Genomic DNA, 55,795 nt, shown 5'->3' on the forward strand with positions numbered 1-55,795 from the left:
ATGGCAATCGCGTCTATCTCGTCCCATGGCTGATGCAGATCGTCCTTTGTGCCAAAGCCGGAAAGCTGGATGTGATCGATGGCGTCTATAATGACTTTGCCGATGCAGCGGGTTTCGCGGTTGAATGCGGTCAGGGCGCAAGAATGGGTTTCGACGGCAAAACGCTTATTCATCCCGCGCAGATCGATGCGGCAAATCGCGCCTTTTCACCGGATGAGGCGGCTCTTGCCGCCGCACGATCGATCATCGAGGCATTTTCCCTTCCTGAAAATGCTGACAAGGGCGCCATTGCCCTGAACGGAAGAATGATAGAACGCCTGCATCTTGCCAACGCGGAGAAGATGATGGCCAAAGCACACATGACAGGAGACAAAGCATGAAACTTTATCGCTTTTTGACCGGACCCGATGATGCCAGCTTCTGCCACAAGGTGACGGCGGCCATCAACAAGGGCTGGCACATCTATGGTTCGCCCACCTACGCATTCAATACGGTCACCGGGATAATGCAGTGCGGTCAGGCAGTGGTGAAGGATGTCGATGGCGTCGATTATGAGCCTGGCATCAAACTCGGCGATTACTGAGCCGCTCCTGCGGTCTCGGCAAGACGCCGTTTGAGCACCTGATATTGCCGTTCTGGCCTATTTGCCACGGCGTCTTCGCGCAGGACCGGCCCGTCCTCAAAAGGATAGGCCGGTCAAACCGCTCCATGGCAGGGTCCCGGTCCATACCATCGGGCGATCATTCGACACTGGCCTCGATACGTTCCATATCTTCGTCCGACAGGCCGAAATGATGACCGATTTCATGGATGAGAACATGGGTGACGATATCCCCCAAAGCCTCCTCATACTCCGCCCAGTAATCCAGCACGGCGCGCCGATAAATCGTGATGGTGTTGGGTCTTTCGCCGGTTTGAAGCGAGAACCGTTCCCCGATGCCCCGGCCTTCAAACAATCCGAGCAAATCGAACGGCGATTCCAGCCCCATATCCTCGACAATCTGATCATCGGGGAATTCTGACACCTGAATAGTGATATCGCCGCACAGACTGCGAAAATCGTCAGGCAGATGCGCATAAGCTTCTATCGCGAGCGATTCGATCTCGCTCAAGGCTGGCGACAAGCGATTGCCCCAATCGGCGGTTTGATTACTTCTGGCCATTAAAACTCCTGGAGCACATTCCGGCCTCATATAGTGCCTTTGCAACAAGGATGCGAGTGGCATGAGGACTAGCCCCGTATTGGCACCAGAAGCCGCTCCATGCGCCGGAAGCTCTCAGCAAGCACCGTGGCGTCCTTGAGCCCATGGGCGAGCATGATGCCGCCCTGCCATTCGGCCAGCGCATTGCGGGCGGTTCCAAGCGCTGCGGAGGGGCGTATGCCGGTGCGTCCAAGTTCCCTTCCGATAAACCCGATCAGGAGACTGAAAACTTCGGCCGCCCGTTCGGCGGCTTCGGGCGATTCATGGCGAAAATCCCGTATACCCAGGGCAATGGGGCAGCCGTTCTCAACGCGGCTTTTGAGGGAATGCGACAGTTTTTCAATGAGCAGCAGCAGACGCTTGCGCGGGTCCTGATCCGCTTCGACAATGGATGTCAGCATATCCTCGGTTTCAGCAACGAAAATATCGGCAACGCCTCGCGCCAGCTCGGCCTTTGTCTTGAAATAATAATAGATGTTTCCAAGCGGAATTCCCGATTCCGCCGCGATGTGTGCAAGGCTCGTCACGGTAAAGCCGCGCCGCCAGAACAGGCCGGCAGCCGTGGCAACAAGGATATCGCGTTTGTCGTTCCGCCTGGTCATCCCACCGCTTTCGAATTCAGTTGTTCAACTGACTCGCATTCTGGCAGGTTCGACAATGATTGCAGCAAAAATAAACTAGTCTTCGATGGCTCGCGCTTCCGATGGCAGCATGATCGGTATCCCGTCCCGAATGGGATAGGCGAGATGCGCCGACTTCGAGATCAGCTCGGACTTCTCCTGATCATAGATAAGCGGCCCCTTGGTCAAGGGGCAAACCAGAAGCTCGAGCAACTTGCGATCGATTGACGGTTCGCGTTTCGGTTCGATCATGGGTTGCTCTCCCTCACGGCTACTGCAGGTTCGACTCGAAACCATCCTGGTCTTTGGCCAGCATGATTTCGGTGATCGCGATCAAGGTCTCGGCCCGCGTCTTCAAATCGGCGGCTTCCAGCAAAGCCTGCTTTTCCGCAGCGCCGAACGGCGACATCATGGCAAGGGCGTTCACCAGCGTTTCATTGCCCGCCCGGGAGATACCGTCCCAATCCGCTTCCAGATTATTGGCATCAAGGTAGGCTCGGAAAACACGCAGCAGCGCCAGCCGGTCGACATCCGAATCATCCGCCTCATCGAGATCCGCCAGAAGCGGCGCAATCTTGCACTGGCGGAACGGTGTGCGGGTGGAGAGCTCCTTGACAATCCGAAAGCGGCAAATGCCCTGCAAGGTGATGACAAGGCGCCCGTCGCCAGTCTCGGCGAACGAGGTGATACGGCCGAGACAGCCGACTTCACACAGTTCATCAGCATCCACATCGCCTTCGTCAAAGCGCGGCTGGATCATGCCGATGATACGCTTTCCACTCAGAGCCGCGTCCACCATGGCCAGATAACGCAGCTCAAAGATATTCAGCGGCAACTGGCCACCCGGAAGCAACAGGGCTCCCGAAAGGGGGAAAATCGGCACGCTTTCAGGAATATTGTCCAGCGTCCGATAACGAACATTGCCTGCTTGCATTACCAGCTCCAGTGATTGATCCGCGGCGGCGGGGACCGGTCGCTATTGTGCCCTATTTCACTCAGGAAAACAGCAGGGAAGACAGTTTCCGGCGCGCGGTCAGAGAAGCCTGATCTGCCGGACCCCATGCATCGAAAAACTGCAAAAGCTGCTTGCGGGCTCCGTCATCATTCCACGCACGATCGGCCTTCATGATGGCGAGAAGATGATCAGCCGCCTCGTCCCGCTGTCCGGCGGCGTTCAGATACATGGCAAGATCGAACCGCGCCTGATGATCCCCGGGGTTCGCCACAAGCTTTGCCTCCAGCGCAACGGGATCGCCCAGCTTGGCCGCTTGATCCGCCAGGGCGACCTTTGCTTCCGCTGCGCGCACGCTTGCATCGTCCTTCTTGTTCGATGGAACCTGTTCCAGAACAGCCTTGGCCTGTTCAAGATCACCCAGGTCAATCAGGCAATTGGCAAGACCGGCAAGCGCCGCCACTTGATCGGGCACTTCCGCCAGAACGGCCGAATAGATCTGGGCGGCCTGTTCCATGTCGCCCGCTGCAACGGCCTCGGTGGCCGCATCCAGCGCCGATTGAATGGCTGCGTCCCTGCCGCCATCCGGCGATGCTATGCGATCGATGAACTCCTTGACCTTTGATTCCGGCAATGCGCCCATGAAACCATCGACCGGCTTGCCGTCGGAAAACGCAATCACAGCCGGAATTGATTGAATGCCCAGCTGCCCCGCAATGGCGGGGTGTTCGTCAATGTTCATCTTGACCAGCTTTACCCGGCCGCCGGCGGCATTGACCACCTTTTCGATAATGGGCGTCAATTGCTTGCAGGGCCCGCACCACGGAGCCCAGAAATCGACCAGAACCGGCTGGTTCTTCGATTCGGCGATTACATCCGCCGAAAAACCCGACGTGGTGGTGTCCTTGATCAAGGCTCCGGACGCCGCTGGAGCCGCGCCGCCATAGGATACCGTTGTTGTCGCAGCTGCACTGCCGTAGCCGCCGCTGAACGGGTTGTCGGTGTTGCTCATCAAAATTCTCCCGTATCCGCTGGTTACACATTTGCCAGGTCTGATTGGACCGGCTGACAGCCTGCCTTCAGGTTGGGTTGGATTCGTCAATTTTCAAGATCAGGGGCTCGTGACCGGTCGATGCCAGAAACCGCAGGAGGTCATGGCGCCCGATGGATGTCGTGGCATCATTGCTCAGTGGATGCGCATTGATGATCTCATTGTGCATCAGCGCCTCATCAAGAACCACCTTCACCTGATGCTCCTCATCATTGATAACGCCAAGCACGCTGACGGAACCGGGAACAAGTCCAAGATATTCCATCAGTTTTTCCGGCTTGCCGAATGAAACACGGCTTGATGCACCAATTCTGGTATGGATTGTCTTGAGATCGACCTGTGCTTCCTCATCCACAGTGACAAGAAAGAAATTGTCCTTCTTGTCCTTCAGGAACAGGTTCTTGGTGTGAGCGCCCGGCACCTGCCCGCGCAAATCCTGAGCTTCGGCAACCGTGAACACTGGAGCATGCCGAATCGTTGATACTTTGATCCCGAGATCATCGAATTTCTGCATCAGATCTGCATATGTCTTGGGCATTCTGGTTCTCGCGGCGCCGGCAATCGGAAAATTTTCTTTTGCTGTCGTAATCGCTTCACCCCGCGCTCTCAAGTGAAAACCCAACAGCGCTGCGGTTTAATCGGACATTTCAGAGCCAGGCCGATGTAACCATTGAATTTTTTTTCGATTATCGTCACAAAGTCGAAAATTCACTGTTGCAATTGGTCTGTGCTTGGGTCATATAGGCCCCGCTTCGGAAGACAAACTGGCGCATGCGGGAGTAGCTCAGGGGTAGAGCACAACCTTGCCAAGGTTGGGGTCGAGGGTTCGAATCCCTTCTCCCGCTCCAGTTGTCCGAAGATCAAAAGGCTCAGGTTTACCTGGGCCTTTTTGCTATCCGGATCCGGTACTTTGCGATCTCCAGAACTTTTACCCTCTTCAGAACGCTAGCAACACCTGTTTGCGGCAGCCCGTCTGCAGCCCGCAATTGCAATCCGCGTTCAATGCGCTAAACCCTTTCCTTATGGCACAGAAGAAAGCACACGAGGTTGATTCCTTCCTGAAAAGGCTCGACAGGGCTTATCCGATTGTACTGCTGTACGGCCCCGACAAAGGCCTGGTAAGCGAACGGGCCGCTACCTTCATCAAACTGACCGGGCTCGCCCAGGACGATCCCTTTGCCGTCATACGCCTCGATGCCGATGAGGTTCAGGCAGAGCCTGGACGGCTGTCCGATGAGGCCAACACCATTTCCATGTTTGGCGGCGAACGGCTGATCTGGGTGCGTAACGCAGCCGGCCAAAAGGGCTTGGCCGATGCCGTAACACATCTGACCAAATCGCCCCCCGTCGACACCTTCATCCTGATCGAGGCGGGCGACCTGAAGAAAGGCGCAGGCCTGCGCGGCATTGTCGAGCAGAGCGCAAGCGCCATGGCCTTGCCTTGCTACAGCGACGATGCCAAGGGCATCGATGCAACCATCGATGACATGCTTGCCCGCAACGGGCTGCAGATCGCGCTGGACGCCCGCAATCTGCTGAAAGAAAGCCTTGGCGGCGACCGGCTCGCCACGCGTTCCGAGCTCGAGAAAATCTGCCTCTACGCCCACGGCCGCGAACGGGTAACCATCGAGGATGTCCGCGATATCATCGGCGATGTCAGCGCGACCTCTTACGAGACGATTGTCGACGCCATGATGACGGGCAATCTGACCGATTTCACCCATGCGTTCGATCGGGTTATCGGCTCCGGGTCGTCAAGTTTTCTGATTCTGAATTCCGCCATACGCCAGTTCCAGACATTGCAAAACCTGCGTTACGGCATGGAGAGCGAGGGCAAGAATGCTGGCTCGGCCGTGGCATCCGCGCGTCCGCCGGTGTTTTTCGCGCGCCGGCGGCTGGTGGAAACGGCATTGCAGCGCTGGACAACGCAAAGCTGCGCCCGCGCCATAGAGCGGTTGCAGAAAACCGTGCTGGAAAGCCGCCGTAACGCGACACTATCCATTCCAATCATTCGTCAGTCACTGATTGCTCTGGCTGCAGAAGCCGCCCGGGCAGGGCGGAGCGGCCGTTAGGTAACGCCCGCAACGGCTGCCGTTACGAGACCTGAGAATGTGCTAACAGCTTGAATTCAAAGGGGTTACTGCTTCCAACTCAGCTTTGCAGACGGCGGCAGATCTCATCCAGCTGTTCCAGCGTTGCGTAATGAATACGCACGTCGCCTCCCCTGGCCTGATGATTGACCGTTACGCGCATGCCGGTCACATCCGACAGCAGTTTTTCCAGTGCCCGGGTATCCGCGTCCTTGTTTTCATCATTGTCCGCCTTGACTTTCGGAGCGGCCGGTTTGCCGCCACCCTGGGCCAGCGCTTCGGCTTGACGAACAGACAGGCCGTCACGAATGATCCGCTCGGCCAGGACATCAGGATGTTCCGCGGTGATCAGCGTGCGCGCATGTCCCGCCGACAGGGCGCCATTCGTGATGTGGTCGCGAACCGTTTCCGGCAGTTTCAGCAACCGCAGCGTATTGGCCACATGGCTTCGGCTCTTGCCGATAACCTGCGCCAGATCCGCCTGCGTATAATCATGATCGTCGATCAGTTGCTGATAACCCATGCCTTCTTCAATCGGATTGAGATCGGCGCGCTGAACGTTCTCGATGATCGCCAGCTCAAGCGCGACCCGGTCATCGACTTCGCGAATGATCACGGGGACGGTGGTCAGACCAGCGCGCTGCGCTGCACGCCAGCGCCGTTCGCCGGCAATCAGCTCGTAACGATCCGAAGAATCCTTGGCCGGGCGAACCACAACAGGCTGAACAATACCATGTTCACGGATCGACTGGGTCAAATCCTCCAGATCGGCTTCCGTGAACAGGCGCCGCGGATTGCGCGGATTGCGCGTAACAAATTCTATGGGAACCTGACGATCCAAAGTGGCGATGCGCGGAGGAACATTTTCTTCCGGCAGACGGTCCATCTCTCCAATGAGCGCAGCAAGACCTCGACCGAGGCGCTTTTTTGACGGATCTTCATTCATTGTCATAGGCTCTCATAAATGTTTCGTATTCGAATCGATCAAGCGGCACGCAAATGCCGCTCCCTTTGAATAACTTCCGATGCAAGCTGCAGATAGGCCTGACTACCCGCACATTTGAGGTCGTACAGAATGGCCGGCGTGCCATAGGAAGGCGCTTCCGACACGCGCACATTGCGCGGGATCACGGTACGGTAAACCTTATCGCCCATGAATGAGCGAACATCGTCAACAACCTGGGTTGCCAGATTGTTTCGGCCATCGAACATGGTCAGCACAATACCTTGAATGTTCAAGGCCGGATTGAGCGCTGTCCGCACCTGATTGACGGTTTCAAGCAACTGACTCAACCCTTCCAGTGCGAAAAACTCGCACTGCAACGGCACGAGTACGGAATCGGCTGCAGCCATGGCGTTCATGGTCAGGAGATTGAGCGAAGGCGGGCAATCAATCAGAATATAGGTAAAGGGCGATGCCGCATTGTCACCGCGAAAGGCCTTGCGCAACCGCGTCGCCCGGTCAGCGGACCCGGCAATTTCCATCTCAACCCCCAGAAGATCGAGTGTCGACGGAATCAGTGACAGATTGGGAACCGCCGTCGCAATGGCGGCCTCATCTACAGAAGCGGTTTGCATCAGAACATCATAGGACGACAATTCGCGATTTTTGCGATCGATACCCAATCCGGTGCTGGCATTGCCTTGGGGATCGAGATCGACAATCAGCACATTCTCGCCAATGGCTGCAAGCGCCGTGGCCAGATTGATGGCAGTTGTGGTCTTCCCCACACCACCTTTCTGATTGGCTATGGTAATGATACGAGTCTGACTGTTCATCACTGTTTTCCCGAGCAAACCATCACTATCGGCGATAAAATCGAAAATGGCCTATTTCGCCGCTGGGTTGCGCCGCACATTGCTGATCTGCAACACCACCGACTCAACATCGACCACACTGGCATGTTGTACCAGATCAAATGACCAGCCGTCACGGCTTTCCTCAATCTCGCGGCGATAATCCCGGCCTTTTTGGAAAAGTGCCGTTGCGCCGCTCGTCAACCAGGGTTCGGTCAGCGCAAAAAGCTCCTTCAACGGAGCGAGTGCACGGGCGGTAATCACGTCTGGTGTGGCAATTTTCGACCAAACCGCATCAATTCGCACCGGATGCACCACGCCAGGGGTGTGAAACTGTCCCAAGGCCGTCCGCAAAAAGGCAGCCTTCTTGCCATTACTCTCGACGAGATCAATCGCCGCATCCGCCGTTTCCTTCAGGAGAATAGCCAGAACAACCCCCGGGAAACCACCGCCGGAACCGAGATCAAGCCAGCGCTTGGCCTCCGGCATAAGCGGGCGGAGCTGGACGCTGTCGATAATGTGCCGTTCCCACAACTCATCCAGCGTGGCAGGGGAGGCGAGATTGATCGCCTTTGACCACTTTCGAAACAGATCTTCGAAGTCAATAAGGTTCTTGACTGTTTCACGTGAAACATTGGGGATAACCCCGCGCAGTTTTTTCTCCCGCCAATCGCTCACGCCACGTCTCTCGCGACAATGTTCCGACGGATCTGGGTGATAATGAGGGCAAGCGCGGCCGGCGTCATGCCATCGATGCGCTGGGCCTCCGCTATGGATCGCGGCTGGCGCTGTTTGAGCTTCTGCTTCAACTCATTGGACAGGCCGGAAACGCTGGAGAAATCGATACCCTGTGGAATGAGCAACGCTTCTTCGCGTTCCATCGCGGCAACATCGGCCTTCTGCCGCTCGAGATAAACCGCATACTGCGCTTCGATCTCCAAAGCTTCAGCCACGCGGCCGTTAATACCAGCCAGCTCCGGCCAGATCGATCGCAAACGCGCCAGGTCGATCTCAGGAAAGGCAAGCAGTTCGTAGGCTGAACGGCGAACACCGTCCTGATTGAGATGCAGATTCATGGCCGCTGCGGCATTGGGTGTGATGGTCAAGCGCCTTGCCAGATGACGCGCCGCATCCAACTGATCCGTCCGTATCGCGAAGCGATTCCGGCGATCCGAACCCAGTATTCCCAATCGGTCCGCCATCGGCGTCAAGCGTTCGTCGGCATTGTCTGCCCGCAGGGAAAGCCGGAACTCCGCCCGCGACGTGAACATGCGATAGGGTTCGCTCACCCCCCGCGACGTCAGATCATCAGTCATCACCCCAATATAGGCTTCGGTTCGATGAATGATCACAGGTTCACCGCCGCCAGAGAGCCGCGCCGCATTCAGCCCCGCTAGTAGACCTTGCGCCGCCGCCTCCTCATATCCCGTCGTTCCATTGATCTGCCCGGCGAGAAACAGGCCGCTGATACGCCGCGTCTGCAGGCTTCGATCCAGTTCGCGCGGGTCGATAAAGTCATATTCGATGGCATATCCCGGCTGCAGCATGGTCGCGCGCTCGAGACCGGGGATGGTCTTGAGGATGTCCAGCTGCACGTCCTCGGGCAGGGATGTGGATATCCCATTGGGATAGACCGTATGATCATCCAAACCCTCAGGCTCTAGGAATATCTGGTGGCCATCCCTGTCGCCAAACTTGACGATTTTGTCTTCCACAGACGGGCAGTAACGCGGGCCGATACCTTCAATGGAGCCGGAATACATGGCGGAGCGGTGCAGGTTGGCCCGGATAATGGCATGCGATTCCGGAGTTGTGCGCGTAATCCCGCAGTCAATCTGCGGGTTGGTAATGACATCCGTCATCAGTGAGAACGGCAATGGTTCCTCGTCCGCGGATTGAACATCGAGCGCCTTCCAATCGATCGTGCGGCCGTCCAGCCGTGGCGGTGTGCCGGTTTTCAACCGGCCCAAGGCGAATGCATGCCGCGTCAGGGTATCCGACAGACCGAGGGCAGGGGCCTCGCCCATTCGCCCGGCTGGTATCTTCTTTTCACCAATATGAATCAAGCCGCGAAGAAATGTTCCCGTCGTCAGGACAACCGCACCACAGGTGAAAACGCTGCCATCCATCAGTTGGACGCCCGCAATCTGTCCATCGCGAATAACCAGATCGTTGGCACCGCCTTCAACAACCGTCAGATTCCGTTGTTCCGCAATCGCTGCTTGCATTGCCAGCCTGTAGAGCTTCCGGTCTGCCTGCGTGCGCGGACCGCGAACGGCCGGGCCCTTGCGCCGGTTCAAAAGCCGGAACTGAATACCGGCGGCATCGGCAACGCGACCCATCAGGCCATCGAGCGCATCGATTTCCCGGACAAGGTGACCCTTGCCCAGTCCGCCTATGGCGGGGTTGCAGGACATGACACCAATCGTATCCGCCTTGTGCGTCACCAGCGCTGTGCGCGCGCCATAACGTGCAGAGGCCGCAGCTGCTTCACAGCCGGCGTGCCCACCACCGATAATGATGACGTCAAAATTGTCTTCCACGAGCCAAACTTTCAGAGATTCGAATTCTTTGTCTTGATGGGCAAATCGGCGCTGTGAGTCAAGTGTGAGTCAAACAACAATGTTTCACGTGAAACAATTCACGCGCGTCCGTCATCGTTATAGTTTCAATGTTTCACGTGAATCATTTGCCTATACAGAACTGTGAGAATACCACATCAAGAATATCCTCAACATCCACGTCTCCGGTAATTCGACCCAAGGCGTGGGAAGCCCGGCGCAGATATTCCGCCCGAACCTCCAGCGGCGCGGTCTGATCATTCACGGCGTGATTGATTTCCCGGCTTGTTTCGCCGAGCAACTCCATATGGCGCCGGCGTGTGGGGAGGGGGTCCGTAAGATTCCCGGCTGCACGTTCGGCCCTGGATCGTAGGCTTCCCATCAGATCATCCATGCCTTCGCCTGAACGGATTGAAACGGTCAGATCATAGCTCCGGGACGTGGTCATCCCGGCAGCATCCAGCTTCGTCCCAATATGCAGGGTATCGATCGCGCCAAGTTCAATGAACGGCGCCGGAAGCGGGTTCGCCATATCCGTCAGCAGTAGTACCAGATCCGCAGCATGGGCGCGATCGAGTGCGCGCTCAATACCGATCTGCTCCACCCGGCCTTCGGTTTCCCGGAGACCCGCCGTATCCGTAAAAAGAACCGGCAATCCTCCCAGATCGAGTTTGATCTCGATCAGGTCGCGTGTCGTTCCCGGCTCATCGGAAACGATCGCCACATCGGTTCCTGCCAAGGCGTTCAGCAGGCTTGATTTACCAGCGTTCGGTGCGCCGACAATCACGACACGAAAGCCGTCGCGCACAATCGCTCCGCGTTTGCCATCGGCAACGTGCTGCTCGATCCTCTCCGCGAGATCGCGCATTGCTATCCAGACCTGATCCGATACGGAACCCGGCACATCCGATTCATCGGCGAAATCCAGCTCCGCTTCTATCAGCGCCCGCGCACGGATCATCTCGCTACGCCAGGACGAATAGAGCCGCACTTGCGAACCGGAAGCGATCTGCAAAGCGAGGCGGCGCTGACCATCGGTTTCCGCCGCTATCAGATCGGCAAGGCCTTCCGCCACCGTGAGATCGAACTTTCCATTGGCAAAGGCGCGCCGCGTGAATTCGCCGGGTTCAGCCAGGCGGCAATTGTCAAAGGTATAGAGAAGCGAGATCATTGCATCGACTACCGCGCGGCCGCCATGCAGGTGAAACTCACCGCAATCTTCGCCGGTAAAGCTATATGGATTGGGAAAAAACAGCAGGAGCCCGCGATCTACCGGATTGCCGAGCGCATCGCGGAATGTCCGTAGTTCAGCCTGACGAGGAACCGGGAGGTTACCGCAAATTGTTTCGATAACGAATCGAGTCTGGGGCCCGGATATGCGGATGACGCCAACACCGGACGGAAGCCGCCCGCTGGACAGGGCAAAAATAGTCTCGCTGAAATTCTGGTTTTGTTTCATTTGCAATTATCCGCGGCTACACTGGATGACCTTGATAACCCTCATACCGGCATTCGGGAAGAGCAGAGCAATCCAATGTATCAACAAGCCAATCTCCTTGGAAACGAGTCCAGTCCCTATCTCAGGCAGCACGCCGGCAATCCGGTGCACTGGCGGCCATGGGGAAAACTTGCGCTGGCGGAGGCGCGCGATACGGGCAAACCGATTCTGCTTTCTGTTGGCTACGCCGCCTGTCACTGGTGCCACGTCATGGCGCACGAATGCTTCGAAGATACCGACGTTGCCGACCTGATGAATGCCCACTACGTCAATATCAAGGTCGACAGGGAAGAACGGCCTGACATTGACCAGATCTACATGGCAGCGCTGGGGGCGATGGGGGAGCAGGGCGGCTGGCCGCTGACCATGTTTCTTACGCCGGATGCAAAACCGTTCTGGGGCGGGACTTACTTTCCCAAGAACGCGCGCTATGGCCGGCCGGGTTTTATTGACGTGTTGCGGTCAATCGACAGGGCGTGGCGTGAAGACCATGCGCGCGTCATTCAGAACGTCGACGCCCTGACCAGCCACGTCAGCGCCCGTCTTGATGCCCAGGCGGGCCCGGCAGCGCTGGACAAACACATCTTTGATCAGTTTTCCGCCAACATATCCGGCATGATCGACCTGCAGAAAGGCGGTCTGACCGGCGCTCCCAAATTCCCGAATGCGCCTTTCATGGATGCACTCTGGCTTTCCTGGCTGCGCAACGGCGCTATCCAGCACCGCGATGCCTTTCTCAAGAGCCTGCGAACGATGCTGCAGGGCGGCATCTACGATCATCTCGGCGGCGGGCTATCCCGGTATTCCGTTGACGATCGCTGGCTTGTTCCGCACTTCGAAAAGATGCTTTACGACAACGCCCAGTTCATACGGCACGCCACTTACGCCTATGCAGAAACCAAAGATGAATTGTTCCGCATGCGAATCGAAGAGACCGTTGGTTGGCTGAAGCGCGAGATGCTGGCGAACGGCCAGCGCTTTGCGTCAAGCTTGGATGCGGACAGCGAGGGCGAAGAGGGCAGGTTCTACGTTTGGTCCGCAGATGAAATTCCGGCAACGCCTGACTTTGAAATCTTTCGCGCGGTTTACGATGTCACGGCGGAAGGAAACTGGGAAGGCAAAACCATCCTCAATCGCCTGACCTCGTCCGGCTCATCGGATGCGGCCACTGAAGCGCATCTGGCAAAAGCCCGGCAGATACTTTTCGACCGCCGCGGAAGCCGCATTCATCCGCATCGCGATGACAAATCGCTCACGGACTGGAACGGACTGATGATCCGCGCGCTTGCCGAAGCGGCCCGCTCGTTCGAACGCAGGGACTGGCTGGATCTGGCTCTGGGCTCATATCGTTCCATATCCGAATCGATGGTCGAAGGGCGTCTGCCCCATTCCGTTCTGGAACAATCCCGTCTCTTTCCCTGCTTGTCATCGGATTATGCATCGATGATCAATGCGGCGATCTCCCTTTTCGAAGCGACGCAGGACAAAGCGTTTCTCGGCGATGCGGCTCTTTGGCTTCAGGCTCTCGACCGCTGGCATCTTACGGAAGATGGCAATCATGCTCTCAGTGCCATCGACAGCACTGATGTGATCATCCGCGTGCGCGGCGATCAGGACGAGGCCATACCGAGTGCCACCGGGCAAATCATCGAAGCCATTGCGCGTCTGGCGACCGCAACATCGGACTACACATTGCAGCAGCGGGCCGAGGAACTCGCCGAAAACGCACTCGGGCGCGTGCTTGAACAACGCTACGGCCAAGCCGGTGTTCTCAACAACGCAAGTCTGCTTCTGGAACCCATGAAGCTTGTCCTGGTCACCCCAGACAAAAGCCACCCGCTCCTGCGTCTTGCGAACCAGCATCCGGACCCGCGCCGTACCGATATCTGGATGGAGTTTAGCGAAAACACCACAATCGAGCTGGTGCCCGGTGGCGGAGAAATCGCCATAAAAAAACCCGCGGCCTACCTCTGCCGCGGGTTCGTGTGTCTGGCGCCTGTGGAAACGGCCGAGGCGCTGGAAGCGCTGCTCAAACCGCAATCCTAGGACTGTTACGTATTCATCGAATCGAAGAATTCGCCATTGGTCTTGGTCTGCTTCAGCTTGTCGATAAGGAACTCGATCGCATCCGTCGTGCCCATTGGAGCCAGGATACGGCGCAGGACGAAAATCTTCTGCAGATCCTGACGCGGTACGAGCAGGTCTTCCTTGCGCGTGCCGGATTTCAGAATATCCATGGACGGGAAGATGCGCTTGTCGGCAACCTTGCGGTCGAGCACGATTTCCGAATTGCCCGTACCCTTGAATTCTTCAAAGATCACTTCGTCCATGCGGCTGCCCGTATCGATAAGAGCCGTCGCAATGATCGTCAGCGATCCGCCTTCCTCGATGTTGCGGGCCGCACCGAAGAAACGCTTGGGACGCTGAAGCGCGTTGGCGTCGACACCACCGGTCAGAACCTTGCCGGATGATGGAACCACGGTGTTGTAGGCGCGGCCAAGGCGGGTGATGGAATCGAGCAAGATAACCACATCGCGGCCATGTTCGACCAGGCGCTTCGCCTTCTCGATGACCATTTCAGCCACCTGAACGTGGCGGGAAGCCGGCTCGTCGAATGTGGAGGAAACCACTTCACCCTTCACGGAACGCTGCATATCCGTGACTTCTTCCGGACGTTCGTCGATCAGAAGAACGATCAGATAGCATTCTGGATGATTGGCGGTGATGGAGTGGGCAATATTCTGGAGAAGAACAGTTTTACCGGTACGGGGCGGAGCGACGATGAGACCGCGCTGGCCTTTACCGAGGGGTGCTACCAGATCGATGACGCGGGCCGACAAATCCTTGGTGGTCGGATTTTCCAGCTCCATCTTGAAACGCTCGTTTGGATAGAGCGGTGTCAGATTGTCGAAGTGGATCTTGTGACGGATTTTTTCCGGGTCTTCGAAGTTGATGGTGTTGACCTTGAGAAGGGCGAAATAGCGCTCACCTTCCTTGGGCCCGCGGATCGGACCTTCGACGGTATCACCGGTTTTCAGCGAAAACCGCCGGATTTGCGATGGAGAGATATAGATGTCGTCCGGGCCCGGGAGATAGTTTGCATTGGCAGAACGCATGAAGCCGAAGCCATCCTGCAATATCTCGACCACGCCTTCGCCGATAATTTCGACATCCTGGGAGGCCAGTTTCTTCAAGATCGCAAACATCAGTTCCTGTTTGCGCATGACACTGGCGTTTTCGACTTCCAGTGTTTCAGCAAACGCCAGAAGATCAACCGGCGTCTTGTTCTTGAGTTCTTGTAGTTTCATTTCCTGCATGTGTGCGGAACTCTTAATTTTATAGGTTTGAAATGGGGAAGGGAAATGACGATGCCGGAATGCAGTGCCATGTATGAATGGCTGAAGATCGCTATGGCGGTATTTCCAGAGAAGAGCCCCTATCTAGCCAATCACGACTGCAAGGGCAAGGGGTTTCATGAGTGGTATTGATATCAGGCAGAAAATAAAATGATGAGTCAAAATGGCTTTATGATGACCATGATCACAATAATGATCATCAGAACCGTCGGCACTTCATTCATCATCCGCCAGAAGCGGGCAGGTTTTTCATTTCTGTCCTCGGCAAACATGCGCACTGCCTTGGAAAAGTAGCCGTGAATGCCGGAAAGGATCAGGACAGCCAGAAATTTCACGTGAAACCAGCCGTCCATATAGGCCGCTGTTCGCCACGCGAGCCAAAGTCCGGCAGCCCATGTCACCATCATTGCCGGATTGATGATGGCCTTGAGCAGCCGGCGCTCCATCACCTTGAAGGTCTCCGATTGGACGGACCCTTTCTCGGCGGCGCAATGATAGATGAACAGCCGCGGCAGATAGAGCATGCCCGCCATCCAGGAGATGACGGCAACCACATGCAAGGCCTTCACCCAGAGATAGGCGTTGTTGGGATAGAGATAGACCAGGGTCACAACAACCAGTGCAAGAACAATACCGGCAGCCCTTGCCGTCGATGCCGTCTTGTTTGAATTTTGAACCGGCGTCTGGTTGCTGCTCATCATCAATCCCCAGTTTTCAATGCGTCAGTTTCCGGCCGTGGCCTGCCGGACCCGTGCAACCATCTGCTCCACATGGGAGACCGGAGCATCGGGGGTAATGCCATGGCCGAGATTGAAGATCAGCGGGCCATGACCCAGACCATCGAGAATGGCATCCACGCCTTCATCCAGCGCCCGGCCGCCGGCAACAACCCGTAAGGGATCCAGATTGCCTTGGATTGCCCCTCCGCCTTGAAGTGAAGACGCCAGCGACAGCGGCACTGTCCAGTCGAGGCCCAAGGCTGTCACCCCGGTACGCTCGCGATAATTTACATAAAGCGCTCCGGCCCCTTTGGGGAAACCGATGATCGGGACATCCGGATGCGATGCGCGCACCTTTTTGACGATCCTGGCCACGGGCGCGATACAGAACCGCTCGAAGCAGGCTTCGTCCAGAACACCCGACCAGGAATCAAAAATCTGCACCGCATCAGCACCAGCATCGATCTGCCGGATCAGATATTCCGCCGAAACATCGGCAAGTTCGTCCAGCAGTTTCTGGAAGGCGTCCGGATAGCGATAGGCGAAGAGGCGGGCCGGGGCCTGGTCCGGCGTTCCATGACCAGCGATCATATAGGTCGCCACGGTCCATGGAGCGCCACAGAAGCCAAGCAGGGTGGTTTCCTGTGGCAGTTGATGCCGCAGCAGCCGAACCGTCTCGTAGACAGGCTCCAGGCGTTCCACAGCCCCATTGGGCTCCAGCCAGAAAATGCCTTCCGCGTCAATCGGTGTCATCAAAGGGCCTCTGCCCTCTTCAAAGCGCAGATCACGGCCAAGCGCATGCGGCACGACGAGAATGTCCGAAAACAGGATTGCCGCATCAAAACCGAAGCGGTGGATTGGCTGCAGCGTCACTTCGACGGCCAGATCGGGAGAATAACACAGATCCAGAAAACTTCCGGCATTCTTCCTGACTTCCCGGTATTCCGGGAGGTAGCGCCCAGCCTGGCGCATCATCCAGATGGGAGGCGGAAAAACTGTCTCGCCTCTAAGGACTTTCATCACTTTGCGGACCATTCCGTCTCTCTCCAGCTTTGTCTTACAAAAAAGAAAATTGGATATTTTCTGATTTTCTGATTCTAAGAGTCTGTTTGTATCGGGAATTACCAGATTGCCAACTTTTTCCCACAGGCAACTGCTGCGGTATAAAGCAGGGAAAACCATAATGCAAAACTCGCAGAATACGGTAATAAAGTGAAATATTATTCATTATCAGTATATTAAGTCATATCCATCTGTGGATTTCTGTGTGGAAATCCGTGGAACAATGGACGAAGAGTCGCAACAATCCCCAGATCACAGCAATGGCTTGGAGAGTCATCCACAAGTGGGCTCGCTGTGGATGACTTGCCAATGATTCACATGGCTGCCATTGCTTGTTCAAAACCGGGAGAATTCTCCCCAGTCATCAACAGGGTGTGGAGTTTTCTGTGACAAAGCCGGTCAACTACTTCCATCTTCACATGATTTCTGATGCGACCGGAGAGACTCTCCTGGCAGCGGGCCGCGCCGCCGCGGCGCAATATGTGCATGCGCGTGCCATCGAACATGTCTATCCGCTCATTCGCACGGAAAAGCAGATCAAGAAGGTGCTGGAGGGTATTGATGCGGAACCCGGCATTGTCCTTTATACCATCGTGGACAAACGGCTTGCGGCAATGATCGATGAAAGCTGTGCGACGATTGGCGTTCCCTGCGTATCCGTTCTCGAACCGGTCCTCAGTGTATTCCAGTCCTATCTCGGTGCCCCGGCGGGACGGCGAGTTGGGGCCCAGCATGTGCTCAACGCGGAATATTTCCGCCGTATCGATGCGCTGAATTTCACCATGGAGCATGATGACGGCCAGCTGCCGCTCGATATCGAAGAGGCGGATGTCATTCTGATCGGCATTTCGCGGACCTCGAAAACGCCGACAAGCATTTACCTCGCCAATCGCGGTATCAAGACGGCCAATGTGCCCATTGTTCCCGGTGTGCCCATTGCCGATGTGATCATCCATGCGGAAAGGCCGCTGATCGTGGGCCTGATTGCCTCGGCGGAGCGAATCTCGCAGGTGCGCCAGCATCGCATTCTCGGAGCAACGCCGGGTTTCGATACGGATCACTATCTCGACCGGGCAAATATCATTGAGGAGCTTTCCTATGCGCGGCAGATTTGCCACCGCTATAATTGGCCTATGATAGATGTGTCCCGCCGTTCCATTGAAGAAACTGCAGCGGCGGTTCTTGCCCTGCGTTCCCAGGGACGGGAACCGCATCGCTGATCGGAGAAGAAGACAAATGCAGATTATTCTTGCTTCCAAAAGTCCATTCCGCGCCACGCTTCTGAAAAATGCCGGCGTCGCCTTTACCGCCCAGTCGGCCAATATTGATGAGCGGGCGGTGGAAGCGCCTCTCTATAAGAGCGGTGCCACGCCGGAAGATGTCGCGCTTGTCCTGGCGGAAGCAAAGGCACTCGATGTCAGCGAGCGCTATCCGGATGCATTGGTCATCGGTTCGGATCAAACCCTGTCGCTCGGCGACGAGGTTTTGCACAAACCCGCCGATATGGAGGCTGCGCGACGGCAACTGCTCAGGCTTTCCGGCCAAACCCATCACCTGAACAGCGCGATTGTTCTGGTCAAGGGCGGGCAGACAGTGTGGCGGCACGTTTCGGTGGCGCGCATGACATTGCGTGATCTCGATCCGGCCTTCATCGGACGCCACCTGGCGCGGGTTGGTACCATCGCTCTGCAAAGTGTCGGCGCCTACCAATATGAGGGCGAGGGCGTTCAGCTGTTCGAGAAGGTGGATGGAGATTATTTCACCATTGTCGGCCTTCCCTTATTGCCATTGCTGAATGAACTGCGCCGGGAGGGAGCGATTGATGGCTGATCATCCCAGCGCTTTCGTAACGGGTTATCCGATCCGCCATTCGCGCTCGCCGCTGATTCATGGCTACTGGCTCAGGCAATTCGGGTTGGATGGCTCCTACCGGGCGGTCGAAGTTGCACCGGACGCTTTTGAAGGGTTCATCCGTGCTTTGCAGGACACTGGATTTGTCGGCGGCAATGTCACCATCCCCCACAAGGAGATGGCCTTTTCCCTGTGCGGGCAGCGGGATTCGGCTGCCGACGAAATCGGTGCGGTCAACACGCTCTGGTTCGAGAATGGCATTCTGCATGGCGGCAATACGGATGCTTACGGGTTCCTGGCAAATCTGGATGCGCTGAGCCCCGGCTGGAGTGAGCGCAGGAGCGCTTTGGTGCTGGGTGCCGGCGGGGCAAGCCGGGCGGTGGTGTTTGCGCTGAAACAGCGCGGCTTCACCGATATCAGGATCGTCAATCGAACCATTGCGCGGGCGCAGGAACTGGCAGACCGGTTCGGCATCGCTGGTGGAGCGCATGGATGGGACGCCCTGCCGGAACTGCTGAAGGGCGCGTCGCTGATTGTGAACACCACATCGCTTGGCATGTCAGGCAAGGATGAGCTTGTGATCGACCTGACCGGGGCTGATTCGGATGCGCTGGTGACCGATATTGTCTATGTACCGCTGGAAACGCCGCTTTTGCGCGCGGCGCGCTCCCGCGGTCTTCAAACGGCTGATGGGCTGGGCATGCTGCTGCATCAGGCCGTGCCAGGCTTCGAACACTGGTTCGGTAAACGGCCTGATGTAACGGCAGAGTTGCGAAATCTGGTTCTGGCCGATATGGCGGCGGAGAAAGCAAAATGATCGTGCTGGGTCTCACCGGATCGATCGGCATGGGTAAATCAACCGCGGCGCAGATGTTTATGGATGCGGGTATTCCCGTCTATTCCGCCGATGAAACGGTTCACCGGCTATATTCCGGAGCGGCAGCGCCTTTGATCGAAGCAGCTTTTCCTGGAACGACAGATGATGGCGTGGTGGATCGCGCCAGGCTCTCGGCCGCTGTCATTGGCAATCCTGAGGCGCTTCGAAAGCTTGAAGCGATTATCCACCCCCTGGTTCGTTCCGAGGAGAACGCCTTCCGTGATGGCGCCGAATCCCAAGGTGCCAAGCTTGCCGTTATCGATATTCCGCTGTTGTTCGAGACCGGCGGAGACAAGCGGGTGGACAAGATTCTTGTTGTCAGCGCACCGGCGGAAGTTCAGAAAAAGCGGGTACTGGCCAGGGCCGACATGACTCCTGAAAAACTGGAGGCGATCCTCCGGCGCCAGACACCCGACGCGGAGAAACGCGCGCGTGCCGATTTTGTCGTCAACACAGACCAGACCTTTGACGCGACGCGGACCGAGATCAACGCGATAATCCGGATTCTCACGGATTCCTGACTGGCGGAAAGCGGGGAAACCGCCGCTGCGGCCTTGCGCGGGCTGGCCGATTCGTGAAATTTGGGTCAAAGGATGATTCCATGCGCGAGATCATATTCGATACGGAAACAACAGGCCTGGACCGGCTGGACGATCGCATCATCGAAATCGGTGGTGTGGAACTGGTCAATCGTTTCCCGACCGGCAACACATTTCATGTTTTCATCAATCCGGCTGGCAAGCAGGTTCATCCGGACGCGCTTGCCGTGCACGGCATCAGCAATGATCGTCTGAAGGATGAGCCGGTCTTTGCCGGCATCGTCGACCGCTTTCTCGAATTCATCGACGGGGCAAAGCTGATTGCCCACAACGCCACGTTCGATATGGGGTTTATCAATGCCGAGCTGAACAGGCTCGGGCATCCTCCCATCAGCAATGACCGGGTTATCGATACGCTGGCGCTTGCCCGCCGCAAACATCCGATGGGACCAAACTCCCTGGATGCCCTGTGCCGCCGTTACGGCATCGACAACAGCCACCGCACGATGCACGGCGCGCTGCTCGATTCGCAGTTGCTGGCGGAAGTTTACATCGAATTGATCGGCGGAAAGCAGGCAGCGCTTGGCCTGACGGTGGCCGAACAGTCGGACAACAAGCAATCCGCCAATACGGAAACGGTCGTCGTCATTGCCCGCCGCGCGGTGCCGCTGCCGTCCCGCCTCACTGATTCGGAAAAGCAGGCACATGACAAGCTGGTCGAGAAGATTGGTGAGAAAGCGATCTGGAATGAACGGATAGCCGCCGCAGAATGAAAATCGCGGCAATAAAAAACCCGGGTCGAACCCGGGTTTTTGCTATCTCGTCGAAGCCTTGGCTTAGCTGACCATCGACTTGGCTTGTTCTTCGGCCATGCGCTGCTGGAACATCTGAGCAAAATCGATCGGGTCGATCATCAGCGGCGGGAAGCCGCCATTGCGGGTTGCTTCGGCAATGATCTGGCGCGCGAACGGGAAGAGCAGGCGCGGGCACTCGATGAAAAGCAGCGGCAGGAGATGTTCCTGTGGGAAACCTTCCAGACGGAAAACGCCGCCATAGACGAGTTCGGCATTGAACAGCACTTCCTTGCCTTCGCCGGCACGGGCCGTGAGGGTCAGAACGACGTCGAAATCGTTCTCGGCAATCGGATTGGCATTGACATTCACATTGATGCTGATGCCGGGAGCCTTGTCGCGCGGACGCAGCGACAGAGGCGCGCCGGGGCTTTCGAAGGACAGATCCTTCACGTACTGAGCAAGAATGTTCAGTGTCTGCTGCTGGACGCTCCCATTGCCATTGGTCGCTTCATTGCCGTTTTCGGCTTTTTCATCAGGCTTTTGAGCCATTGTCTGGAAACCTTCTCTCGTTGCGTCCGCTTCGGCGGTTATCGAATGAATGATGGCTGGCTAGCATGAGAGTCCCAGCGAGGCAAGCCGGGAGGCCTTATCCTGATGCAGGCAGACTATTCTTTCGGGCTCCACGGCGAGTTGGGGTCGGATTTTCTGGTGTAATCCTCCGGGTCGAGTTCAATGATGCGGTCAGCGGCGCGCTCCGGCCGGCCCCGGCCCGTTGCTGCAGGATTGACCACGACCACGCGGCTGCGGACAAAACGCCAGCCAATGTCGCGAATGGCGGGTATGAACAAGAGCAGGCCGATAACATCCGTGATGAAGCCGGGGACGATCAACAGGAACGCGGCGAAGAACAGCATCACGCCGTGCACGAGTTCGCGGCTCGGCGTCCGGCCGGCTGCGGTTTCCGAGCGGATTTTCTGCAGGATGCCAAATCCCTGCAGGCGCAGCAGGAAAACGCCGAGAAACATCGACAGGATGATCAGGCCAAGGGTCGCCATGACGCCAATCTTGCTGCCGACCACAATGAAGCCGGCAATTTCAAGAAACGGCAGCGCAAGCAGAAACAGGGGCACAAGAGAGGATCGCAACTAATTTACCTTTCGAAGGACATATCCGGTTATAATCCATACCCGGCGTCAATTTCATGCCTATATAGGGATGAACATGAGCATTTGTATGATTGCCTTCAGCAATCTATATGTTTTGGTAATTGGACAAAAGCGCGATGGCCGTACAATCAACGGCCGACTGAATTTAGGGATGAATGGCAGGCGACATGGAATATCTGGACTTCGGAACGATTTTCTTCTTCGTGGCAGCAGTGGTGATCTTTCTGCAGCTGCGCAAGGTGCTTGGTCGCCGCACCGGCAACGAGCGTCCGCCATTCAATCCATACGCATCATCGCGTACGGCCGAGGTCGAAGACAAGGCCAAACCTGGCGACAATGTCGTGTCGCTTCCGCGGCGCGGCGAGCCAAAGGAAAACCAATTTGAAAAGGTGGACGCACTGGCAACACCCGGCACGCCGCTGAACGAAGGCCTTCGTGCCATCCAGAACGCCGATCCGGCATTCGATCCGGCGAAGTTTCTCGAAGGCTCGAAGATGGCCTATGAGATGATTGTCATGTCCTTCGCCGACGGTGATCGCAAGACGCTCAAGTCGCTCCTGTCCCGCGAAGTGTTCGATGGTTTCGTTTCGGCGATCGCCGACCGCGAATCGCGCGGTGAAAAAGTGCAGTCCTCGTTTGTCGGCATCAACAAGGCCGAGATCACCGGCGCTGAAATGAAGGGCACGGAAGCGCACGTGACGGTGCGGGTTGTCAGTGAGCTTATTTCTGCGACCCTTGACAAGGACGGCAACGTGATCGACGGCGACAAGGAAGCGGTGGCTGAAGTCAAGGATGTCTGGACCTATGCGCGGGATACCCGCTCGAAGGATCCGAACTGGAAACTCGTGGCGACCGAAGCCGAAGATTGATTCTCCCGTCGCGAGCGCCAGACCATGCTTTCCCCTCTCTTCAAACCGGTGGCATTCACCGATTGCCCCGGTTGGGAGAACGACAGTCTGCTTGAAGCATTTCAAGCCTTTGCACGTTCTGCCGTCAGGGTTCTGGAAAAGTCCTATAAAAGCGGATCACTGGGCATCTCCTTTGCAGCCTTGGCGCCCATTTTCGCTGATTCACGTGAAACATTGGTCGAAAATGACGACCAGGCACGACGGTTTTTCGAAAAATGGTTCTGCCCGGCCCGCATTGAAAATCCCGACACGGGGCACGGTTTTGTCACAGGGTTTTATGAACCGGAGGTGATTGCCTCTCCGGTTCGAACCGAACGCTACACCGTTCCTTTTCTTCGCCGTCCAGATGATCTCGTTGATGTGGACGATGGCAACCGGCCCTCGGGGCTTGATCCCTATTTCGCCTTTGCTCGGCAAACCCCGGCAGGACTTGCCGAGTATTTTGATCGCGCTGCCATTGAGAGCGGCGCACTCGACCGGCAAAACCTGGAAATAGCCTTTGTTGAAAACCCGGTCGATGCTTTCTTCATTCACGTCCAGGGCGCGGCCAGGCTGAAGATGACCGACGGTCGCCTGCGCCGCATCACCTATGCGGCAAAGACGGGTCACCGTTTTACCGGCATCGGAAAAATTCTCCTGGATCGCGGTGAAATCCCGCCGGATAAAATGTCGATGCAGGCCATCCGTGCGTGGCTTGCCGACAATCCTGATCAGGTTCAAACCCTGTTGTGGAACAACCGATCCTATATCTTCTTTCGTGAAGCGGCGGTCGATGATGTCACGCTGGGGCCGATAGCGGCTGCCAAGGTGCCGCTGACGGGCGGGCGTTCCCTTGCCGTCGACCGGCTGCTGCACACGTTCGGTACACCCTTCTATATCTCGGCACCCGCCTTGAAGGCTTTCGGCGGAGACGGGTTTGCGCGGCTGATGATTGCGCAGGATACCGGGTCCGCCATTGTAGGACCGGCGCGCGGCGACCTTTTTGCCGGATCCGGCGATGCAGCCGGCGACATTGCGGGTGGTATTCGTCATGACGCTGTTTTTTATGCGCTTGTGCCCCGTTCGTTGTTGGCGGGCCAGGCATGAAGCGGTCCAGAGATGAGTTCACCAACATTGAAGACCGGATTCTCTGGGAGAAAGTCGCAAAATCCACCCGGCCCCTGAAGGGGAAGGACAAGATGGAATTTCTGCTCGATACGGTTCAGGATCAGCCGGCAGTCACGCCATCGGCACCGGGGAAGATCAAGTCGAAGGCAATGCCGGTGCCCGCGCCGGCAAAACCGGCGATCCCTGCCCATCGCCTGCATCCGATCGACCGTCCGACCCACAAGAAAATATCGCGCGGACGGGTGGTCATTGAAGGCCGGATCGATTTGCACGGGCTGACGCAAAGCGAGGCCTATGGCCTGCTTCTCGGTTTCCTTCGCCGCGCGCATCAGCGCGAGCTGCGCCACGTGCTTGTCATCACCGGCAAGGGATCGTCGTTGGGAAGCGACGGGGTTCTGCGTCAGGCTGTTCCACTCTGGTTCACGACGCCGCCGTTCCGGATTCTGGTCAACGGTTATGAAGACGCGGCCCGCAACCATGGCGGCACGGGTGCCATCTATGTTCGCATGCGCCGGCTGCCGGAGGTGCCATGACGCCATTTGGTGAAAAGCTGCGCCAGCTCAGGGACGAGCGCGGCATCTCCCAGAAGGAGATGGCGAAGGCGATCGGGGTTTCGGCCGCCTATCTCTCGGCGCTGGAACACGGAAGGCGCGGGCAGCCGACATGGGACAAACTGCAGCGCATCATCCAGTATTTCAACATCATCTGGGACGAGGCCGAGGAATTGCAGCGGCTGGCCATGATCTCGCATCCGCGCATCACGATTGACACAGCCGGTCTGTCACCAGCATCGACGGAATTGGCCAATTTGATTGCGGCGCATATTCGCGACCTCAAAGCGGAGGTTGTTCAATCCCTGATCGGCGAGATAAAGCGATCCGCCGGCAAGCGGCGGCGTTGAGCCCTAGAGCCTTTCCTGTTTAAATAGAACCAGTTCTGTTTCCCGAATGGCGAGACAATCCACGCGGAAGGTAGCAAGGCCGATGTTCATCCATCGGACGACGCTGCCTGACAAAGTGGGTGGCCGCCAGCCGGAAACCCAGCCGTTGGTTTGCTGCGCAAACCAACAAGCTTTCATACTTGCCGGTCGAATTATCCGCATTTCGGCAGAAATGCGGTTCGACCGGAGGGCCGGGTGAATTTGGCCCAATGCCATCGGGCTTCGGCTTCGCCCGATGGAAAGGCATCGGTCTCGCCAAATCCCTCGATCTTGAACCAAATTCCCTCCGGCAGAACGATTCTATTTAAGCAGGAAAGGCTCTAAAACAGGGCTTTCAACTGCTCGAGCTTGTTGTTGACCAGCCAGCCATAGTAGTTTTCTTCGGGAAGTTGCGGCGGCTGTCCGGCCGCAGCACGGCCTGCATTCGTATTGGCCAGAGCCCGAGCGCGCGCATCGGCGCCGCCCGTATTGTAGAGCGTCGCGGTGATTCCCGGATTCTTTGAAATATCGAAATCCGCCACGCGGCGGTAGACATCGATGGATTCCTTGATGGTCGCTGCCATGTAGGGAAGTGTGAAGTCAGGGTCCATGATTGTCTTGTAGACTTCTGTGGCATGGTCGGCATCCAGTTTCGGCAAACCCGAATAGCGATTGACCATGTCCGTCATCTGTAGCGCGGTCAGAGGACTGAGCTGGCCAAGCCCAAAGGTCTGGCCGGCGTAGAAGGGCTGGAAGAATACCGCAGCGAACCGGTTGTCGGGAAAGCGTTTGCCGCCCACCGTCTTGCCGCGGAAATCCGCTTCCCAGACACCTTCGCGGCACGTCCACAGACGCAGGCTGTCCTTGTACTGGGCGCAGGATGAAAATTGTGGGCGCTTGATGAAATCACCGATGCTTTCGCCCTGATAGTCAAAGCTAAGTCCTTGCTTTACATAGGAAATAGCCTTTACATAGTAGGTCTGCAGACGATCATACGCATCGACATTATAGGTATGTTCGCCAACGAGCGCGCCAACGATATGAACCGGATCGATGCCGTAGGTCCTCGCAACACTCGATATCTTCGAGCGCAGCTTCGGGTCCGATTTCAGCAGGTTGTATATTTTCTGATACTTCGCTTCGTGCGTTGTATTCAGCTCGCCTGTCCGCTTGATCGAGGCGGCGGGAATATTGGGCTGGGTCGCATTGCGGTTGCCTTCCGGCACGACGGTCACCGCCGAGGCGGGCTGGAGGGCGGTGGACAGTGAAAGAAGGCAGGTGGTCGCGAAGAGGATCAGATGTCGTTTCATTGTCAGCCCAGAATTTCGATCAAATCAGATGAACGGTGGCCCGCCCGGGGAGATGCTTAAGCACAACCTCCCTTAACAGGTTCCAGCCGGAGGTGCGCGAAAATAAAAAATGCCCCCTCAGAAGTCGAGGGGGCATCGGTAAATAAGCGCGGAGCGATGCTTATCTGTCACACGGCTAGAGGATGAACCTCGACAGGTCGCTGTTCTTGGCGAGATCGCCGACCGTTTCACGCACATACTTGGCATCGATGGTATACTCGGCGCCAGCCTTATCAGGGGCGTTGAACGAGATATCGTCGAGTACACGCTCCATGACCGTCTGCAGGCGGCGTGCGCCGATGTTCTCGACCGTTGAATTGAGATCAACGGCGATATCGGCCAGCGCATCGATCGCATCATCGGTGATGTCAAGCTTCACCTCTTCCGTTGCCAGAAGAGCGATGTACTGCTTGAGCAGACTGGCTTCCGGCTCGGTGAGGATCCGGCGCATGTCATCGCGTGTCAGGGCGCTCAGTTCCACGCGGATCGGCAGGCGGCCCTGCAATTCCGGCAGAAGGTCCGATGGCTTGGACACGTGGAAGGCACCGGATGCGATGAACAGGATATGGTCGGTTTTGATCGGGCCGTATTTTGTTGCAACAGTGGTGCCTTCGACAAGCGGCAGCAGATCGCGCTGCACGCCTTCGCGTGACACGCCCGCACCCATGCCGCCGTCTCGGGCGGCGATCTTGTCGATCTCGTCGAGAAAGACGATGCCGTCATTTTCAGCCGAGCGCAGCGCTTCCTGCGTGATCTGGTCCTGATCGAGCAGCTTGTCGGACTCGTCATTGATCAGAACGCCATAGGATTCCTTGACCGTTGTCTTGATGGTCTTGGTGCGGCCGCCCATGGCCTTGCCAAGCATGTCGCTCAAATTGAGCACGCCGATATTGGCGCCCGGCATGCCCGGCAGCTCGAAATTGGGCATGCCCGAACCGGTATCGGCCACTTCGACTTCGATTTCCTTGTCGTCGATCAGGCCGTCGCGCAGTTTCTTGCGGAATGAATCCCGGGTTGCCGGGCTGGCGGTCTTGCCGACGAGGGCATCGAGAACACGCTCTTCCGCATTGATGTGGGCTTTGGCCTTGACCTCTTCGCGCTTCTTTTCGCGAACGAGACCAATGGCGACTTCAACCAGATCGCGGATGATCTGTTCAACGTCGCGGCCGACATAACCGACCTCGGTGAATTTGGTGGCTTCCACCTTGATGAACGGTGCACCGGCCAGACGGGCCAGACGGCGGGAGATTTCCGTCTTGCCGACGCCGGTGGGTCCGATCATCAGGATGTTCTTGGGCATGACTTCTTCGCGCATCTGGCCTTCGAGCTGCTGGCGGCGCCAGCGGTTGCGCAGGGCGATGGCGACGGCACGTTTTGCGTCCTTCTGGCCGATAATGAACCGGTCGAGTTCAGAAACGATTTCGCGGGGAGAAAAGGTTGTCATCATGGTCTCATTTCATCTGGATTGTCCCGTGCCATCATCAGGGCAGGGCCGTAAATGGATGTGCGGGTATCGAAAGGGATAAAACCCGCCTTGGTATAGGCTTTGATCGCGCGCGCATTGGCCGGGTCCGGATCGAGGATCACGCGGGGCACGCCTTCTTCGAAGAGCAGGGAAACAAACTCGTCGATCAGCCGCGACCCATGTCCTGCATTGAGCAGATCCGGTTCCCCGATGAACTGATCAAGGCCCAGCGTGCCTGTTGGCTGATCCTGATAGGGATGATCATCCTCCAAATGCGGATCATAGGTCTGCAGGTAGCCGACGGGCCGTTCATCCAGCATGATGATGAACGGCTCGACGGATATGCTGTCCATATGCGCCGCAATGGCGTTGAACTCTTCCTTGGGATCATCGCCCCACCATTGCGCCACGTGTGGCTCAGCCAGCCAACCTGAAATCAGATCCAGATCGTCCGGCTCCAATGGCCTGAAGCGGTAGGATGGCTCACTCGGCATCGATCGTCTCGAGCGTTACACTCGTATTCGTGAAGATGCAGATATCAGCGGCGATTTCCATGGCCTTGCGGGCAATCTCCTCGGCGGTCTTGTCGGTGTCAACAAGCGCACGGGCAGCCGCCAGGGCATAATTGCCGCCGGAGCCGATGGCCATGATACCGTGTTCGGGTTCAAGCACGTCGCCATTGCCGGTCAGCGCAAGCGTGATGGATTTGTCGGCCACCAGCATCATCGCTTCGAGGCGGCGCAGATAACGGTCGGTACGCCAGTCCTTGGCAAGCTCGACACAGGCGCGCATCAGCTGGTCGGGATATTGTTCCAGCTTGCTTTCAAGCCGTTCAAGCAGGGTGAAGGCATCGGCAGTTGCGCCGGCAAATCCGGCAATGACATTGCCTTTGCCGATGCGGCGCACTTTGCGCGCATTGCCTTTCATCACCGTGTTGCCGAGGCTGACCTGGCCGTCACCGGCGATGACCACTTTGCCACCCTTGCGGACCGTGACGATCGTGGTTCCATACATGGTGGAGGGGTTGTGTTCTTGCATTCGATTCTCCTTCAAGCAGGTCCGACTATGCCCCAAATGGCAGCAGATCGAACCCCTTCTGTGCAACTTATGTATGATGCCGCTCTGGAATTGCAAATCTGGAGTTGAACCTGCGCCATCAAAGCATTTGGAGATTTGTCATTCCTGATCTAGAAGGCCAGCACTAGTGGAACGGATTTGACATTCGCATCCCATTTGACATCGCGCGCAACATGCGAATGTCAAATTCAAAGTTCCACTAGAATCATATGCTTGCTAGTGGTCCTTTGATTCTGACATTTGCCTGAATGGCTTGTATCAAAGGGGTGCAAATGTCAGAATCGGACCACTAGTGCCGTTTTTGCGAAACCCAGACGACGGGAAACAGGGATGACCAGTGCCAGCACACGGACTGCGAAAGTAGAGCGGACCACCAAGGAAACCAGCATTGCCGTTTCGGTTAATCTGGATGGAACGGGTGCGTTTGACATTTCCACCGGCGTGGGTTTTTTCGACCATATGCTGGAACAGCTGTCCCGCCATTCGCTGATTGATATGGACATCAAGGCCAAGGGCGATCTGCATATCGATGATCACCACACGGTCGAAGATACCGGCATTGCCATCGGCCAGGCGATTGCCAAGGCGCTTGGCGACCGGCGCGGTATCAACCGCTATGCTTCCCTCGACCTTGCCATGGACGAAACATTGACGCGCGCGGCATTGGACGTCTCCGGCCGCCCTTTCCTGATCTGGCAAGTGCAGTTTTCCGCTCCGAAGATCGGCGCATTCGATACGGAGCTGGTGCGCGAATTTTTCCAGGCGCTGGCGCAGAACGCGGGCATCACCTTGCACGTGTCCAATCTCTGTGGTGCCAACAACCACCATATCGCTGAAACCTGTTTCAAGGCGGTCGCGCGCGCTCTGCGCACGGCTATCGAGGCAGACCCGCGCCAGAAGGGCGTTATCCCTTCAACCAAGGGTTCGCTGAACGGCTGAGAAGAAGGGCTGGGATATGGCCAGTTACATTGTTTTGATACCGCCGTTGCAAGACAACCAGCGGCAAGATGACAGGACCGTCTTCATCCGGGATGGCTTTGCACTCATCGCGTTTTTCCTGCCGGTTCCCTGGCTGTTGTTCAATCGCCTGTGGTTCGAGGCGGCCCTGGTTTTTGCCGCTGTTGCAGCCATCTCCATTGTCGGTTCCTATACGGGGCACGCCAGTCTGGCGGAAATCGTCGCAGCGCTGCTTGCCCTGCTGGTGGCATTCGAAGCCAACAATTGGCGCATTAACGCCCTTGAACGGCGCGGTTTTGATCAGGCTGCCATCATTGATGCGCGCTCGGCTGCCGATGCCGAGACGATCTATTTCCATGGTGATGCCTTTGCGGCAGATCCTGATCCGGTTCCGCCGGCAATTGATCTGGTTATGCCTTCAGCTGTCCCCGCGCCGAAAAAGCCGGCTGTCGGCGGCATGCTCGGTCTTGTCGGCTACCGGGGAGAGCGTTGATCATGCGTGTTGCCATCATAGATTACGGGTCAGGCAATCTGCGCTCCGCCACGAAAGCGTTTGAACGGGCGGCGCGGGAAAGCGGCATTGCCGCCACCATCGATTTGACCGCCGACGCCGAACGGGTGCGTACAGCCGATCGCATTGTTTTGCCGGGGGTCGGCGCCTATGCGGATTGCCGCCGCGGGCTGCATGCGGTGCCGGGCATGCCTGAAGCAATCCATGAGGTCGCGGTGGAAAAAGCGCGCCCGTTTCTCGGAATCTGCGTCGGCATGCAGCTCATGTCGTCGCGCGGGCTGGAAAAGACCATCTCCGCCGGTTTTGACTGGATCAAGGGCGATGTTCGCGAAATGGTTCCGTCCGATCCCACGCTGAAAATTCCGCAGATCGGCTGGAACACCCTTCGCCTCACCCGGCCGCACCCGCTGTTCGACGGCATCAGGACCGGCCCGGATGGGCTGCATGCCTATTTCGTGCATTCCTATTTTCTCGATGCTGAAACCGAGAATGATGTGCTGGCAGTGACCGATTACGGCGGGCCGGTAACGGCCGCCGTTGCCAATGACAATATGGCGGGCACGCAGTTTCATCCGGAAAAGAGCCAGGCTCTGGGGCTTGCTCTCATCGCCAATTTTCTGAGGTGGCAGCCATGATTTTGTTTCCCGCGATTGATCTGAAAGATGGCCAGTGCGTGCGGCTGAAGCTCGGTGATATGGAGCAGGCGACAGTTTACAACGAAGATCCGGCCGCGCAGGCGAAATCTTTTGAAGATCAGGGATTTGAATGGCTGCACGTGGTCGATCTGAACGGCGCTTTCGCCGGTCAGTCCGTCAATGGCGCAGCGGTTGAATCTATTCTCAGAGCAACGAAAAATCCCGTTCAGCTTGGCGGCGGCATCCGGACCCTGGACCACATCGAAAACTGGCTGGCCAAGGGTCTTTCCCGCGTCATTCTCGGCACGGTCGCCGTGCGCGACCCGGCGCTTGTTGTCGAGGCATGCAGGACCTTTCCCGGCAAGGTCGCCGTTGGCATCGATGCCAAAGGCGGCAAGGTGGCTGTTGAAGGGTGGGCCGAAGCCTCGACCCTGGGCGTTGTTGAACTCGCCCGGAAATTCGAAGGGGCAGGGGTCGCGGCGATCATCTACACCGATATCGACCGCGATGGTGTTCTGGCCGGAATTAACTGGGAATCGACATTACAACTGGCCGAAGCGGTGTCGATACCAGTGATTGCGTCAGGCGGTCTTGCCTCCATCGCCGATATCCTCCGCATGACCATGCCGGATGCCCGCAAGCTGGAGGGAGCCATTTCCGGCCGGGCGCTTTATGACGGGCGCATCGATCCGCGTGAGGCCTTGGCGGTGTTGCGGGAAGCCAGGGAGCGCGCCGCATGACACTTAAAGCCCGTGTTATCCCCTGTCTCGACGTGAAGGACGGACGTGTCGTCAAGGGCGTGAACTTTGTCGATCTCATTGATGCCGGCGATCCCGTCGAAGCGGCCAAGGCCTATGACGCGGCCGGTGCCGATGAGCTTTGTTTCCTCGACATCACGGCCTCGTCCGACAATCGCGAAACCATCTTTGACGTTGTCGCGCGCACGGCCGAACAGTGCTTCATGCCGCTGACCGTTGGCGGCGGCGTGCGCACGGTTGCCGACATCCGCAAGCTGCTGCTGGCCGGGGCGGACAAGGTCTCGATCAATACCGCAGCGGTGAAGAACCCCGAATTCATCGCCAAGGCTGCCGACAAGTTCGGCAACCAGTGCATCGTCGTGGCAATCGATGCCAAGAAAGTATCGAAGCCGGGTGAAGCCGATCGCTGGGAGATTTTCACCCATGGCGGCCGGCAGGCAACCGGCATCGACGCGATTGAGTTTGCCCGCAAGGTGGTTGATCTCGGTGCCGGCGAAATCCTTCTGACATCCATGGATCGCGATGGTTCCAAGATCGGCTATGATATTCCGGTCACCCGGGCCGTCGCCGATGCGGTGCGTGTGCCCGTGATCGCGTCGGGAGGTGTCGGCAATCTCGACCACATGGTCGAAGGCATTCTCGAAGGCCATGCCACCGCCGTGCTCGCCGCATCCATCTTTCATTTTGGCACCTACACGATTGGCGAGGCAAAAGCCCATATGGCCGCAGCCGGCATCCCGATGCGCCTCGACCCCATTCGCCCATTCACCGGAGTTGCGTGATGACAAGCTTCACCCTTGCGGATCTGGAACGGATCGTTGCGCAACGCGCGGCGTCATCGGATACCAAGTCCTATACCGCCAGCCTCTATGCCAAGGGCATTGGAAAAGCGAGCCAGAAGCTTGGCGAAGAGGCGGTTGAAACCGTTATCGCCGCCGTCTCCGGCGACGCGCAAGGCGTTGTTTCGGAAAGCGCCGATTTGCTCTATCATCTTCTTGTAGTTCTTGGACTTTCGGGCGTCAGGCTCGATGACGTCCTGGCGGAGCTTGAACGGCGCACGGCACAGACCGGACTTGAAGAAAAAGCCGCCCGTGGACATGGTTGAGCACATCCATGTTTAAATCACAGGCGTTTGAACGGCAAAGGGATGGGGACGTCATGGATCAGTTGGCACCCAGCGAATTTTCACCCTACCGGTTTTTTAGCGCGGAGCGCTGGGCGGAGTTTCGTGCCGACACGCCGATGACGCTGACCTATGACGAGGTCAAGCGCCTGCGCTCGCTCGGCGACCCCATCGATCTTGATGAGGTAAACCGGATTTACCTCTCGTTGTCGCGGCTTTTGTCGGCCCATGTGGAGGCAAGCCAGCTGCTGTTCTATCAGCGACGGCAGTTCCTCAACACGGGTGACGCCTTCAAGACGCCGTTCATCATCGGCATTGCCGGCTCGGTGGCCGTGGGAAAATCAACGACGGCCCGCATTCTGAAGGAACTTCTGGCACGCTGGCCCTCAAGCCCCAAGGTGGATCTGGTGACAACGGACGGGTTTCTCTACCCGAACGAGGTTTTGCGCTCAAAGGGCCTGATGGAGCGCAAGGGTTTTCCCGAGAGCTATGATGTCGGCATGCTTTTGCGCTTCCTCTCACAGATCAAGGCCGGTCAGCGCAATGTCAATGCGCCGCTCTATTCGCATCTGACCTATGATGTGCTGCAGGGCAAGTATCAGACCGTTGACGCACCCGACATCCTGATTTTCGAAGGTATCAACGTGCTGCAGGTCCGCGACCTGCCGGAAGACGGCAAAATGGTGCCATTCGTTTCGGACTTCTTCGACTTCTCGATCTATATTGATGCGGACGAAAACCAGATCCACAAGTGGTACATCAACCGTTTCATGCGGTTGCGTGAAACCGCGTTCAAGGATCCCAGCTCCTTCTTCCATCGCTATTCCACGATTTCGGATGATTCGGCCCTGGCGATTGCCGAAAATCTCTGGACCAGCATCAATTTGAAGAACCTGAAGGAAAACATCCTGCCGACCCGCCCGCGCGCCGACCTGATCTTGCGCAAGGGGGGCAATCATCTCATCGAGGAAGTGGCCCTCAGGAAGCTGTGACTCGCCTCAATGTCAGGTTAATCCGGCCCGGAGCTTTCAGCAGCGTCGACGTGCCGGGATAGATCCGGTCAACGCCGTGGAAGGCCAGCCGGCCTTCGTCTCCCAGGACGATGACATCGCCGCTTTTCAAGCGGATGGATTGGGTCTTGTCGCTGCGCTGCACGCCACCGAAGCGGAAGAGGCAACTGTCCCCGAGGGATATGGAGACAACGGGGGCGGAAAAATTCTGCTCGTCGCGATCCTGATGCAACCCCATCTTTGCCGCTTCGGCGTAAAAATTGACGAGGCAGGCTTCCGGGGCCAGCGGATAGTTTCCGACGTTTTCCCAGAGGGTTAGAAGGCGCGACGGAATGGCGGGCCAAGGCTTTTGCGTAACGGGATGAACGGCCTGGTAGCGGTAACCCCGCTCCTTGTCCGTCACCCAGCCGAGCGCACCGCAATTGGTCATCCGCACGCTCATTTCCTTGCCGGTTTTGGGCATGGCGGGAATATAAAGCGGGGCCTCGGCAACGATGGATCTGATTTCGTCCACAAGGGCCACCTGTTCGGCCAGGCTGAGATAGTCCGGGAAATAGCGAATGCCGGGCGCAAGCTGGAGCATGACATAACCTGACGGGAGGGAAGCAAAGACCCGGACTTACGGACGAGCCGGGTCTTTGCCTGACATTGGCGCGATCAGTCGATGGACGGAATACGCAGAACCTGGCCGGGATAAATCTTGTCCGGGCTGGTCAGCATGGGTTTGTTGGCTTCGAAGATCGCGGTGTTCTTCACGCCCTTGCCCTTGCCATAGACCGCTTCCGCGATCTTCCACAAATTGTCGCCGCTCTTGACGGTGTAGAAGACGGGATCCTTGGCCACAGAACCGGTGGTTGTGTTGTCAACAGTCAACGCACCCGTGTCGACTTTGGAAACCCCCAGCGAATTGCCAACGGCAATGATGGCCTTCTCCAGAATTTCCTGGTTGGTAACGCTGCCCTTGAGGATAGCCTTGTCACCTTCGACGACGACGTCAACTTTGTCCGTTCCGAGATTGTGCGAATCGAGCTCTTTCTTCAGATCGCCCGCCTGCGGCTCGTCATTGCCGATGCCGACTTTCTTGCCGACTGATTTAACAAAATCGAATAGTCCCATGTCTGGCTCTCCTTGTTGATTGTTCAAACCGACGAATAGCGTTGTTACATTCCCCATCGCGCTTGAAAAGCAAAGAATAACGACCGCCGCTCACGTTCTGTTCCCTCCACTAATCTCCTTTGACCCGTCCACGCATCTTTTTGACGTCGGATCGACCGGCTTTTACTTTCAGGCGGCGCTCGATGGATCCCTTTGTCGGCCTGGTTTTCTTGCGTGGCGGTGGCGGCGGTTCGGCCGCTTTGGCGATCAAGGCAACCATGCGTTCGCGCGCGTCTTCCCGGTTGCGCTCCTGCGTGCGAAAGCGGCTTGCCTCGATAAGCACGTCGCCGTCCTTGGTGCCCCTCTGCCCGGCCAGTTTCAGCAGCCGTGCCAATACATCGTCCGGCAATCCCGCCCGTGCCGCAAAAAAACGCAGTTGCACGGCGGTTGAGACCTTGTTGACATTCTGGCCGCCGGGACCCGCCGAACGGATAAAACTCTCCTCCAGATCATCTTCATCAATGAAGATCCGGTTGGTGATTTTGATTTGGCTGCGGTTCTCGTCCATGGGGGATTGGTACCCTAATCTTTTCCGGGCGGAAAGGTTCTTACCGGCCTGAAAAAGCAAAAGGCCCCGCCGGCGATCGGCAGGGCCTCTATTTGCCAAGGGCAGTGGATTATTCGGCAGCAACCGGCGTATGCGGCGCCGCAGCGCGGATATCGCTATCGACGTGGCTTTCGAACTTGCCGAAATTGACGACGAACATATCAACCAGTTTCTTGGCCTGCAGGTCATAGGCCTGCTTGTCAGCCCAGGTCGAGCGCGGATCAAGGATGGCTTCGTCCACGCCGGGAACAGCCACCGGCACGGCAAAACCAAAGTTCGGATCGGTGCGGAACTCGGCGCCTTTGAGCGAACCGTCGAGCGCTGCGGTCAGAAGGGCGCGGGTTGCCTTGATGGGCATGCGCTTGCCTGTTCCATAGGCGCCGCCGGTCCATCCGGTGTTCACCAGCCAGCAGTCAACGCCATGTTCGGCGATAAGCTGACGCAGCAGGTTGCCGTATTCAGAGGGGTGGCGGGGCATGAAGGGCGCACCGAAGCAGGTCGAGAAGGTGGCTTCCGGTTCCGTTACACCGCGCTCCGTACCGGCGACCTTTGCGGTGTAGCCGGACAGGAAGTGGTACATGGCCTGCGCCGGTGTCAGCTTGGCAATGGGCGGCATGACGCCGAAAGCATCCGCCGTCAGCATGATGATATTCTTCGGATGGCTTGCCTTGCCGGTCTTGGATGCATTCGGGATGAAATCCAGCGGATAGGCGCAGCGAGTGTTTTCAGTCAGGGAGCCATCGTTGAAATCCGGAACCCGGTTTTCATCAAGCACGACATTTTCGAGCACGGTGCCAAAACGCTGCGTCGTTGCGTAGATTTCCGGTTCGGCTTCAGCCGAGAGACGGATTGTCTTGGCGTAGCAGCCGCCCTCGAAGTTGAAAACGCCGTGCTCGCCCCAGCCGTGCTCGTCATCGCCGATCAATGTCCGCGACGGATCAGCCGAAAGCGTTGTTTTGCCGGTGCCGGAAAGGCCGAAAAAGACCGCTGTATCGCCATCCGGGCCTTCATTGGCCGAGCAGTGCATAGGCATGACACCTTTTGCAGGCAGGAGATAGTTGAGCGCCGTGAAAACCGACTTCTTCATTTCACCGGCATAGGCTGAACCACCAATGAGAACGATCATCCGCGTCAGGTCGACAGCAATGACCGTCTCCGTGCGTGTTCCATGCCGCTTGGGGTCGGCGCGGAATGACGGCAGATCGATAATCGTCATCTTGGGCACGAAACTTGCCAGTGCCTCGCGATCCGGCCGGATCAGAAGATTGCGGATGAACAGCGAATGCCAGGCGAATTCGGTGATAACGCGGGTGTTCAGGCTGTAATCGGCGTCTGCACCGCCGATGAGGTCCTGGACGAAAACGTCCTTGCCTTTGGCATGCTCGGCAAAATCGGCATAAAGCAGTGCGAATGCTTCCGGAGTCATCGGGGCATTGTTGTCCCACCAGACATGATTTTCCGTTGAAGCATCACGCACGACAAATTTGTCCTTGGGCGAGCGGCCGGTGTGCTGGCCTGTTCTTGCAACCAGCGCACCCTGCGCTGTCAGCTGTGCTTCGCCGCGCCGCAATGTCTCCTCATAGAGCTCAGCGGCCCCGAAATTATAATAGACCGCCGAAAGCTCCTTCAAGCCTGAGGTGCCGAGCGCGATCGCCGCGTTATGGATACCGGTCTCTCTAGTCATGTGTCCGCCGTTGTTTAAGAAGGTTCAGGGGTCGAATTCAGGTGTGCCGCCTCATGCATCTTCCAGTATGAATGCGGTTACATCTGGTCAAAAGCAGAAAAAATGAGCAGTATCAAATGTTTAATCGATTTAAAGAATTTAAAATTTTTTTAAATCGTTTTAAACGCATAAAATCTACAGGACGCGCTGCAGCGGATTTCGGCTTGGCGCCGTTCGTGCGGTCTACACCTCAAAGCGGCTCGCTGTGTCACGGTCACGATCGTATCGTTTTGTGAGTGGAAACGCCGGCAACCAGGACTCGCGACGGATGGTCCAGAGTTCGTAGGTAGGTCTCAATTGGTCGGGCGCATCCAGGGAGCCGAGGTTCACTTCGATTTCGTCCGCGGTGCAGGAAAAAACCGATGAGCCGCAGCGGGGACAGAAAAACCGCCCGGCATAGTCGCGTGTTTCGCCCTCGATCACCACCGCATCCCGGGGAAATATCGCCGATGCGTGAAAAAGCGCGCCATGATGTTTGCGGCAGTCGAGACAGTGGCAAAGGCCAACCCGGTATGGCCGTCCCGACGCCACAAGCCGAACGTTGCCGCACAGGCAACCGCCAGTAAACCGGTCCATGTTGCACCTCCTCCGATGCCAAGTGGACGCAATGTTTACGACGAATGGCACTGTCGTGGCAATTGCTGCCGCCGGCGGGAAGACGATGCGAAAGCTCGGATCCATTGTCGCTGCCCCCGTCGTTCGCATCTTTCCTGGCTGAACTCCGGGCGGCACGGGCGTTTGTCCGATCAGGGATTATGCGCGGCGTGGCGGGAGTGTGGTCGCCAGGCTAAGCGATATTTTGACCAGAACGTCATGCAGCGCATTCTTGTCCTTGTCCTCCAACTCATTCCAGGCAGCCTCCACGCGGCGCGCGGCATCACGCGACAGATTGGCGATCAACGCCTTTGCTTTCCTGGTTTGTTTAATAAACAGGTATCTTTGATCGTCGCGCACATTGGCCCGCAGGATATAATCATGCTTCTCCAGATGTTTGAGGTAATAGGAGAGATTGGAGCCGTGCACGCCGGAATTGGCCGCCAGATTTTTGACAGTCGATCCTGCTGCGGTAATCGCCACAAGGATCTGAAAATGCGCGGGCGCAAGATTGAATATCCCGCACCGCGTCAATTCATGCTGCAGGAAATTTTCATAGCGCCGCTGGGCCCGGTCGGTTTCCTTGGCGAATTCAAGGAGGTTTGAATGCGCGTGATGGCTATCAAGATGATGTGGCATGTTACAACCTTTTGTCAGGGAAACAGACAAAACCAGCTTTCTGTACCAGGTAACATCTGGCAAGCGGGCCTATCGGAGAATGAACTATCCATCCTTGAGTTGTTCGAAGCAGACCACGCGCTCGATATCATGGCAAGCTGAACGGGAAATTATTCGAACCTGAGGCGAAACTGAGATAGGTTCGAGCAAGGATTGTTGAGCGTAGCCTGTCGCCTATGCGGTGAAACCGCATCAGTGACGAGCCTGGAACAGCGCCGGGGATTGCCGATGGAACCATCCTTTTCAGCATGCGGGAAACGTCTTGAATCACCGCAGATGACGCGAGCAATCGCCGGTAGCCGTCATGCGAAAATGACAATGGGTGACATGAGTTTTGATCTGTGCCACATTTTGTACCTAATTTGTCCGGCACAAGCACGGTCGGATTTAACCTTTTAGACAAGGAAAAGCAGGGCATGAGGGAAGTACCCGCAATGCAGACCATTGCGCTCGTTGATGACGACCGCAACATTCTGACGTCCGTATCGATTGCGCTTGAATCGGAAGGTTACCGCGTCGAGACCTACACCGATGGCGCGTCTGCACTCGATGGTTTGATGGCCCGTCCGCCCAATCTGGCTATTTTCGATATCAAGATGCCGCGGATGGATGGTATGGAGCTCCTGCGCCGGCTGCGCCAGAAATCCGATCTGCCCGTTATCTTCCTGACCTCCAAGGATGACGAGATTGATGAGCTCTTCGGCCTGAAGATGGGTGCCGATGACTTCATCACGAAGCCGTTCTCGCAGCGGCTTCTGGTTGAGCGCGTCAAGGCGGTGCTGCGCAGGGTCGCGGCGCGCGAAGGCGCGGCAAAACCGGGCAGTCCCCAGGCCAAGTCGCTGGAGCGCGGTCAGCTTGTCATGGACCAGGAACGGCATACCTGCACCTGGATGGGTGAGCCCGTGACCCTGACTGTCACGGAATTCCTCATCCTGCATTCCCTGGCGCAGCGTCCGGGCGTCGTCAAGAGCCGCGATGCGCTGATGGATGCGGCCTATGATGAACAGGTCTATGTTGATGACCGGACCATAGACAGCCACATCAAGCGCCTGCGCAAGAAGTTCAAGGTCGTCGACGATGACTTCGATATGATCGAAACACTCTATGGTGTCGGGTATCGCTTCCGCGAAACTTGATTCTGATTGTTCCCGTTGTTTGCGTATAAATGGGCCGGAGATCACGCATAGGAATGTCAACCATGCGTGATCCGCAGTAGAATAAGATTGTCTCGGCGTGTTTTGAGTGCGATGAGACAGCCCAATTTGCGATACTCTGAGGCAGAAATGGTAGCCGGACTCCAAGGCAGCAATGTTACGCGCAAGAGCGCCGTCATGCGCCGGAAGCGTTCGCTCGCCTTGAGGCGGTTGCTGCAACCGCTCAACCGGCTTTTCGGCAATTACCTGTTTTCCAGCCTGACCCGCCGTATTCTCTTTCTCAACCTTGCCGGTCTTGCCGTGCTTTTGTCCGGCATCATGTATCTCAACCAGTTCCGCGACGGGTTGATCGATGCGCGTGTGGAAAGCCTGATGACGCAGGGCGAGATCATCGCGGCCGCCATTGCGTCGGAAGCGACGGTTGATACGAATTCCATCACCGTCGACCCTGAAAAATTGCTGGAACTGCAGGCTGGACAAAGCATAACGCCATCGCCCGATGTGCTGGATAATCTGGATTTTCCCATTAATCCCGAGCGCGTGGCCCCTGTCCTGCGGCAGCTGATCCAGCCGACGCGCACCCGCGCACGCATTTATGACCGCGATTCGAATCTCCTGCTGGATTCGCGCCACCTCTACTCGCGCGGGCAGGTGCTGCGCTACGAGCTGCCGCCGATCGATGGCGATGAACCAAGCTTTTTCGAGCGGCTGACCAACCGGATGACCCGGCTGCTGCGCCGTAGCGATCTGCCGATCTATCAGGAACAGCCCGGCGGCAACGGCGCTTCCTTTCCTGAAATAGTCAAAGCCCTGACGGGACAGCCCGCCACCTTCGTGCGCATGACCGAGAAGGGCGAGCAGATTGTTTCGGTTGCGGTTCCGATCCAGCGTTTCCGCGCTGTTCTCGGGGTACTTCTGCTGTCTACGGAGGGCGGCGATATCGACAAGATCGTGCAGGGCGAACGTTACGCCATTATCCGGGTGTTTACGGTTGCAGCGCTGGTCATGGCCATTCTGTCACTGTTTCTGGCATCGACCATCGCCAATCCGCTGCGCCGTCTTGCTGCGGCCGCGGACCGTGTGCGCCACGGCGTGAAGAACCGTGAGGAAATTCCGGATTTTTCTGAACGCCAGGACGAAATCGGCCATCTGTCCACCTCCATCCGCGACATGACCAATGCGCTCTATGCCCGCATCGAATCGATCGAGAGCTTTGCCGCCGATGTCAGCCACGAACTGAAAAACCCGCTGACATCGCTGCGAAGCGCAGTGGAGACTCTGCCGCTGGCCAAGAATGATGATTCGCGCAAGCGTCTGATGGATGTGATTCAGCACGATGTGCGCCGGCTGGACCGTCTGATCACGGATATTTCCGATGCGTCGCGCCTTGATGCCGAGCTGGCGCGCGAAGATTCCGAACATGTCGATCTCAAGTTCCTGCTGGGTAATCTTGTGACCGCTGCCCGCGAAGTGCGGCGCAACAAGAAGGATACGCAGATCGAATTTGTCGTCGGCAAGCTGCCGGCCAACAAGAAGGGCTTCTTTGTGGTCGGCCATGACCTGCGTCTCGGTCAGGTCGTTTCCAATCTGATTGAGAACGCACGTTCGTTCGTGCCGGAAGAGCGCGGCATTATCACCGTGTCGCTGCAGCACATGGGCGACCGGGTGCGCATTCTGGTTGAAGACAATGGTCCGGGCATTCGCGTTGAACAGATCGACCGCATTTTCGAGCGCTTCTACACGGATCGCCCGTCAGGCGAAGCTTTCGGCCAGAACTCCGGCCTTGGCCTTTCCATCAGCCGCCAGATCATCGAGGCGCATGGCGGCACCTTGAATGCGGAAAACATTATCGATCCCAATGATCCCGACAACTATCTCGGTGCCCGCTTCACCGCGATTCTCCCGGCCGAGATCTGATGCGGGACGAAGAAGGCGAATTGATCCATGGCAGTGCCGCGCTCGTGGGTGAGTACGGTGTCCTCGTGCGTGGCGCCTCCGGTTCGGGAAAATCCTCTGTCGTGTGGGCGCTGATGGATCGCGCGTCTTATGGAGGCGTATTTGCCGCCTTGGTCAGCGATGACCAATGCGCGGTTCGGGAGATGTCGGGGCGTCTGCTCTGCACGGCTCCCGGCACTTTGCAGGGCGGACTGGAGGTGCGCGGTTCCGGATTGCATCGGGTGGATTTCGAAAAAAGCGCCATTCTCCATCTCCTGGTTGATCTGGTCGAACCGAACCAATCGGTTCGGTTTGGTGAAGATGCAGTAACGCATCTGCAGGGCGTCGCAATCGGGCATCTAATTCTGCCAAAATGGGAGATAGAGGGTGCCTGCCGCGCCATCGAAGCTCGGCTATTTCTACCGGTATGGAAAAAATAATTGTTGTAGTTCAACAAGTTGCTTCGACGGCCTGCGATAAAATGACTGACAGTCACGCACAAGTCATTTTTCCGCTTGCCTTCGCGATTCGTCCTGCCAAAATGCGACACCTGCCAAGTGGGGCATTCAATGCGCAGAAAAAAGCCTAAACCCAATGGGCTGGCGCAACAGGAGCAGTTTCAGAATGATCGGACTCGTGCTTGTGACGCACGGAAGACTGGCCGAGGAATTTCATCATGCCGTTGAGCATGTGGTCGGTCAGCAGGAATATTTGGAAACCGTCTCAATCGGTGCCGATGATGATATGGAGCAACGCAGGCGCGACATTGTCGATGCGGTGGCGCGTGCCGATAGCGGCAATGGCGTCATCATTTTGACAGATATGTTTGGCGGTACTCCTTCCAATCTGGCCATTTCAGTGATGGAATCCGGACGGATCGAGGTTATCGCCGGCGTCAATCTGCCCATGCTGATCAAGCTGTCGAGTGTGCGCGTCACCAATGACATGGCGGCGTCGCTGCGCGAAGGGCAGGATGCCGGACGCAAATACATCAATGTGGCCAGTCAGGTGCTGACAGCCAAATAGAGGTTGAACACGCATGCGCCTGACAGGAGAAACGACCGGCACGTTTGATCCGGACAATGCGCTGGTTGCATCTTTCGAGATCATCAACCGGCGCGGGCTGCATGCGCGTGCCTCGGCCAAATTCGTTCAGCTCGTCGATGGGTACGATGCGCATGTGCGCGTCGAGAAGGACGGCATGACCGTGGGTGGAACCTCCATCATGGGATTGATGATGCTTGCCGCTTCGCCCGGCTGCTGCATCAAGGTCAGCGCATCGGGCCGCCAGGCCAGCGATGTGATGATGGCTCTCGGGGCACTCATTGCCGATAAGTTCGGCGAAGAAGCCTGATGTGACGCTCGTCAGTCCGATTGCTGTCTTTGACGCGGGGATCGGCAGTTACGCCATTGTCGATCTGCTCCGGCAGCGGCTTCCCAGGCAGGATATCCTCTACTTCGCCGATCGCGCCAGCTTTCCCTACGGAAAAAAGCCGCGCAGCGAATTGCTGGCCGTCATGGACCGGACGATCCGGTTTCTGATGGCGCATCACCCCTCGGCCATCGTCGTCGCGTCGAACGTGCCGTCGATCACCGTGATGGATGACCTGAAATCCATGGTGAATGTGCCCCTCTTTGGGGTTGTGCCGCCGCTGGCGGAAGCCCTGGCAACGACGCAAACCGGCAAGGTCGGCATCATGGGCGTACAGTCGATGACGGGGAGCCCGCAGCTGCGGCAGTTCGTCGGCAGCCACACCAGCGATCCGGATGCCGTGGCTCTGATCAATGCTTCGCCCATGGTCGACCTTGTCGAGAGTGGCGACTTTCTGTTCAATCCCGCCGCGACCCGGCAAAAGGTCGATGATTTTCTCAGTACGGTTTTTCGCAGCCACCCGGATATCGACGTGCTCACCCTGTCGAGTACGCACTTACCGTGGCTCCGCTCTTATTTTGAGAGCAGCCGTCCGTCCTGCCGGTTTCTGGATCCGGCCGAGGCGATCGTGCAGACCATCGGTGCGGGGACGCAAGGCAGCGGCACCACCGTCGCCATTGCCACCGAAAACACCGACTATACGCTGGATGCTTTCCGGGCGATGCTGGCAAAACTGCGGATCGTCCTGCCCGTCAGCCTTGTCTCTCTGCCATTTCAATAAAACAATCATCCCCCGGATATGCACGCATAAGGATTTCTTTATATCCCATTGTGCGTTCCCGCCTTATCTGATAGTCAACAGCAACCTCCGGTCGCCTCGGAATGGCGGCTGGACCGAAAAACAAAGACGGAGCTGACAACAGATGGCCGATAAGCAGGATTTTATAGTCAAGGACCTTGAGCTGGCCGCATGGGGCCGCAAGGAAATTGAAATCGCCGAAACGGAAATGCCGGGCCTGATGGCCAGCCGTGAAGAGTTTGGCGCGTCCAAGCCGCTCAAGGGCGCACGCATCACCGGTTCGCTTCACATGACGATCCAGACCGCGGTCCTGATCGAAACGCTGCAGGCCTTGGGTGCGACCGTGCGCTGGGCATCGTGCAATATCTTCTCGACGCAGGATCACGCGGCGGCAGCGATCGCAGCCACCGGAACCCCGGTTTTCGCCGTCAAGGGCGAAACGCTGGAAGAATACTGGACCTACACCGACAAGATTTTCCAGTGGCCGGATGGCCAGCCGTCCAACATGATCCTCGATGATGGCGGCGATGCCACGATGTACATCCTGATCGGTGCGCGTGCTGAAGCTGGTGAAGACGTTCTGTCCAATCCGGGCAGCGAAGAAGAAGAAATTCTCTTTGCCCAGATCAAGAAGCGCATGAAGGAAACGCCTGGCTTCTTCACCAAACAGCGCGATGCGATCAAGGGTGTTACGGAAGAAACGACAACCGGCGTGAACCGTCTTTATCAGTTGCAGAAGAAGGGCCTCCTGCCTTTCCCGGCAATCAACGTCAACGACAGCGTCACCAAGTCGAAGTTCGACAACAAGTACGGCTGCAAGGAATCGCTGGTGGATGGTATCCGCCGCGCCACCGACGTCATGATGGCCGGCAAAGTTGCCGTGGTTTGCGGCTATGGTGACGTGGGCAAGGGTTCCGCCCAATCGCTCCTCGGTGCCGGTGCACGCGTCAAGGTCACGGAAGTTGATCCGATCTGCGCATTGCAGGCCGCCATGGACGGTTTCGAAGTGGTGACGCTTGAAGATGCCGCACCGACCGCTGACATCATCATCACCACGACCGGCAACAAGGATGTCATCAAGCTCGATGACATGCGCAAGATGAAGGACATGGTGATCGTCGGCAATATCGGTCACTTCGACAACGAGATCCAGGTCTCGGCACTGCGCAATCTCAAGTGGAACAACATCAAGCCGCAGGTCGACATGATTTCGTTCCCGGATGGCAAGCGCATGCTGCTTCTCTCCGAGGGCCGCCTGCTCAATCTGGGCAACGCAACGGGACATCCGAGCTTCGTCATGTCCGCTTCCTTCACCAACCAGGTTCTGGCTCAGATCGAGCTCTACAGCCGCGGTGAGCAGTACAAGAATGAGGTCTACGTTCTGCCGAAACACCTCGATGAAAAGGTCGCACGCCTGCATCTCGACAAGCTTGGTGCGAAATTGACGACCCTTTCGGACGAACAGGCTGCCTATATCGGTGTCACGCCGAATGGTCCTTTCAAGTCGGACCACTACAGATATTAATCTGTTAACCAATACACACAACATATGGGAGCCGAAGGATTGACAAATTCTTCGGCTTTCTTTTTTGCGCGGAGTTCTTCCCGTCGATTCGCCAAGGGTTTATTGTAGTGATTCGGGATAGCTTTCTTCCAGATGGGCCAAATGGTTGGATCAATCAGATGGGTTGGAACATGAGATATCTGTCAGGATGGGGCGACGACGGTTGATATGAAGATTGCTGATGGGGATGTTCGCGGGAAAGAGGCAACACGCGGAAAGCGGGTGCTGAAGAAACTGCGGACTGTGCTGGCGGGAGCCGGCTCGACTGTTTCTATCCTTGGCGCCATGTCTGCTGCTGCCCATGCCGACGATCTCCTTGGCAAGATCAACACGCCATTCGGGGTTGCATTCGGCACGTTCGAAGTCATCCAGTTTGCCATGTTCCTCGGCGCAATGGGCGCGGCCCTGTTGTCGGCCGGCTGGCTGATCCGCGAGCGCAGCCGCATCGCTGGCGAGAATCGCCAGCTGCGCGACAAGGTCGCCGATCTCAATGTCGCGGTTCAGCGCGGCGAAGCGCTGCTCAATCTGAAGGATCAACGGGTGGTTGTGTGGGAAGGCAATTCCGCGACGCCCAATCTTGTCGGCAGTCTGCCGCAGGAAATCGGAGTTCCCGAAGACCGGTCGCTGTTCCTGGCTTTTGGCCGCTGGCTGCGTATTGATTCGGCAACCCTCTTGGATCGCTCCGTCGAAGCCCTGCGCGGCAAGGCTCGCCCCTTCGATATCGTTGTCGAGACATCGAAGGGAACGCCATTGGAGATCCAGGGCCGCACCTCCGGCAGCTATGCCATTGTCCGCTTTATCAGTCTCGGCGAGACGCGCGCCGCCCAGGCGCTGCTCAAGACGGAAAACTATCAGCTCAACGAAGCCCTGACCACCTTGCGCGGCCTGCTGGAGCAGTTGGAAATGCCGGCATGGAGCCGCGACAGGAGCGGCAAGCTCAATTGGGTCAACATGGCCTATGCCAAGGCGGTTGATGTCAGTGACGTGCATGTTGCCGTGGCCGAGGCACGCGAACTGTTCGGGGTGCAGGCACGCGAGCGCATCGAACGCGAGAAGGCGGCAAGCCGGTCTTTCCAAGACGAGCTGTCGACGGTGGTCGGCGGTGATCGTCATGTGTTCCGGGTCACGGATGTTGCGAGCAGCGCCGGTTCCGCCGGTCTGGCCAATGATGTCAGCGACATTGAACTGGTGCGCGAGGAATTCAAGCGCACCGTCCTCAATCACTCGGACACGCTCGACCAGCTGAATTCGGCGGTCGCCATGTTCGATGCGAACAGGAAGCTGCAATTCTTCAATCAGGCATTTGCCAAGCTGTGGGGGCTGGAAACCTCCCTGCTGGAGAGCCGGCCTGACAATGCGATGCTGCTCGACCGCTTCCGCAGCGACGGCACATTGCCGGAACAGCCGGATTGGCGCCGCTGGAAGGACTCCATGCTTTCGGCCTATCATTCGGTCGAATCGCAGGAGCATCTGTGGCATCTGACCGACGGCCGGACCTTGCGCGTCATCGTCAATCCGCAGCCCAAGGGCGGCGTCACCTGGGTTTTCGAGAACCTGACCGAAAAGCTGCAGCTGGAAAGCCGCTACAACACGCTGATCAAGGTACAGGGGCAGACACTGGACCATCTGGCCGAAGGTGTGGCGGTGTTCGGTTCCGACGGCAAGATTCGCCTGTCCAACCCCGCCTTTGCATCGCTTTGGTCGCTGAAGGCCGAGCAGATCGCCGAAGGCATGCATATCTCGGCGATCCGCCGCCTGTGCGAACCGGTTTCCGATGCGACGCAATGGGAAAGCTTTGTCACAACAGTCACGGGTTTTGATGACAAGCGGGAATCCCTGTCGGGGCATGTCGAGCTGACAACCGGGAAAATCCTCTATTTTGCCTCTGCCCCGCTGCCGAGTGGCCAGACCATGCTGACCTTCGTTGATGTAACGGATTCCGTGCGGGTCGAACGGGCGCTGAAGGAAAAGAACGAGGCGCTGGAGCGCACCGACGAACTGAAGAACGATTTCGTCCAGCATGTCTCCTACGAGCTGCGCTCGCCGCTGACCAACATCATGGGCTTTACCGAACTGCTGCAGACGCCGATGACCGGGCCGCTCAACGAGCGTCAGCGCGATTATCTCGACCATATCGGCACGTCGTCCTCGGTGCTGCTGACCATCGTCAACGATATTCTCGATCTTGCCACGGTCGATGCCGGTATCATGGAGCTGGATATCAGTGACGTCTCCGTCGCCGATGCCGTCGCCACCGCCTCTGAAAAAGTGGCCGAACGCCTCAGGGAGCATAACATCCTGCTCGATACCCGCATCGCATCCGGCGCGGGCTCCTTCCGTGCCGATGCCAGCCGGGTCAAGCAGGTGCTTGCCAATCTTCTCAGCAATGCTGCCAACTATGCGCCCGAAGGCAGCACGATCACGCTGACCTGCGGGCGGGAACACAATGAGATGGTTTTCAGCGTTCAGGATAATGGACCCGGCATGCCGGATTATGTGCTCGACAGTATTTTCAAGCGGTTTCAGCCCTATCCGAATGGCGGCCGCAAGCGCGGCGCCGGTCTTGGCCTATCCATCGTCAAGGGCTTTGTGGAGCTGCATGGTGGCAAGGTCGATATCAGCAGTGCCGCGGGCAGAGGCACGCTGGTGACCTGCCGGTTCCCGCTGGAAGCACGCTCCTTCAGCATTGCTGCTGAATAAGGCGCCCATGACGGCTCTGACACTCCAGCTTGCAACGGCGGAAGACACGGAACGGCTCGGTCAGGACATCGGGCTCGCGCTGGTCAAGGGCGACCTTGTCACGCTGTCGGGTGATCTGGGTGCTGGCAAGTCGACACTGGCGCGCGGACTGATCCGCACCATTGCCAATGACAGCGCCTATGAGGTTCCAAGCCCTACCTTCACGATCGTGCAATCCTATCCCGAACTGCGTTTGCCGATCAGTCACGTGGATTTGTACCGGCTCTCTTCCGGCGAAGAAGTCGACGAGCTTGGGCTGGACGATGCATTGGAGGACGGCGCCGTTCTGGTGGAGTGGCCGGAGCGGGCCGGCGATGCCCTCGCCAAGCCGGCGCTCCGCATCAATCTGCTCCATGATGGCAGCGGCCGCACGGTCGAGATTGGCGGGGAAGACGCCGCCCTTGCACGGCTGCAGCGTTCGCTCGCCATACGCACATTTCTTGGCCGGGCAGGATATGCCGACGCGGACCGCCGCTACCTGCTCGGCGATGCCTCCGCGCGCGGCTACGAGACGATCGATACTGGCTGTGAACGTCCGCTGATCCTGATGAACTCGCCCTATAATCCCGGCGGACCGATCCTGCGTGACGGCAAGACCTATATGCAGATCGCCCATCTTTCCCAGTCGGTCACGGCGTTTGTGGCGGTCAACCATCTCTTGCGGTCCAATGGTTTCTACGTTCCGCAGATCATGTCCGATGATCTCGACAACGGCTTCCTGTTGCTCGAGAATCTTGGAAATGAAGGCATACTTGATGCCGATGGCGCCCCCATCATCGAGCGTTACGAAGCCTCCGTGCGGCTGCTGGCGCGGATGCATGAACGCTCCTGGGCGCGCGACGTCGAAGTTGGCAAGGGCTATATCCATCATATCCATGATTTCGACCGCGACGCCATGATGATTGAAGTGGAACTTCTGTCCGACTGGTATGTTCCGCGAATGGCGGGTCTCCGGCTGTCACCCGGAGAGAAGGCGGCCTATGTCGACGCTTGGGATAATGTATTTAGTCGACTTAATTCTTCGGAAAAAAGTCTCGTTCAGCGCGATTTTCATTCCCCCAATATTTTGTGGCGCAGCGAAGCAAGCGGTATAGACCGTGTTGGGCTCCTTGATTTTCAGGATGCGATGATTGGACCATCCGCCTATGACGTGGCGTCTCTGGTGCTCGATGCGCGGGTAACGATCGAGCGCAAGCTCCAGAAATGCCTGCTTGCCGCCTATATCGAGGAACGGCGGTCCCGCGACAGTTCTTTCAACGAAAGCGCCTTTCTGGAAGCTTTTTCGATCATGGCGGCGCAGCGCAACGCCAAGATTCTGGGCATCTTCGTGCGGCTGGATGAGCGGGACGGCAAGCCCTATTATCTCAAGCACCTTCCGCGCATCCAGGCCTATTTGGCCCACGCACTCGAACACCCGTCGCTGGCGCCTGTGCGTGAATGGTGTAAAAAGATGGACCTTCTTTCCCCGGAGTTGCAGTGAATGACGATACCCGGTACGGCGATAGTTCTGGCTGCGGGCCTCGGCAAGCGTTTGCGTCCCATCACGGATACGATACCAAAGCCCCTGGTAAAGGTAGCCGGCAAATCATTGATCGATTGGTCGTTTGGCGCGCTCAATGCAGCAGGCGTTGCCCGCGCTGTGGTCAATGTTCATTATCTCGCCGACCAGATGGAGCAGCATCTTGCATCGCGGCGCTCACCGGTGATCGCCATATCGGACGAGCGGGCTGAACTCCTCGATTCGGCTGGCGGCATCGTTAAGGCGCTACCGCTGATCGGCCGGGATGCCTTCTATGTTCTCAACGCCGATACATTCTGGATCGACGGCCCCCGTCCCAATCTTGTCCGCCTCGCCGAAGCATGGGATGCTTCGAAGATGGACATTCTTGTGATGGTGGCGCGGATGGATCAGGCAACCGGCTATGAAGGCCGCGGCGATTTTACCTTGGATGCCGAGGGAAGGTTGCAGCGTTTCCGCGAAGGCGATGCATCGCCCTATATCTATGCCGGGGCTGCGATCACGCATCCACGTCTCTTCGACGGGAAGCCGGTGGCGCGTGCGTCGCTCAATCGCTATTTCGATGAAGCCATCGGCGCCGGGCGTCTCTTCGGGATGCCGATGCAGGGCCATTGGCTGACTGTCGGCACGCCCGAGGCGATCGGAGAGGCGGAAGCCGTGATTGCGCGTCTTGAGCAGGAGACCCATGGTTGAGCGCCACAGCCCACGCATTTTCTCGATAGCTCCCGGAGACCCGTTTCTTCCCGCTCTGGTTGACGCAGTTCTGTCCGGCAACCTCATTCCGGGTTTTCCGGCCAACCCTGCCGATCCGCTGGCGCTTGCCCGGGCGACGATTTATGTACCGACCCGCCGCGCGGCGCGGACCCTGCGCTCGCTGCTTGTGGAAAAGAGTCCGGTGAAATCCGCAATCCTTCCCGTCATCCGGCCGCTTGGGGATGTTGACGAGGATGCGGCGATGTTCGATATGGGGTCGGACGCGTTTTTCGATCTGCTGCCGCCGGTCAGTTCGACGGAACGGCTGCTTCTGCTTGCGCGGCTCGTACGGCCATGGCGGGAGCGCCTGCCGGAACATGTCCGCGCGCTGTTCGGCAATGAGGATATCGCCATTCCGGCGACCACGGCGGATGCCATCTGGCTGGCGCGCGATCTGGCCGGGCTCATGGATCAGGTGGAGACCGAGGCAAGCGGCTGGAGCACGCTGTCGAACATTGTTTCGGAAGAACTGCCGGAGTGGTGGCAGGTGACGTTGGATTTCCTCAACATCGTCACCAGTCTCTGGCCGGATATTCTCAATGAGCGGCACCGGTCCAACCCCGCCGCCCACCGCAATCAGCTGATTGAACTGGAAGCGGAGCGGCTTCTGCGCAGTCCGCCCGATGGCCCGGTCATCGCTGCTGGTTCCACTGGCTCGATCCCGGCCACGGCACATCTTCTCAGTGCAATCGCCGCTCTGCCACAAGGTGCGGTGGTTCTGCCGGGGCTTGATCGCGACATGGATGAGCCGAGCTGGCAGGTGCTGGCCAACACGCAGGACAATCCGTCCATCTTTGGTCATCCGCAATTCGGCCTGAGGAAGCTTCTGGCCGAGCTTGGCGTCCTGCGCCAGGACGTCATTCGTCTTGGTACGGTGAGCCCGCAGAAGCGCGCGCGCGAGCATCTGCTGGCGGAAGCCATGCGCCCGGCCGAAACAAGCGAGGCGTGGAGTGCGATCAACCGGGATAGCAACGCGTTTTCCGCGGCGGTCGCGCCCGTCGCCCTGATCGAGGCAGCCAATGAGCGCGAGGAAGCGCTGGCTGTGGCGATCGCCCTGCGCGATGCCATCGAAGCGCCTGACAAGACGGCGGCACTCATTACGGCGGATCGGGACCTTGCCCGGCGTGTGGCGAGTGAGCTCGCGCGTTTCAACATTGCTGCCGATGATTCCGGCGGTCATGCACTGCGCGAGACGCAGCCGGCAACGCTTTTGCGCCTCACCCTCGAAACGGTGTTCAATCCGGGTGACCCTGTCGTGCTGCTGGCATTGCTCAAGCATCCGCTGACGCGGCTCGGCATGGACCGCAACGCCGTCCGGCAGGCGGCAGAAACCATTGAGCTGATTGCCCTGCGCGGCGGCACCGGGCGCGCGACCCTGGCAGGACTGGCTGAATTCTTTGAGCGGCGTCTTGCCGAAGGCAGTACGGCACCATTCGAGCCTGCCTGGCTGCGCCAGATCTCCGCGCAGCGTATTGAGGCCGCCCGGATCGTCTGCGCGGCCCTTGGGCAATGCATGCTTGAGCTGAGTGTCTTCACGCAGGTGCGCGAATCCGTGGAAATATCGGATATCGTCCGGGCGACAATTGCCAGCCTTGAAAATCTGGTCCGCGATGACAGGGGCGATATATCGGGGCTCTATGCTGGCGCCGCCGGTGAGCAGTTCGCTGCTTTTCTGCGCAATCTCGTCTCTGCCGATTCCGGTCTCGATTTCATGCCGGTTGAATGGCCGGCAATGATCGAAGCGCTGATGGCAGGTGAGGTGGTGAAACCCAAGGCCGGTGCCCATCCGCGCCTGTTTATCTGGGGTGCGCTGGAAGCGCGCCTGCAGACGGTCGATACCGTCATCATCGGCGGCTTGAACGAGGGGTCCTGGCCGGGCAAGACCCGCAACGATCCCTTCATGTCCCGGCCGATGAAAGCCGTCATCAACCTGGAACCGCCGGAACGGCGCACCGGCCTTGCGGCGCATGATTTCCAGATGGCGCTCGGCATGGAACGTGTCATTCTCAGCCGGGCGCAGCGCTCGGCCAATGCGCCCACCGTTGCGTCGCGCTGGCTGCAGCGGCTGGAAACGGTGCTTGGCAAGAAGGCCGGTGACGAATTGCGCGCCCGCGGCGCGCAATATCTGCATTGGGCCCGGGACATTGATGACGCGCCCGACGAGGACTTTGTCAAACGGCCGGAGCCAAAGCCGCCGCTGGAGGCGCGGCCAAAACATTTTTCCGTCACAGAAATTGAAACCCTGCGGCGTGATCCCTACGCGATCTTCGCCCGGCGTATCCTGCGCCTGCGTCCCATCGAACCGCTGATCCGTGATCCCGATGCGGCGGAGCGCGGCTCGCTGTTTCACGACATTCTGGCGCATTTCACCGAGCAGGGTATCGATCCGGTTCGTACCGATGCAGCGGCCCGGCTTTCGGAGATTGGCCGGCGCTATTTCGATGACATCGCCTTGCCGGAAGAAATCGATGCGGTGTGGTGGCCGCGTTTCCTGAACCTCGTGCCGGAGTTCCTGCAATGGGAGCGCGACCGGGCGCCACTGCTGGCCGAGCGCCATCCGGAAATCGCCTCGAAGAAAATCCCGGTGGAAGCGTCAGGTGTCACGCTTTCCGGCCGTGCTGACCGTGTTGATCTGATGCGGGACGGAACCGTTGAAATCATCGACTACAAGACCGGTTCCACCCCCTCGCGCAAACAGGCGCATGTGCTGCTCTCGCCGCAGCTGGCGCTGGAAGCGGCGCTTCTCGCCCGCGGTGCCTTTCACGAAGTTGGTGCACGTCAGGCCTCGGATCTGCTCTATGTGCGCTTGCGGCCAAACGGCAGGGTCGATCCGGAATCGATTCTCAAGGTGGGAACTGCGGCCAGCAAGAGCGAAAAGACCGCGCCTGAGCTGGGTGTGCTTGCGTGGCTCCGCTTGAATGAACTGCTTGTTGCCTATCATGATCCGCAAAAAGGATATCTGTCACGTGCCTTGCCATTCAAGGAAAGCGATCTGACCGGCGATTACGATCACCTCGCGCGGGTGCTGGAATGGTCGGCGGGCGGTGCTGACGATGGCGGGGAGGGCGGGGAATGAAAAAGCCGCTCAACATCCCCAGGGAAACCATTGACGATCAGAACAGCGCTGCCAATCCGGTGGATTCCGTCTGGGTGTCCGCCAATGCCGGGTCGGGCAAGACACACGTTCTGACCGAACGGGTCATCCGCCTGCTGCTCGACGGCACCGATCCGTCAAAAATACTGTGTCTGACCTACACCAAGGCCGCCGCCGCCGTCATGCAGAACCGCGTCTTTGCCCGGCTTTCCGACTGGGCAACCATGGATGAGGAGGCACTGGCGCAGACGATCGAGAAAATTGACGGCAAGCGTCCCGGACCCGCGCGGCTGGCGCAGGCGCGCCGCCTGTTTGCCCGGGCATTGGAAACACCGGGCGGGCTGAAGATCCAGACCATCCACGCCTTCTGTGAGGCCATTCTGCATCAGTTTCCATTGGAAGCGAACATCGCCGGTCATTTCGAATTGATGGATGACATGATGCAGGTGGCGCTGGTCGGCGAAGCACGCCGCCAGCTGCTGCAGACGGCGCGGCTTGACGGTAATGTCGAGCTTGCGGCCGCCTTCAACGACGTCCTGGACGCGGCCGGCGAGTTCGGGTTGCAGGAACTGCTCGATGAAGCCGTCAACAAGCGCCATGACCTGACCCAGTTCATTCGCGATGTGGGTCATGATGCGCTGCGGCGCCCGCTGTTCTTTGCCCAGTTCGGTTTCACTGGCGCGGAGACGGAAGACGATATCCTGTCCACCCTCTGGCCGGTTCCGGAATTCCCGCAGGGCGTGCTGGACGATATCATGGCGGTGCCGAAGGGCGCTTCGCGGGCCCAGGAGTTTGCGCTCCTGCTGCGGTTTGCCAAGGTGAATGATCAGATCGATCAGCGCGAAGAGGTGCTGCGCGCCGCCTTTCTCAAAGCGACAGGTGATCCCAAGAGCGGCGGGTATGTCGCGTCGAAGGGCGTGACCGACCGCATCCCCGATTTCATCGAACGCTATGACCGGGCAGCGGACAGAATCTTCAGCGGCCTGGACCGCCTGAAGCAGCTGCGGCAGATCCGGCTCACCCTGTCGGCGCTGGCGCTGGTCGACGATCTGATCGGACGTTACCAGCAGATGAAAAGGGCGCGGGGCCTTCTCGACTTCGATGATTTGATCGTGCGCACGGTGGCGCTGCTGGCGCGGCAGGATGCCGGGCCATGGGTACAGTACAAGCTCGACAAGGGCATCGATCATATTCTGGTCGATGAGGCGCAGGATACCAGCCCCAATCAGTGGCGGGTCATTCGCCTGCTCAGCGAGGAGTTTTTTTCCGGCAATACCGCACGCACCGTCCGGCGCACCCTGTTTGCCGTGGGCGACGAAAAGCAGTCCATCTATTCGTTTCAGGGTGCCATCCCGGAAGATTTCGCCCGCCATGGCAAGGCAACCGAGAAGAACGCTGAAAATGCCGAACTGAGTTTCTCCAGGGTCAATCTGAACTTCTCCTTCCGCTCCGTGCCCGACGTTTTGTCGGCGGTGGATGCCGTGTTCAAGCGGCCTGAAGCCAACCGCGGCTTTGGTGCCGACCATGGGGCGACTGTCCATACGGCGATCCGGTCCGGTGATCCCGGTGAAGTGCAGATCTGGGATATGCTGACGCCCGAAACCACGGAGCAGGAGGAGGATTGGCGCACGCCGGTCGACAGTCTTCCTGCGCCGCCGGTCCGCCTTGCGGAACAGATCGCCAGGACCATCGATCTCTGGTTGAAAAACGGCGAGGTCATTGAAGGCAAGAACCGGCGTCTGCAGGCGCGCGATATCATGGTCCTGGTGCGCAAGCGCGATCAGTTCATGCCCGCCCTGTCGCGTGAGTTGAAGAAGCGCCATGTGCCGGTGGCCGGTGCCGACCGGCTGAAACTGACGGATCATATCGCCGTCAAGGATTTGATGGCGCTCGGCCGTTTCATGCTCTTGCCCTCCGACGATCTGTCGCTGGCGGCATTGCTCAAGAGCCCGATCTTCAAATGGGACGACGACCAGCTTTTTCATCTGGCGCATGGGCGGGCGGAGAACGAAACCCTGCATCAGCGTCTGACAGTCCGGGCAAAGACCGATCCGGCGCTGGCGGCCGTCGCCAAGCGCCTGCAGGAGTGGCGCAACCGTGCCGATACGGTGCCGGTATTCGAGTTCTACGCCGATATTCTCGGCAGCGGCGGTGCGCGGCGCGAGCTTCTGGCGCGGTTGGGGCATGAGGCTGGCGACGTCATCGACGAATTCCA

58 protein-coding genes and 1 tRNA gene (2 of these 59 only partly in view) are annotated in these 55,795 nt (G+C 57.9%); 33 read left to right on the forward strand and 26 right to left on the reverse strand.

The features are described from left to right. Together ACTJJ7_RS08945 and ACTJJ7_RS08950 are read left to right on the forward strand one after the other, a co-directional pair. Nucleotides 1-380, forward strand: partial view of an HpcH/HpaI aldolase/citrate lyase family protein gene (locus ACTJJ7_RS08945; protein WP_440966633.1) — the final stretch only. It extends 523 nt beyond the left edge of the window; the window shows 380 of its 903 coding nt (coding positions 524-903); its start codon lies off the left edge, out of view; its stop codon occupies nt 378-380. Further along, the gene (locus tag ACTJJ7_RS08950) at nt 377-583 is read left to right on the forward strand and encodes a DUF1737 domain-containing protein (RefSeq protein ID WP_440966635.1); all 207 of its coding nucleotides are present in this window, start codon (nt 377-379) and stop codon (nt 581-583) included. Before ACTJJ7_RS08945 ends, ACTJJ7_RS08950 begins: the two co-directional genes overlap by 4 nt. A 157-nt stretch (nt 584-740) precedes the next feature. Here the strand turns inward: ACTJJ7_RS08950 and ACTJJ7_RS08955 are convergent, their stop codons facing one another. The 6 genes from ACTJJ7_RS08955 to ACTJJ7_RS08980 form a co-directional block, all read right to left on the reverse strand. Next, nucleotides 741-1,163: a metallopeptidase family protein gene (locus ACTJJ7_RS08955; protein ID WP_105734155.1), complete on the reverse strand. Its 423-nt coding sequence runs from the start codon at nt 1,161-1,163 to the stop codon at nt 741-743. Nucleotides 1,164-1,231: 68 nt separating this feature from the next. Further along, nucleotides 1,232-1,804: a TetR/AcrR family transcriptional regulator gene (locus ACTJJ7_RS08960; protein WP_105734154.1), complete on the reverse strand. Its 573-nt coding sequence runs from the start codon at nt 1,802-1,804 to the stop codon at nt 1,232-1,234. 75 nt (nt 1,805-1,879) lie between these two features. Next, nucleotides 1,880-2,074, reverse strand: a complete 195-nt coding sequence (locus tag ACTJJ7_RS08965; RefSeq protein ID WP_105734153.1) for a Trm112 family protein — start codon at nt 2,072-2,074, stop codon at nt 1,880-1,882. Between the two features lie 19 nt (nt 2,075-2,093). Continuing rightward, nucleotides 2,094-2,756, reverse strand: coding sequence for an LON peptidase substrate-binding domain-containing protein (locus ACTJJ7_RS08970; RefSeq protein WP_105734152.1), 663 nt, complete (start codon nt 2,754-2,756; stop codon nt 2,094-2,096). 61 nt (nt 2,757-2,817) lie between these two features. Continuing rightward, nucleotides 2,818-3,786 (reverse strand): thioredoxin, encoded by a 969-nt coding sequence (gene trxA, locus ACTJJ7_RS08975; protein ID WP_440966638.1) that lies wholly within the window; start codon nt 3,784-3,786, stop codon nt 2,818-2,820. 67 nt (nt 3,787-3,853) lie between these two features. Then, complete coding sequence (locus tag ACTJJ7_RS08980; protein WP_440966640.1) at nt 3,854-4,363, reverse strand: prolyl-tRNA synthetase associated domain-containing protein; 510 nt, start codon at nt 4,361-4,363, stop codon at nt 3,854-3,856. A 235-nt stretch (nt 4,364-4,598) separates the two neighbouring features. Here ACTJJ7_RS08980 and ACTJJ7_RS08985 point away from each other — a divergent pair. Beyond that, nucleotides 4,599-4,673: transfer RNA gene (locus ACTJJ7_RS08985), tRNA-Gly, on the forward strand. 174 nt (nt 4,674-4,847) lie between these two features. Then, the gene (holA, locus tag ACTJJ7_RS08990) at nt 4,848-5,897 is read left to right on the forward strand and encodes a DNA polymerase III subunit delta (RefSeq protein ID WP_440966642.1); all 1,050 of its coding nucleotides are present in this window, start codon (nt 4,848-4,850) and stop codon (nt 5,895-5,897) included. A gap of 79 nt (nt 5,898-5,976) precedes the next feature. Here the strand turns inward: holA and ACTJJ7_RS08995 are convergent, their stop codons facing one another. The 5 genes from ACTJJ7_RS08995 to mnmE all read right to left on the reverse strand — a co-directional run bounded on the left by ACTJJ7_RS08995 (nt 5,977) and on the right by mnmE (nt 11,732). Then, entirely contained in the window at nt 5,977-6,861 is an 885-nt protein-coding gene (locus ACTJJ7_RS08995; protein ID WP_130271589.1) for a ParB/RepB/Spo0J family partition protein, read from the reverse strand. A gap of 38 nt (nt 6,862-6,899) precedes the next feature. Next, on the reverse strand, nt 6,900-7,694 hold the full coding sequence (locus ACTJJ7_RS09000; RefSeq protein ID WP_105734148.1) for a ParA family protein: 795 nt from the start codon (nt 7,692-7,694) through the stop codon (nt 6,900-6,902). 51 nt (nt 7,695-7,745) lie between these two features. Continuing rightward, nucleotides 7,746-8,390: a 16S rRNA (guanine(527)-N(7))-methyltransferase RsmG gene (rsmG, locus tag ACTJJ7_RS09005; RefSeq protein ID WP_440966644.1), complete on the reverse strand. Its 645-nt coding sequence runs from the start codon at nt 8,388-8,390 to the stop codon at nt 7,746-7,748. Beyond that, complete coding sequence (gene mnmG / locus ACTJJ7_RS09010; protein WP_440966646.1) at nt 8,387-10,255, reverse strand: tRNA uridine-5-carboxymethylaminomethyl(34) synthesis enzyme MnmG; 1,869 nt, start codon at nt 10,253-10,255, stop codon at nt 8,387-8,389. The genes rsmG and mnmG overlap by 4 nt, the downstream gene beginning before the upstream one ends. Before the next feature lie 142 nt (nt 10,256-10,397). Further along, entirely contained in the window at nt 10,398-11,732 is a 1,335-nt protein-coding gene (mnmE, locus tag ACTJJ7_RS09015) for a tRNA uridine-5-carboxymethylaminomethyl(34) synthesis GTPase MnmE (RefSeq protein ID WP_440966648.1), read from the reverse strand. A 75-nt stretch (nt 11,733-11,807) separates the two neighbouring features. Here mnmE and ACTJJ7_RS09020 point away from each other — a divergent pair, with 75 nt between their 5' ends. Further along, on the forward strand, nt 11,808-13,817 hold the full coding sequence (locus ACTJJ7_RS09020) for a thioredoxin domain-containing protein (protein WP_440966650.1): 2,010 nt from the start codon (nt 11,808-11,810) through the stop codon (nt 13,815-13,817). A gap of 5 nt (nt 13,818-13,822) precedes the next feature. On the opposite strand, the gene rho is transcribed toward ACTJJ7_RS09020, so the two are convergent. The 3 genes from rho to hemE form a co-directional block, all read right to left on the reverse strand. Next, nucleotides 13,823-15,088 carry a transcription termination factor Rho gene (gene rho, locus ACTJJ7_RS09025; protein ID WP_091879370.1) on the reverse strand — a complete coding sequence of 422 codons (1,266 nt, stop codon included), beginning with the start codon at nt 15,086-15,088 and terminating at the stop codon, nt 13,823-13,825. A gap of 197 nt (nt 15,089-15,285) precedes the next feature. Next, a complete protein-coding gene (gene hemJ, locus ACTJJ7_RS09030) occupies nt 15,286-15,825 on the reverse strand; it encodes a protoporphyrinogen oxidase HemJ (protein ID WP_440966653.1) in 540 nt (179 codons plus the stop codon). Between the two features lie 24 nt (nt 15,826-15,849). Beyond that, entirely contained in the window at nt 15,850-16,881 is a 1,032-nt protein-coding gene (gene hemE, locus ACTJJ7_RS09035) for a uroporphyrinogen decarboxylase (RefSeq protein ID WP_440966654.1), read from the reverse strand. A gap of 413 nt (nt 16,882-17,294) precedes the next feature. On the opposite strand from hemE, the gene ACTJJ7_RS09040 reads away from it, so the two are divergent. From ACTJJ7_RS09040 to dnaQ, 5 genes are all read left to right on the forward strand, one after another. Next, nucleotides 17,295-18,128: a pyruvate, water dikinase regulatory protein gene (locus ACTJJ7_RS09040; protein WP_105734609.1), complete on the forward strand. Its 834-nt coding sequence runs from the start codon at nt 17,295-17,297 to the stop codon at nt 18,126-18,128. Between the two features lie 16 nt (nt 18,129-18,144). Then, nucleotides 18,145-18,738: a Maf-like protein gene (locus ACTJJ7_RS09045; RefSeq protein WP_105734142.1), complete on the forward strand. Its 594-nt coding sequence runs from the start codon at nt 18,145-18,147 to the stop codon at nt 18,736-18,738. Then, a complete protein-coding gene (locus tag ACTJJ7_RS09050) occupies nt 18,731-19,576 on the forward strand; it encodes a shikimate dehydrogenase (RefSeq protein WP_440966657.1) in 846 nt (281 codons plus the stop codon). Before ACTJJ7_RS09045 ends, ACTJJ7_RS09050 begins: the two co-directional genes overlap by 8 nt. Continuing rightward, the gene (coaE, locus tag ACTJJ7_RS09055) at nt 19,573-20,157 is read left to right on the forward strand and encodes a dephospho-CoA kinase (protein WP_440966659.1); all 585 of its coding nucleotides are present in this window, start codon (nt 19,573-19,575) and stop codon (nt 20,155-20,157) included. The genes ACTJJ7_RS09050 and coaE overlap by 4 nt, the downstream gene beginning before the upstream one ends. Before the next feature lie 80 nt (nt 20,158-20,237). Continuing rightward, nucleotides 20,238-20,948: a DNA polymerase III subunit epsilon gene (dnaQ, locus tag ACTJJ7_RS09060; RefSeq protein ID WP_130271339.1), complete on the forward strand. Its 711-nt coding sequence runs from the start codon at nt 20,238-20,240 to the stop codon at nt 20,946-20,948. Nucleotides 20,949-21,011: 63 nt separating this feature from the next. On the opposite strand, the gene secB is transcribed toward dnaQ, so the two are convergent. Both secB and ACTJJ7_RS09070 read right to left on the reverse strand, forming a co-directional pair. Beyond that, the gene (secB, locus tag ACTJJ7_RS09065; protein WP_091879362.1) at nt 21,012-21,518 is read right to left on the reverse strand and encodes a protein-export chaperone SecB; all 507 of its coding nucleotides are present in this window, start codon (nt 21,516-21,518) and stop codon (nt 21,012-21,014) included. Nucleotides 21,519-21,634: 116 nt separating this feature from the next. Then, entirely contained in the window at nt 21,635-22,114 is a 480-nt protein-coding gene (locus tag ACTJJ7_RS09070) for an FxsA family protein (RefSeq protein WP_440966662.1), read from the reverse strand. 188 nt (nt 22,115-22,302) lie between these two features. On the opposite strand from ACTJJ7_RS09070, the gene ACTJJ7_RS09075 reads away from it, so the two are divergent. The 4 genes from ACTJJ7_RS09075 to ACTJJ7_RS09090 are packed head-to-tail and all read left to right on the forward strand — an operon-like array spanning nt 22,303 to nt 25,051. Continuing rightward, on the forward strand, nt 22,303-23,004 hold the full coding sequence (locus tag ACTJJ7_RS09075; RefSeq protein ID WP_105734608.1) for a Tim44/TimA family putative adaptor protein: 702 nt from the start codon (nt 22,303-22,305) through the stop codon (nt 23,002-23,004). Between the two features lie 24 nt (nt 23,005-23,028). Next, on the forward strand, nt 23,029-24,129 hold the full coding sequence (gene mltA, locus ACTJJ7_RS09080; protein ID WP_440966664.1) for a murein transglycosylase A: 1,101 nt from the start codon (nt 23,029-23,031) through the stop codon (nt 24,127-24,129). Continuing rightward, nucleotides 24,126-24,683 carry a Smr/MutS family protein gene (locus ACTJJ7_RS09085; RefSeq protein ID WP_440966666.1) on the forward strand — a complete coding sequence of 186 codons (558 nt, stop codon included), beginning with the start codon at nt 24,126-24,128 and terminating at the stop codon, nt 24,681-24,683. Before mltA ends, ACTJJ7_RS09085 begins: the two co-directional genes overlap by 4 nt. Next, nucleotides 24,680-25,051, forward strand: coding sequence for a helix-turn-helix domain-containing protein (locus ACTJJ7_RS09090; RefSeq protein WP_105734135.1), 372 nt, complete (start codon nt 24,680-24,682; stop codon nt 25,049-25,051). The genes ACTJJ7_RS09085 and ACTJJ7_RS09090 overlap by 4 nt, the downstream gene beginning before the upstream one ends. 359 nt (nt 25,052-25,410) lie before the next feature. Here ACTJJ7_RS09090 and ACTJJ7_RS09095 read toward each other — a convergent pair whose 3' ends face one another. From ACTJJ7_RS09095 to hslV, 4 genes are all read right to left on the reverse strand, one after another. Continuing rightward, on the reverse strand, nt 25,411-26,379 hold the full coding sequence (locus ACTJJ7_RS09095) for a DUF1402 family protein (protein WP_105734134.1): 969 nt from the start codon (nt 26,377-26,379) through the stop codon (nt 25,411-25,413). 175 nt (nt 26,380-26,554) lie between these two features. Continuing rightward, nucleotides 26,555-27,862 (reverse strand): ATP-dependent protease ATPase subunit HslU, encoded by a 1,308-nt coding sequence (gene hslU, locus ACTJJ7_RS09100; RefSeq protein WP_105734607.1) that lies wholly within the window; start codon nt 27,860-27,862, stop codon nt 26,555-26,557. Further along, nucleotides 27,862-28,377 carry a GNAT family N-acetyltransferase gene (locus tag ACTJJ7_RS09105; RefSeq protein WP_440966668.1) on the reverse strand — a complete coding sequence of 172 codons (516 nt, stop codon included), beginning with the start codon at nt 28,375-28,377 and terminating at the stop codon, nt 27,862-27,864. The genes hslU and ACTJJ7_RS09105 overlap by 1 nt, the downstream gene beginning before the upstream one ends. Next, nucleotides 28,367-28,921, reverse strand: a complete 555-nt coding sequence (gene hslV / locus ACTJJ7_RS09110; protein WP_105734132.1) for an ATP-dependent protease subunit HslV — start codon at nt 28,919-28,921, stop codon at nt 28,367-28,369. The genes ACTJJ7_RS09105 and hslV overlap by 11 nt, the downstream gene beginning before the upstream one ends. A gap of 369 nt (nt 28,922-29,290) precedes the next feature. Here hslV and hisB point away from each other — a divergent pair, with 369 nt between their 5' ends. The 7 genes from hisB to coaA are packed head-to-tail and all read left to right on the forward strand — an operon-like array spanning nt 29,291 to nt 33,936. Then, nucleotides 29,291-29,899: an imidazoleglycerol-phosphate dehydratase HisB gene (hisB, locus tag ACTJJ7_RS09115; RefSeq protein ID WP_440966670.1), complete on the forward strand. Its 609-nt coding sequence runs from the start codon at nt 29,291-29,293 to the stop codon at nt 29,897-29,899. Nucleotides 29,900-29,915: 16 nt separating this feature from the next. Continuing rightward, complete coding sequence (locus ACTJJ7_RS09120) at nt 29,916-30,410, forward strand: DUF2628 domain-containing protein (protein WP_130271353.1); 495 nt, start codon at nt 29,916-29,918, stop codon at nt 30,408-30,410. Between the two features lie 2 nt (nt 30,411-30,412). Next, a complete protein-coding gene (gene hisH, locus ACTJJ7_RS09125) occupies nt 30,413-31,063 on the forward strand; it encodes an imidazole glycerol phosphate synthase subunit HisH (RefSeq protein WP_105734129.1) in 651 nt (216 codons plus the stop codon). Continuing rightward, nucleotides 31,060-31,803 (forward strand): 1-(5-phosphoribosyl)-5-[(5-phosphoribosylamino)methylideneamino]imidazole-4-carboxamide isomerase, encoded by a 744-nt coding sequence (gene hisA, locus ACTJJ7_RS09130; RefSeq protein ID WP_440966673.1) that lies wholly within the window; start codon nt 31,060-31,062, stop codon nt 31,801-31,803. Before hisH ends, hisA begins: the two co-directional genes overlap by 4 nt. Continuing rightward, nucleotides 31,800-32,603 (forward strand): imidazole glycerol phosphate synthase subunit HisF, encoded by an 804-nt coding sequence (hisF, locus tag ACTJJ7_RS09135; RefSeq protein ID WP_440966675.1) that lies wholly within the window; start codon nt 31,800-31,802, stop codon nt 32,601-32,603. The genes hisA and hisF overlap by 4 nt, the downstream gene beginning before the upstream one ends. Continuing rightward, nucleotides 32,603-32,926 carry a phosphoribosyl-ATP diphosphatase gene (locus ACTJJ7_RS09140; RefSeq protein WP_105734126.1) on the forward strand — a complete coding sequence of 108 codons (324 nt, stop codon included), beginning with the start codon at nt 32,603-32,605 and terminating at the stop codon, nt 32,924-32,926. The genes hisF and ACTJJ7_RS09140 overlap by 1 nt, the downstream gene beginning before the upstream one ends. Nucleotides 32,927-32,979: 53 nt before the next feature. Further along, complete coding sequence (gene coaA, locus ACTJJ7_RS09145; RefSeq protein WP_105734125.1) at nt 32,980-33,936, forward strand: type I pantothenate kinase; 957 nt, start codon at nt 32,980-32,982, stop codon at nt 33,934-33,936. Here coaA and ACTJJ7_RS09150 read toward each other — a convergent pair. The 6 genes from ACTJJ7_RS09150 to ACTJJ7_RS09175 all read right to left on the reverse strand — a co-directional run bounded on the left by ACTJJ7_RS09150 (nt 33,923) and on the right by ACTJJ7_RS09175 (nt 38,612). After that, entirely contained in the window at nt 33,923-34,537 is a 615-nt protein-coding gene (locus ACTJJ7_RS09150; RefSeq protein WP_440966677.1) for an alpha-ketoglutarate-dependent dioxygenase AlkB family protein, read from the reverse strand. The two genes, coaA and ACTJJ7_RS09150, sit on opposite strands and share 14 nt — an antisense overlap. Nucleotides 34,538-34,611: 74 nt before the next feature. After that, complete coding sequence (lysM, locus tag ACTJJ7_RS09155) at nt 34,612-35,070, reverse strand: peptidoglycan-binding protein LysM (RefSeq protein ID WP_105734123.1); 459 nt, start codon at nt 35,068-35,070, stop codon at nt 34,612-34,614. Nucleotides 35,071-35,179: 109 nt separating this feature from the next. Beyond that, nucleotides 35,180-35,617, reverse strand: coding sequence for an alternative ribosome rescue aminoacyl-tRNA hydrolase ArfB (arfB, locus tag ACTJJ7_RS09160; RefSeq protein WP_105734122.1), 438 nt, complete (start codon nt 35,615-35,617; stop codon nt 35,180-35,182). Nucleotides 35,618-35,726: 109 nt separating this feature from the next. Continuing rightward, nucleotides 35,727-37,340, reverse strand: a complete 1,614-nt coding sequence (locus ACTJJ7_RS09165) for a phosphoenolpyruvate carboxykinase (protein WP_130271363.1) — start codon at nt 37,338-37,340, stop codon at nt 35,727-35,729. 222 nt (nt 37,341-37,562) lie between these two features. Beyond that, the gene (locus ACTJJ7_RS09170) at nt 37,563-37,955 is read right to left on the reverse strand and encodes a GFA family protein (RefSeq protein WP_440966680.1); all 393 of its coding nucleotides are present in this window, start codon (nt 37,953-37,955) and stop codon (nt 37,563-37,565) included. A gap of 177 nt (nt 37,956-38,132) precedes the next feature. Then, on the reverse strand, nt 38,133-38,612 hold the full coding sequence (locus ACTJJ7_RS09175) for a MarR family winged helix-turn-helix transcriptional regulator (RefSeq protein WP_440966682.1): 480 nt from the start codon (nt 38,610-38,612) through the stop codon (nt 38,133-38,135). Nucleotides 38,613-39,067: 455 nt separating this feature from the next. Here ACTJJ7_RS09175 and ACTJJ7_RS09180 point away from each other — a divergent pair, with 455 nt between their 5' ends. The 12 genes from ACTJJ7_RS09180 to addA all read left to right on the forward strand — a co-directional run. After that, nucleotides 39,068-39,787: a response regulator transcription factor gene (locus ACTJJ7_RS09180; protein ID WP_162700334.1), complete on the forward strand. Its 720-nt coding sequence runs from the start codon at nt 39,068-39,070 to the stop codon at nt 39,785-39,787. Nucleotides 39,788-39,934: 147 nt separating this feature from the next. Beyond that, nucleotides 39,935-41,722: a sensor histidine kinase gene (locus ACTJJ7_RS09185; RefSeq protein ID WP_105734119.1), complete on the forward strand. Its 1,788-nt coding sequence runs from the start codon at nt 39,935-39,937 to the stop codon at nt 41,720-41,722. Further along, complete coding sequence (locus tag ACTJJ7_RS09190) at nt 41,722-42,180, forward strand: HPr kinase/phosphorylase (RefSeq protein WP_440966684.1); 459 nt, start codon at nt 41,722-41,724, stop codon at nt 42,178-42,180. The genes ACTJJ7_RS09185 and ACTJJ7_RS09190 overlap by 1 nt, the downstream gene beginning before the upstream one ends. Before the next feature lie 184 nt (nt 42,181-42,364). Continuing rightward, the gene (locus ACTJJ7_RS09195; RefSeq protein ID WP_091879322.1) at nt 42,365-42,766 is read left to right on the forward strand and encodes a PTS sugar transporter subunit IIA; all 402 of its coding nucleotides are present in this window, start codon (nt 42,365-42,367) and stop codon (nt 42,764-42,766) included. A 13-nt stretch (nt 42,767-42,779) separates the two neighbouring features. Further along, nucleotides 42,780-43,094, forward strand: a complete 315-nt coding sequence (locus ACTJJ7_RS09200; RefSeq protein WP_105734117.1) for an HPr family phosphocarrier protein — start codon at nt 42,780-42,782, stop codon at nt 43,092-43,094. Nucleotide 43,095: 1 nt separating this feature from the next. Further along, nucleotides 43,096-43,893, forward strand: coding sequence for a glutamate racemase (locus tag ACTJJ7_RS09205; RefSeq protein WP_440966686.1), 798 nt, complete (start codon nt 43,096-43,098; stop codon nt 43,891-43,893). Nucleotides 43,894-44,035: 142 nt separating this feature from the next. Beyond that, nucleotides 44,036-45,436, forward strand: a complete 1,401-nt coding sequence (gene ahcY / locus ACTJJ7_RS09210; protein WP_105734115.1) for an adenosylhomocysteinase — start codon at nt 44,036-44,038, stop codon at nt 45,434-45,436. A 207-nt stretch (nt 45,437-45,643) separates the two neighbouring features. Then, nucleotides 45,644-48,175 carry an ATP-binding protein gene (locus ACTJJ7_RS09215; protein WP_440966688.1) on the forward strand — a complete coding sequence of 844 codons (2,532 nt, stop codon included), beginning with the start codon at nt 45,644-45,646 and terminating at the stop codon, nt 48,173-48,175. 7 nt (nt 48,176-48,182) lie between these two features. Then, the gene (tsaE, locus tag ACTJJ7_RS09220) at nt 48,183-49,694 is read left to right on the forward strand and encodes a tRNA (adenosine(37)-N6)-threonylcarbamoyltransferase complex ATPase subunit type 1 TsaE (protein WP_440966690.1); all 1,512 of its coding nucleotides are present in this window, start codon (nt 48,183-48,185) and stop codon (nt 49,692-49,694) included. Then, complete coding sequence (locus tag ACTJJ7_RS09225) at nt 49,695-50,426, forward strand: nucleotidyltransferase family protein (protein ID WP_440966692.1); 732 nt, start codon at nt 49,695-49,697, stop codon at nt 50,424-50,426. It abuts the gene before it with no gap. After that, nucleotides 50,419-53,562, forward strand: coding sequence for a double-strand break repair protein AddB (gene addB / locus ACTJJ7_RS09230; RefSeq protein ID WP_440966694.1), 3,144 nt, complete (start codon nt 50,419-50,421; stop codon nt 53,560-53,562). The genes ACTJJ7_RS09225 and addB overlap by 8 nt, the downstream gene beginning before the upstream one ends. After that, nucleotides 53,559-55,795, forward strand: partial view of a double-strand break repair helicase AddA gene (addA, locus tag ACTJJ7_RS09235; protein WP_440966696.1) — the 5' portion only. It continues 1,267 nt past the right edge of the window; 2,237 of the gene's 3,504 nt are visible here — the first part of the coding sequence; its start codon is at nt 53,559-53,561; its stop codon lies beyond the right edge, outside the window. The genes addB and addA overlap by 4 nt, the downstream gene beginning before the upstream one ends.

Source organism: Phyllobacterium sp. 22229 (assembly GCF_052056495.1).
GTDB lineage: Bacteria > Pseudomonadota > Alphaproteobacteria > Rhizobiales > Rhizobiaceae > Phyllobacterium > Phyllobacterium myrsinacearum.

Coding starts and splice junctions, on each gene's coding strand:
- ACTJJ7_RS09075 (WP_105734608.1), top strand. CDS start 22,303: ATGGAATATCTGGACTTCGGAACGATTTTCTTCTTCGTGGCAGCAGTG.
- hemJ (WP_440966653.1), bottom strand. CDS start 15,825: ATGAGCAGCAACCAGACGCCGGTTCAAAATTCAAACAAGACGGCATCG.
- ACTJJ7_RS09185 (WP_105734119.1), top strand. CDS start 39,935: ATGGTAGCCGGACTCCAAGGCAGCAATGTTACGCGCAAGAGCGCCGTC.
- ACTJJ7_RS09195 (WP_091879322.1), top strand. CDS start 42,365: ATGATCGGACTCGTGCTTGTGACGCACGGAAGACTGGCCGAGGAATTT.
- hisB (WP_440966670.1), top strand. CDS start 29,291: ATGACCAGTGCCAGCACACGGACTGCGAAAGTAGAGCGGACCACCAAG.
- ACTJJ7_RS09095 (WP_105734134.1), bottom strand. CDS start 26,379: ATGAAACGACATCTGATCCTCTTCGCGACCACCTGCCTTCTTTCACTG.
- coaA (WP_105734125.1), top strand. CDS start 32,980: ATGGATCAGTTGGCACCCAGCGAATTTTCACCCTACCGGTTTTTTAGC.
- ACTJJ7_RS09120 (WP_130271353.1), top strand. CDS start 29,916: ATGGCCAGTTACATTGTTTTGATACCGCCGTTGCAAGACAACCAGCGG.
- ACTJJ7_RS09190 (WP_440966684.1), top strand. CDS start 41,722: ATGCGGGACGAAGAAGGCGAATTGATCCATGGCAGTGCCGCGCTCGTG.
- arfB (WP_105734122.1), bottom strand. CDS start 35,617: ATGGACGAGAACCGCAGCCAAATCAAAATCACCAACCGGATCTTCATT.
- ACTJJ7_RS09085 (WP_440966666.1), top strand. CDS start 24,126: ATGAAGCGGTCCAGAGATGAGTTCACCAACATTGAAGACCGGATTCTC.
- holA (WP_440966642.1), top strand. CDS start 4,848: ATGGCACAGAAGAAAGCACACGAGGTTGATTCCTTCCTGAAAAGGCTC.
- hisH (WP_105734129.1), top strand. CDS start 30,413: ATGCGTGTTGCCATCATAGATTACGGGTCAGGCAATCTGCGCTCCGCC.
- ACTJJ7_RS08980 (WP_440966640.1), bottom strand. CDS start 4,363: ATGCCCAAGACATATGCAGATCTGATGCAGAAATTCGATGATCTCGGG.
- ACTJJ7_RS09105 (WP_440966668.1), bottom strand. CDS start 28,377: ATGCCGAGTGAGCCATCCTACCGCTTCAGGCCATTGGAGCCGGACGAT.
- hisA (WP_440966673.1), top strand. CDS start 31,060: ATGATTTTGTTTCCCGCGATTGATCTGAAAGATGGCCAGTGCGTGCGG.
- trxA (WP_440966638.1), bottom strand. CDS start 3,786: ATGAGCAACACCGACAACCCGTTCAGCGGCGGCTACGGCAGTGCAGCT.
- dnaQ (WP_130271339.1), top strand. CDS start 20,238: ATGCGCGAGATCATATTCGATACGGAAACAACAGGCCTGGACCGGCTG.
- ACTJJ7_RS09180 (WP_162700334.1), top strand. CDS start 39,068: ATGAGGGAAGTACCCGCAATGCAGACCATTGCGCTCGTTGATGACGAC.
- hisF (WP_440966675.1), top strand. CDS start 31,800: ATGACACTTAAAGCCCGTGTTATCCCCTGTCTCGACGTGAAGGACGGA.
- ACTJJ7_RS09170 (WP_440966680.1), bottom strand. CDS start 37,955: ATGGACCGGTTTACTGGCGGTTGCCTGTGCGGCAACGTTCGGCTTGTG.
- lysM (WP_105734123.1), bottom strand. CDS start 35,070: ATGGGACTATTCGATTTTGTTAAATCAGTCGGCAAGAAAGTCGGCATC.
- ACTJJ7_RS08965 (WP_105734153.1), bottom strand. CDS start 2,074: ATGATCGAACCGAAACGCGAACCGTCAATCGATCGCAAGTTGCTCGAG.
- addB (WP_440966694.1), top strand. CDS start 50,419: ATGGTTGAGCGCCACAGCCCACGCATTTTCTCGATAGCTCCCGGAGAC.
- ACTJJ7_RS09050 (WP_440966657.1), top strand. CDS start 18,731: ATGGCTGATCATCCCAGCGCTTTCGTAACGGGTTATCCGATCCGCCAT.
- ACTJJ7_RS08995 (WP_130271589.1), bottom strand. CDS start 6,861: ATGAATGAAGATCCGTCAAAAAAGCGCCTCGGTCGAGGTCTTGCTGCG.
- ACTJJ7_RS09165 (WP_130271363.1), bottom strand. CDS start 37,340: ATGACTAGAGAGACCGGTATCCATAACGCGGCGATCGCGCTCGGCACC.
- ACTJJ7_RS08950 (WP_440966635.1), top strand. CDS start 377: ATGAAACTTTATCGCTTTTTGACCGGACCCGATGATGCCAGCTTCTGC.
- ACTJJ7_RS09000 (WP_105734148.1), bottom strand. CDS start 7,694: ATGAACAGTCAGACTCGTATCATTACCATAGCCAATCAGAAAGGTGGT.
- hslU (WP_105734607.1), bottom strand. CDS start 27,862: ATGACAACCTTTTCTCCCCGCGAAATCGTTTCTGAACTCGACCGGTTC.
- ACTJJ7_RS09225 (WP_440966692.1), top strand. CDS start 49,695: ATGACGATACCCGGTACGGCGATAGTTCTGGCTGCGGGCCTCGGCAAG.
- ACTJJ7_RS09020 (WP_440966650.1), top strand. CDS start 11,808: ATGTATCAACAAGCCAATCTCCTTGGAAACGAGTCCAGTCCCTATCTC.
- mltA (WP_440966664.1), top strand. CDS start 23,029: ATGCTTTCCCCTCTCTTCAAACCGGTGGCATTCACCGATTGCCCCGGT.
- hslV (WP_105734132.1), bottom strand. CDS start 28,921: ATGCAAGAACACAACCCCTCCACCATGTATGGAACCACGATCGTCACG.
- ACTJJ7_RS08970 (WP_105734152.1), bottom strand. CDS start 2,756: ATGCAAGCAGGCAATGTTCGTTATCGGACGCTGGACAATATTCCTGAA.
- ACTJJ7_RS09045 (WP_105734142.1), top strand. CDS start 18,145: ATGCAGATTATTCTTGCTTCCAAAAGTCCATTCCGCGCCACGCTTCTG.
- coaE (WP_440966659.1), top strand. CDS start 19,573: ATGATCGTGCTGGGTCTCACCGGATCGATCGGCATGGGTAAATCAACC.
- mnmE (WP_440966648.1), bottom strand. CDS start 11,732: ATGAAACAAAACCAGAATTTCAGCGAGACTATTTTTGCCCTGTCCAGC.
- ACTJJ7_RS09175 (WP_440966682.1), bottom strand. CDS start 38,612: ATGCCACATCATCTTGATAGCCATCACGCGCATTCAAACCTCCTTGAA.
- ACTJJ7_RS09215 (WP_440966688.1), top strand. CDS start 45,644: ATGAAGATTGCTGATGGGGATGTTCGCGGGAAAGAGGCAACACGCGGA.
- tsaE (WP_440966690.1), top strand. CDS start 48,183: ATGACGGCTCTGACACTCCAGCTTGCAACGGCGGAAGACACGGAACGG.
- ACTJJ7_RS08960 (WP_105734154.1), bottom strand. CDS start 1,804: ATGACCAGGCGGAACGACAAACGCGATATCCTTGTTGCCACGGCTGCC.
- ACTJJ7_RS09090 (WP_105734135.1), top strand. CDS start 24,680: ATGACGCCATTTGGTGAAAAGCTGCGCCAGCTCAGGGACGAGCGCGGC.
- rho (WP_091879370.1), bottom strand. CDS start 15,088: ATGCAGGAAATGAAACTACAAGAACTCAAGAACAAGACGCCGGTTGAT.
- ahcY (WP_105734115.1), top strand. CDS start 44,036: ATGGCCGATAAGCAGGATTTTATAGTCAAGGACCTTGAGCTGGCCGCA.
- ACTJJ7_RS09150 (WP_440966677.1), bottom strand. CDS start 34,537: ATGCTCCAGCTTGCGCCCGGCATTCGCTATTTCCCGGACTATCTCAGC.
- secB (WP_091879362.1), bottom strand. CDS start 21,518: ATGGCTCAAAAGCCTGATGAAAAAGCCGAAAACGGCAATGAAGCGACC.
- ACTJJ7_RS08955 (WP_105734155.1), bottom strand. CDS start 1,163: ATGGCCAGAAGTAATCAAACCGCCGATTGGGGCAATCGCTTGTCGCCA.
- hemE (WP_440966654.1), bottom strand. CDS start 16,881: ATGGTCCGCAAAGTGATGAAAGTCCTTAGAGGCGAGACAGTTTTTCCG.
- ACTJJ7_RS09140 (WP_105734126.1), top strand. CDS start 32,603: ATGACAAGCTTCACCCTTGCGGATCTGGAACGGATCGTTGCGCAACGC.
- ACTJJ7_RS09200 (WP_105734117.1), top strand. CDS start 42,780: ATGCGCCTGACAGGAGAAACGACCGGCACGTTTGATCCGGACAATGCG.